Genomic DNA, 43,032 nt, shown 5'->3' with positions numbered 1-43,032 from the left:
ACGTCGTAGTCCGCCTGCCGCTTGTGCCTCCGAAAGTAAACGTGTTCGTTTAGAGCGGCGCATTCAGTTCTCTAAAATCACTACATTCTCATCTTGAGACTGCAAAAAGTTTTCTACATCACTAAGGGGTTAGGACTGAGTATTTCTTGTCTAAACTCGCTTGAGTTCCTAACCCTGATTTCATCAGAAATACAGCCGATTTCCTAACTCAAATTTCGCCTCAAATAAGGTGTACTCATCTGTACTCAAAGCGGACAGATTTGAGTTAAAAATATTAGTTTCTGTATCTGCTGTTACGCTTTGGTATTCTATTCTGATGAATTTGAAAAAGCAAGTCATCGATCGCACTATCAATATTAAAACATCCTTAAACTGATCACAAAATCCAAAAAAGTGATAGTTTAGATACAGAATTGAATTTTGGAATTCTCTGGGGTAGCTCCACTACAAGTTACTCCAGTTTTTAGCCTTACTTGAGTGCAAGTTTGTGATCCAAAAAACAATCGTAAATATTGCCTGAAACTCTTGCTATGTAAGGAGTGAGGTAGAGTACAGAAAACCCTAAACCCTCGCCCCTTTAATACTCGAACCCATCCTTAAAAATACTCAAACCTCACCCCCAAAAAGAATTTTTTCTTCCCTACAAATCAGGGTTTGAGGTGTTGAGTACAAATCCAATTAGTTCAATAAATCCTATCAGCACTCAGCCAAACTGCCGATTAAAACCTGGCTGATATAACTTGCACAACACCAATCACTGACCGCTTCTACCGAGAACCCAGTTATCTATCCGTTCTTAGATCAGAAGCGCAAGTGTGTGGAGCGAAGTGATAACACCATGTCCCCGTCCAATTGTTGAAGTCGCTTCCATCAGAATCGCTCTTTTTTCCCTCATATAGATAGGGCTGATTACTTGTTCATCAAGTTGAGCGATCGATTTGGAAGCGACATTCATTCTTTGACGATTCGTTCCACAGGTGGCGATGTCCACTGATCTATTCCGAAATTCAATGACACCACCACCCTCGGCATTGCTTACAACCCCCGTTACTGATTTAACGATCAACAAGTCCACCGATCCGAACAATCCTCAGCCGAACAAGTCCTCTGATAGTTGTGGTTGCAGTACTAATACGAAAGCAACACCAACAATCGACGATCGCATGAGAGAACGCATCGAGAAGCATCCTTGTTATAGCGAAGAAGCTCATCATCACTATGCTCGAATGCACGTTGCTGTAGCGCCCGCTTGTAACATTCAATGTAACTATTGCAATCGTAAGTATGATTGTGCGAATGAAAGCCGACCGGGTGTGGTTAGCGAATTGCTGACTCCAGAAGAAGCGGCTCACAAAGTGCTAGTGATCGCAGGTAAGATTCCTCAGATGACGGTTTTAGGAATTGCTGGTCCTGGTGATCCATTAGCGAATCCAGAAAAGACCTTCCGCACCTTTGAATTGATTGCGGATAAAGCACCGGATATCAAACTGTGCTTGTCTACTAACGGATTGATGCTGCCAGATTATGTCGATCGTATTAAAGCTCTAAATGTTGATCACGTCACAATTACAATCAACATGGTTGATCCTGAAATCGGCACTCAAATCTATCCTTGGGTTCACTATCGCCGTAGACGGTATAAAGGTTTAGAAGCGGCTCGAATCTTACACGAGCGTCAGATGGAAGGCTTGCAAGCACTTCGAGAAGCTGACATCCTTTGTAAAGTGAACTCGGTAATGATTCCGGGCATCAACGATAAACATTTAGTCGAAGTAGACAAAGTAATTCGGCAACATGGTGCATTCTTGCACAACATCATGCCGCTAATCTCTGCTCCAGAACATGGAACGCACTTTGGTTTAACAGGTCAACGCGGACCCAATCCCAAGGAGCTTAAAGAACTGCAAGATGAATGTGCAGACAGCAACATGAAAATGATGCGTCACTGTCGGCAATGTCGAGCAGATGCAGTTGGATTACTCGGTGAAGATCGATCGCAGGAATTCACCAAAGATAAGTTCATGGAAATGGACTCCGAGTATGATTTAGAAACTCGGAAAGAAGTTCACGAAGGAATTGCACACTTCAAAGAAGAGATCAAGCTTGCGAAAGCGAAAGTGAAACCGAGTGAGCGAGTGAAGAACAGTCCAAAGATCTTGGTTGCAGTCGCCACAAAAGGAGGCGGCATTGTAAATCAGCACTTTGGTCATGCAAAAGAGTTTCAAATCTTTGAGGTAGATGCGAACGAAGCGAAGTTCGTAGGACACCGCAAGATTGATCAATACTGCCAAGGTGGATACGGTGAAGAAGCAACGCTCGATCATGTGATTCAAGCAATTTCTGATTGTAAAGCGGTGTTGGCTTCTAAGATTGGCGGCTGTCCACAAGAGGAGTTGAAAAAAGCTGGGTTACAAGTAGTAGAAGCTTATGACGTGATTGAAAAAGTCGCACGAGAGTTCTACGACGAATTTATGACAGTACAGGTTGATTAGTTCCGAGAAAGCGGCTGGCGAATGGAATTCGCGCCTATACAAACGAAGTCCGCCGACGCGGACTGATAGAAATCAACTTTCCGCCAGTGTGCGGAGGCACGCTTTGTTTGTATAGCCCCGAATTCATTCGGAGGGCGTTCGGGCAAGAAGCCAATTCATTTAGGGAGTCAAGCCATGAGTTACACGATCACCAGTCAATGTATCGAATGCGATCGCTGTTTGTCTGTTTGTCCCACAAATGCAATTCAACATCATTGGATCGATCCAACTCGTTGTAACAATTGCGCTGATTCTTACTCTGTTGCCCAATGTGCTGCTGCCTGTCCAACAAACTATGGATGCGTTCCTGGTACAACTGCTGCTGTTTCTGTTCCCTCTGATGAGTACTGGAACCGCTGGTTTACCACCTATCAACGCTTAATTTTTAAGCTAAATGATCAAACTTCACCTTATTGGCACGATTGGTTTGATCTCTATTCTGAAAGACTATCCACTTTGCTCTCTCAAAATTCGGGGACTCGCAATGCAAACCTGCATTTATCTAGATAACAATGCAACCACTCAAGTTGATCCGCAAGTGGTTGAGGCAATGCTACCTTACCTAACGCAGTACTACGGCAACCCCTCATCAATGCACCGATTTGGGGGACAAGTCGGAAAAGCAATCAAAACGGCTCGATCGCAAGTTGCTGCACTGTTCAACTCAGAAGAATCTGAAGTCGTTTTTAATAGCTGCGGAACTGAAGGAAATAACACTGCAATCCGCGCTGCTCTTGCCGCTCAACCTGATCGCCGTCATATTATTACGACTCAAGTTGAACATCCAGCCGTTCTAAATGTCTACAAGCAACTTGAGAAACAAGGCTACAAAGTTACTTATCTTTCTGTGAGCCGTAAAGGTCAAGTCGATTTGATGGAGCTAGAAGCTTCGATGACAGGGGATACAGCTTTAGTTTCGATGATGTATGCGAACAATGAAACAGGCGTAATTTTCCCGGTTGAACAAGTCGGAGCGATCGCGAAAGAATATGGTGCAACGATGCACGTCGATGCAGTGCAAGTCGCTGGAAAAATTCCGCTCAATATGCAAACTAGCACGATCGATCTACTAACCATTTCCGGTCATAAGCTTCATGCTCCCAAAGGCATTGGTGCATTGTATATTCGTAGAGGTTTCCGGTTCCGTCCTTTCCTACTCGGTGGACATCAAGAACGCGGTCGCAGAGCAGGAACAGAGAACGTCCCTGGACTCATTGCACTTGGTAAAGCGGCAGAACTTGCACTAGAGCATTTACCGGATGTGAAACAGGAGAAAAAATTGCGCGATCGCTTAGAGAAAACATTGCTCAAAACGATTCCAGAAACCGAGGTCAATGGTGGCGGCACAGAACGCTTACCCAACACAACAAACATCGGTTTCAAATACATCGAAGGTGAAGCCATTCTACTCTCTTTGGATCAATACGGAATCTGTGCCTCGTCTGGTTCTGCTTGTACGTCTGGATCGCTCGAACCGTCCCACGTTCTCAGAGCAATGGGCTTACCTTACACGATTCTGCATGGTTCGATTCGCTTTAGTCTTTCTCGCTTTAACACTGAAGCAGAAGTCGATCGCGTTCTTGAACTGATGCCGGGAGTTGTCGATCGCTTACGTGCCCTGTCTCCCTTCAACAGCGACGAAGCTGAATGGCTCCAAGGTCGAGAAGTTGCTGCAATCAATTAACCCTTTCACTTGAGATAAAGCCATGTGGGACTACACTGAAAAAGTACTAGATCTGTTTTACAATCCACAGAACCAAGGCGCGATCGAAGATTTGAACGAAAATGGAATTGCGATCGTGTTTGGTGAAGTTGGAAGTATTGCCTGCGGCGATGCACTGAGATTGCATCTAAAGATTGAAGTCGAAAGTGATAAGATTCTCGATTCGCGGTTTCAAACTTTTGGATGTACGAGTGCGATCGCGTCTTCCTCCGCACTGACTGAGATGGTCAAAGGACTCACATTAGACGAAGCTTTGAATGTTACCAACAAAGAAATTGCTGAGTTCTTAGGTGGACTTCCTGAAGCAAAAATGCACTGTTCTGTTATGGGACAAGAAGCATTAGAAGCTGCAATCTATAAGTATCGTGGCATCGAAATCGAAGAACACGAAGACGATGAAGGAGCATTAATTTGTAGTTGCTTTGGCATTAGTGAACCAAAAATCCGCCGCGTGGTGATTGAAAACGGACTAACCACAGTTGAGCAGGTTACAAGCTATGTCAAAGCAGGCGGCGGGTGTGGTTCCTGTCTTGCAGACATCGAAGATACGATCGCAGCGATCATCGATGAGAAAGAAACCACAGCCGCCAGAATTGCCGCAGAAATCGCGATCGCACAAGAGAAATCGCTTCCCTTAACGAACATTCAAAAGATTACTCGCATTCAGCAAGTTCTCGAAGAAGTTCGTCCGATGCTCTTAGCCGATGGCGGTGATGTTGAACTTTACGATGTCGAAGGTGACATTGTGAAAGTTATTCTCAAAGGCGCGTGCGGTTCTTGTGCAAGCAGTACCGAAACCTTAAAAGGCGCGATCGAATCCCGGATCAAAACCCAAGTTCTTTCCAGCTTAGTTGTTGAAGCTGTTTAACTTATGAACCAAGCCTTTCAGTGCTATCCCGTCGAGCGATCGCCCCCTCACTTGCATTGCTCGACCGAATGAAAACCATTGTTTGACTAACTATCAGGAGATTATCATGGCTGACAGAATGAGACAGATCGCTTTCTATGGCAAAGGTGGTATTGGTAAATCGACCACTTCCCAGAATACGATCGCAGGTTTAGCAGAACTCGGCGAACGCATCATGATCGTAGGATGCGACCCGAAAGCAGATTCCACTCGCTTGATGTTACACAGTAAAGCTCAAACCACGATTTTGCACTTAGCAGCAGAACGCGGCGCAGTCGAAGATCTCGAACTCGAAGAAGTGCTGTTGAATGGTTACAAAGATGTGAAATGCGTCGAGTCAGGCGGTCCTGAACCCGGTGTAGGCTGTGCAGGACGAGGCATCATCACAGCAATCAACTTCTTAGAAGAAAATGGTGCTTACGAAGACCTCGATTTCGTTTCCTACGACGTATTGGGCGACGTTGTTTGCGGTGGATTTGCAATGCCAATTCGCGAAGGAAAAGCACAAGAAATCTATATTGTGACTTCCGGTGAAATGATGGCAATGTACGCTGCCAACAACATTGCACGAGGCATTCTCAAGTATGCTCACTCTGGTGGTGTGCGTTTGGGTGGCTTGATTTGTAACAGTAGAAAGGTCGATCGAGAAATCGAACTGATCGAAACTCTGGCGCAACGGTTGAACACTCAAATGATTCACTTCGTCCCGCGTGACAACGTGGTGCAACACGCTGAACTGCGCCGGATGACTGTGATTGAGTATGCGCCAAATTGCAACCAAGCAAATGAGTACCGCGCACTTGCTAAGAAGATCCAAGAAAACGAAAATCTGACCATTCCAACTCCAATTACAATGGACGAACTGGAAGAACTGCTGGTCGAATTCGGCATCTTAGGCGATGACAAAGAATTCGAGCACTTGGTTGGTAAAACAGCAGAAGAAGTTGCTGCTGTTTAATTCCCAGTTATTCAATCCTTCTCACTCATCGGATAGGGAACAGATCACAGTCTCCCTTCCCTATCCTTCCCTCCGATCCTCCACAACACCGAGAGGCAATCATGACACCTCCAGAATCCGCTACTCTTGAAACAAACACAGCGCCCGAAATCGACAAAAAAGCGCTAATCGAAGAAACTCTAGAAGCCTATCCTGAGAAAGCTCAGAAAAAACGTGCAAAACACTTAAACGTTTACGAAGAAGGCAAAGCAGACTGCGGCGTAAAATCAAATGTCAAATCTGTTCCAGGCTCAATGACAACTCGCGGATGTGCCTATGCAGGCTCAAAAGGAGTAGTTTGGGGACCTATCAAAGACATGATTCACATCAGTCACGGTCCCGTTGGTTGCGGTTACTACTCCTGGTCTGGTCGTCGAAACTACTACATTGGTACAACCGGAATCGATACCTTCGGTACAATGCAATTTACCTCTGATTTCCAAGAGCGTGACATTGTATTTGGCGGTGACAAGAAGTTAGCTAAGCTAATCACTGAACTCGATGAACTATTCCCACTCAATCGGGGTGTTTCGATTCAATCTGAATGTCCGATCGGACTAATCGGAGATGACATCGAAGCCGTTGCCAAAAAGTCTGCCAAGGAAATCGGTAAAACCGTTGTTCCTGTTCGTTGTGAAGGCTTCCGAGGCGTTTCACAATCACTAGGACACCACATCGCGAATGATGCGATTCGGGACTGGGTTTTCCCACAGTTCGACAAAGACAAAAAAGAGGGCAATGTTCCCGATGGTACAGAATATGATGTCGCAATCATCGGAGACTACAACATTGGTGGAGATGCTTGGTCAAGCCGAATTCTACTCGAAGAAATTGGCTTACGAGTGGTAGCACAATGGTCAGGAGATGGCACACTCAATGAGATGAAACTCACTCCAGGCGTGAAGCTGAACTTAGTTCACTGTTATCGATCGATGAACTACATCAGCCGCCACATGGAAGAAACCTACGGTATTCCGTGGCTTGAGTACAATTTCTTCGGTCCGACTCAGATTGCAAAATCCCTGCGTGAAATTGCTTCCAAGTTTGATGAAACGATTCAGCAAAAAGCCGAAGAAACGATCGCGAAATACGAAGCTCAAACCCAAGCAGTAATCGATAAGTTCCGTCCTCGCTTAGAAGGTAAAACGGTTGCTCTGATGGTCGGTGGTCTACGTCCTCGTCACGTTGTTCCAGCCTTCTATGACTTAGGCATGAAGCTGATCGGAACAGGCTATGAATTCGGTCACAACGACGACTACAAGCGCACAACGCACTATGTCGAAAATGGAACACTCATCTATGATGATGTCTCTGCTTATGAATTCGAGAAGTTCGTCAAAGAACTCAATCCGGATCTGATTGCATCGGGCATTAAAGAGAAGTATGTGTTCCAGAAAATGGCGCTTCCGTTCCGTCAGATGCACTCTTGGGATTATTCGGGACCGTATCACGGTTATGACGGCTTCGCAATCTTTGCGAGAGATATGGATCTCGCTTTGAACAGTCCGACTTGGAGTCTGATTGGTGCGCCTTGGAAGAAAGACAAGGCTTAGATGGATGGCTCCATGATTGCCTTCCGAATAGAATTCGGGGCTACACAAACAAAGTCCACCTACGCGGACTCACTCAAAAAATGGCTGTTAGTGTGCAGCGGCACACTTCGTTTGTATAGCCGCGAATTCTATTCGCCACGGCACATCACACGACATCATACAACGCAACATACATCGTCACGTCACACAGAAAATCTACTCTCTCATCTCCACACAACTCAATTCGCCTCTCTGGAGAACAGCAATGGCACAACATAACATCGATAAAATCAAAGACCACGCCGAACTCTTCCACCAAGATGAATACCAAGAACTCTTCGCCGCTAAAAAAGAGTTTGAAGGTGGACATGATCCCGAAGAAGTCACTCGCGTTGCCGAATGGACAAAAACTTGGGAATATCGCGAAAAGAACTTCGCCCGTCAAGCTCTAACCGTTAACCCTGCAAAAGCTTGCCAACCTTTAGGAGCAATTCTCGCTGCTGTTGGTTTTGAAAATACGCTCCCCTTTGTTCACGGCTCTCAAGGTTGCGTCGCCTATTTTCGATCGCACTTTACCCGCCACTTCAAAGAACCCTTCTCGGCAGTCTCCTCCTCGATGACAGAAGATGCTGCGGTCTTTGGTGGACTCAATAACCTGATCGATGGTCTAGCCAACTCCTACAGCCTCTACAATCCCAAGATGATCGCAGTCTGCACGACTTGTATGGCAGAAGTCATCGGGGATGACTTACAAGGCTTTATCGGCAACGCCAAAGAAGCAGGTGCAATTCCCAAAGAGTTTCCAGTTCCCTTTGCTCACACGCCTAGCTTTGTCGGCTCTCACATCTTGGGCTATGACAACATGATGAAGGGCATTCTTTCCAACCTCACCGCAGGTAAGAAAGCTGAAACCAAGAATGGCAAAATTAACTTCATTCCTGGATTTGAAACCTACATTGGCAACTTACGTGAAGTAAAACGGCTTGCTTCCACAATGGGAGTTGATTTCACATTGTTAGGCGACAACTCTGATTACTTAGATTCTCCGAACGATGGTGAATATCGGATGTATCAGGGTGGAACAACCTTGGAAGAAGGCGCAGATTCGATCAATGCAGAAGCTACGATCGCATTTCAAGCTTACGCGAGTGCGAAAACTCGTGAGTACATCGAGAAAGAATGGAAACAACCGACTTCCGTTTCCCGTCCAGTGGGCATTCGTGGTACGGACGAATTCTTGATGAAGCTCTCTGAACTTACAGGACAACCGATTCCGAAAGAGCTTGAAGATGAACGGGGTCGCGCTGTTGATGCCCTGACTGATTCACAAGCTTGGTTACACGGCAAGAAAGTTGCCCTCTACGGTGATCCAGATTTGGTCTTTGGCTTAGTGCAATTCTTGTTAGAAATCGGTGCTGAACCGACTCACATTGTTGTGACCAATAGCAATGACGTGTTTGAAAAAGAATTGCAAGCAGTTCTAGATGCAACACCCTTTGGCAACTCAGCAAAAATCTGGGGTGGTAAAGACCTGTGGCATCTACGATCGCTGCTCTTCACCGAACCCGTTGACCTCTTGATTGGTAACTCTTACGGCAAATATCTCTGGCGTGATACTAAGACCCCATTGGTTCGGATTGGTTATCCAATCTTCGATCGCCATCACTTGCACCGCTACGAAACCTATGGTTACAAAGGTGCGATCAACCTCTTGAACTGGATCGTGAATACGCTGCTGGATGAACTCGATCGCAATACGATCGTCCCAGCGAAGACTGATATCTCGTATGACTTGATCCGTTAAAGCCGATCTCAGGGGGTGGGGTTGTCTGCTCACCCCCTTTTCTGTGGAGCATGATCATGATTCAAATTAATGACACGACTTTAAGAGACGGAGAGCAAGCAGCGGGCGTTGCCTTTACCATTGACGAAAAGATTGCGATCGCTAAATTTCTCGATGATATTGGAGTCCAAGAACTTGAGATCGGCATTCCTGCAATGGGAAAACCCGAAACCGAAGCTATCAGAGCGATTACCCAACTCGGACTCAATGCAAAACTACTCGGTTGGAATCGTGCTGTCGTCTCTGATATTGCTGCCTCGATCGCTTGTGGACTAAAACGAGTTCATATCTCGGTTCCGGTTTCAGAAATCCAAATCGCCGCAAAGTTCCAAGGACAATGGCGATCGATGTTAGAACGCCTAAGAGATACAATTTGCTTTGCAGTGGATCAAGGATTGTATGTTTCTGTTGGTGGTGAAGATTCTTCTAGAGCCGATGAAACCTTTTTACTTGATGTTGCTTTGTATGCTCAAGAATGGGGCGCTTCTCGATTTCGATTCTGTGATACCGTTGGCATTCTCGATCCATTCAGTACCTTTAACAAAGTTAAATCTCTAGTGGAGCATCTGAAAATAGCGATCGAGATGCACACCCACAATGATCTAGGACTTGCAACTGCAAACGCTCTTGCAGGGATTCAAGCAGGTGCAACTTCAGTTAATACAACCGTAAATGGTTTAGGAGAAAGAGCCGGAAACGCTGCCCTCGAAGAAGTCGTAATGAGTCTCAAGCAAATTCATCACCAGAATACAGGGATTGATACCTCACAGCTACTCTCACTCTCTCGTGTCGTCTCTAAAGCATCAAATAGCACTGTTCCACCTTGGAAAGCGATCGTCGGTTCTAATGCGTTTGCTCACGAAGCTGGCATTCACGGTGATGGCGTTCTCAAAAATCCTCGTACCTATGAACCGTTTGCGCCTGAAGAAGTCGGCTGGCAACGTCGATTAGTCGCTGGCAAACATTCAGGCAAGCATCTCGTTTCCAATCTACTTGCACAACATGGAATCATGCTCGATTTAGCAGAAACACAATCGATCGTGAATTCCGTTCGAGATTTATCGATGCAGTTAAAGCGAAGTTTGACCACAGAAGAACTGTTGAATTTAGTTGATCAATAGGAGTGAACTATGCGACCCGATGAAGTTGAAATCGATGATGATCCCATCTATGACATTGGGCACAAAGTCCGGGTGCGTCGTCTGATTCGCAATGATGGTACATTTCCTGGACAGGATATCGGTGTGACCTTAGCGAAAAAAGGCGAAACAGGGTACGTCGTTAGTATTGGAACCTTTCTACAGACCTACTACATTTATGCTGTTCATTTTATGCAGTCTGGTTATGTCATTGGTTGCCGCAGTAAAGAACTAGAATCCGCAGAGGAAACAGTATGAAAATCATGTTACGCAAAAACTCGATCGGGCATTTAGTCGTTTATGTGCCGAAGAAAGACTTAGAAGAAGAAGTAATCAACGAAGCGGATACAACAGAAGGGAAGGTTTATACCCTTGCAAATGGTTGGGAATTGGCACTGCCTCTGATGGAAGAACCGATGCGATTACCTCAAACTGTGGAAGCTCGACGGATTGCATGATTCCAAATTGAGTTGGTATAACTCGGATCTTGCATCAGTCTCAATAAGCCAGTGTTTAAGGCTGTCGTTCATTGCATTCATCCGCCCCGGATTGAAATCGGGGCTAACAGAACAAAGTCCACTAAAGAGGACTGAGAGACTCTTTCAGCTTCTTCAGTCCGTTTCAACGGACTTCGCACCGTTAGCCCCGAATTCATTCCGGGGCGAGATAGCGCAGAGAACGAAACGCCTAAAACACGCCTTATTGAGACTGGTGCAAGATTTAAGATAACGCTCTCATTTCAAACACTCCATTGCAAACACTCCTATGTCTGAAAAACCTCAAACCTCCCAATTCTGCCTAAAAGGACAATTCCTCGCCTTCGTCGTCGATGAAGGCAAAATCAAACACCTCAGAATGTCGATCGCTGAAGAAGAAATCCAAATCAAACTCTCGAAAACACTCCGGACTGCTTTATCTAGCTCACTCCTGCGTCCGCTCGATACCATTCAAGTCATTGGCAAACACAAGATTAGTTCCAAAACAGGCACAATCAAACTAACAGCCCAACAAATCTTCCGAACAGATTGCACCAAAGTGGAAGCTAAACCCAACAAAGCATCCTTCAAAATCCTTGTCTGCCAAAACTCGAAATGTCAGCGCAAAGGCGGACACAAGCATCATCACGCTCTAGAAACAACATTGCGCGATCGAGAACTTCACACCATCACTAAAATCGAATCCTCAAGCTGTTTAGGCAAATGCTCAATGGCTCCAAATCTCATGTTAATGCCTGGGAAAAAACGACTCAGCGGTATGGAACCCGACGCGATCGCAACTCTGATTCAGTCCTTAGCTTCAAAGTCCTAACACCTTTTTCAATAAAGCTTGATCCTGAGATTTGATCTGAAATCGACCGTTTTCAATATCCCGAATCCAGCTTTGACTCTTACCCGTTTGTTCTGCTAATTGTCGCTGGCTCAATCCCATTTGTTTTCGAGCCGCAATAATCGACTCACTCGACAGCAGCGATGGTGAAGTTCGACTTTTAGAGCGAGATTGTTTGTTTGTCGATCGCTTTTTCTTCTTTTGCAAGCCCAAGGATAGTTCCCAATCCGCAGGCAGCGCAAACGACAGAATCCGAGCATTCAGTAATAAATTCCACTTCCCACGCGGTGCAGCATCAGTCAATCGCGAATTCCCGCTACCATCATTCATCCAAAATTCCAAAGCTTCCTCAGCATCATCTGGTAGATCTGCCAGCTTTGACCACAATGGACGAATCTCAGGCGGATAAGTCACCGGATCAAACTCTGGCTTCAATCCATAGTTATCCAACACTGATAAATCATTTTCAAACGCTCGAACAATCCGCTTCCGTTCTTCGCGTTGAGCACTCGCAATCATCACTTTTTCTTCACCATAAGCGACTCGCATCAGAGTAGGCACTGTCACCCGTTGCTCTTTCCCAATTCGCGCCTTAAACAACAACCACAACAGCATTCGTGCGGCTCCTTCATGCTGCTGCCAAATGCTCATAATCGAAGACATCAAAGACTTCGGCAGATTGCCATACTGATAAAACGCGGATTGTTCCTTACACTCCTGTTTATTCAGAAAATACTTCGCCCATTCTCCTGCTTTTATCCTGAAGGTCAACCCCACTAGATGCTTACACTTCAACTCATCTTCCTGGAAATGATGTTGCACTTCTTGGAGATGCCAGAGGCGACTGTCAGAAAGAGAAAATGCTGGAATTCTGCCTTGCTTTGGAAAGTCGATCGAAGTCATTAACCAACAAGGCGTTTCTGCTAAATCTTTGATCAAATTCAACTTTACAGGCTTGCTCAGATCCTTGCGTTTATCTAATCCAAGATAGGCTTCGATCTGATGATCACCAATGATAAATTCTTCTTCCCAAGGCTTTTCTAGTGTTGTTGCATAAGCCGCAAACAACAGATGTAAACAAGCGGCTCGAATATCCATTTCTGCGACGATTTCTCGTGCATCTTGCTTGCTTGCGATCGTTGAACTATCAACATCGAGACTATCTGCTAGTTTCAAAGAGATCGAGCCTTGACCATGCTGAATCGATCGCTGGTACACCAAAGTTTCATCTTGCACTTTCCAAGGTAGTGCTTTGCGTTGAGCTAGGAGATTGCAGGCTTCCCAAAGCACGATCGCTGAAGCAAATGGACTATTTTTTCCATTGGTAAATAGCTCAGGACTGGTAATCGGACGAGTTTCGACAATTCTCGATCGACCTTTTAGCGCTTGATAGGGAAGTAGAAGATTCTGATCACAGGCTGACACACACTGAGGCTCGTCAAACAATCCTTCGCAGTTATTACACAACACAGGATTAATCCAAACATCGCCCGTGTCTTCAACTCGAATTGCTCCGGTTGGACATTGAGGACGGCACACATCACAACCCATACAATCGCTAGAAATTTGATATGCCATAGTGTTCTGCTGATGGGGCGACACAGTTAAAAAATACTTGAGAAGCTAAAACTGGCTCGAAAAGAAAAAGCATCTAAACAAGTCTAGGAGTATGTTCTGTTCTAAAAGAGTAAACCGCTTTGTTCTGTTCAGTTTGAGCAATTCAACAGTTTTTTAATATTCAGTAATCTTTGTTCATCATGAACACCCAGAGTTTGCAGAAAGATAGCAATTCTTACAATTTAGAAAAACGATAGATTAGGGTCAGTAGTTAATCATCTTAATAGATATGATTAAGCATTCAAACTGTTAGATTGAATTGAATTTTCAAAATTGTGTTTGCTGCAAACAAACGACTAAATTTCATTTGTAATTATAGATACTAATTCTCTTATGACCCCCGCTATGTCGAGTCTTGGTAAGGCGATGTAGAAGGAGTTTCTGATAGATTTTAAGATCTTCTTAACTTGAATTTCTGCTGAATACGCTTAGAATCAGTGCTGTAATTCTTACTGGCTACGGCGCGTTCCAAGACTAGCGAATTGTTCGTTTTTAGCTTCAAGTTCTTGTTTTCTACTTTTGCAACGTTGCTGTTTCCAAAGTTGTTTTCAGCAAATTATGAAACAAATTCCTACTTCATTGCTGACCCTTCTTGCAGGCATTGGAATCACTTTGATCAGTCTGTGGGTTAGCCAGAATCATCACCTCTTACCTGTGCAAGCTTCAGAGCAAGCGCCTTGGGTGGATGATTTCTTCAGTCTCATGGTTGGGATTGGAACAGCATTGTTTATTGTTGTACAAGGGGCGATTCTCTATTTCACGATTCGATATCGCAAACGGGACGGAGATGAAACCGATGGCGTTCCGATCGAAGGAAACTTCGCCCTCGAAATCCTCTGGACAGCGATTCCGAGTGTGATTGTGATTGGTTTAGGAATCTACAGTGTCGATGTCTATGAGCAAATGGGCGGAATTGCTTCTGGTTCTGCAATGGCACATGTTCACTCTGCTCAAACTCATGCTCAACATCCAATGAATGCAGCGATCGCGGCTCCACTGTTAGCAGATGCCACGACTGAAATCAGTGAAGCACCCAAGACGAGCATTCCAACTTATGGTTTGACGACTGTGGATAGTAATGCTCTTATTGTGAATGTGACTGCCATGCAATACGCTTGGTTGTTTGACTATCCACTGCAAGAGATTCTGCCGGGTGAGTTGCATGTTCCACTAGGGCAAAAAGTACTGCTCAATCTGAAAGCTCAAGATGTGATTCATTCATTTTGGGTTCCACAGTTCCGCATCAAACAGGATGTCATCCCTGGTGAGCAAACCCAACTACAATTCGTTGCAACCAAACTGGGTGAGTATCCGATCGTCTGTACAGAACTCTGCGGAGCTTACCACGGTGGAATGCGATCGAACATCATTGTCCACACTCCCGAAGACTTCGAGAAATGGGTGCAAGAAACTAAAGTGGCTCAAGTCGCAGAATCGCAGAATACCATTGCTCGATCGGATGCAGATTTTCTTGCTCCTTACACCAAAGACCTCGGCATTACCGCAGACACCTTAGCGCAATTGCACTCGTAGAACTATGACTCAAACTCAAGACCCGAATCTGGTCATTTCCTCAGAGACATCGCCATCGGTTCATCCTGCTTGGAAATGGTACGATTACTTTACTTTCAACACTGATCATAAAGTGATTGGAATTCAGTATCTCGTCACTGCGTTTATCTTCTACCTGGTTGGTGGATTCATGGCGGTGATTGTTCGGACAGAACTTGCAACACCTGATCCAGATTTAGTCGATAGCAGCGTCTACAATGCGTTTATGACGAATCATGGAACAATCATGATCTTCTTGTGGATTGTTCCAGCCGCGATCGGAGGTTTTGGAAACTTCCTCGTCCCGCTGATGGTCGGTGCGAGAGATATGGCATTTCCGAAGTTAAATGCAGTTGCATTTTGGCTCAATCCTCCCGCTGGATTACTTCTAGTTGTTAGCTTCCTATTCGGTGGCGCACAAGCGGGATGGACTTCTTACCCGCCGCTCTCGATTATTACGGCTCCGATCGCTCAATCAATTTGGATTGCCGCGATCGCACTTGTCGGAACTTCTTCAGTGTTAGGCTCACTGAACTTTGTTATTACAATCTGGAAAATGAAAGTTCCTAGCATGAAGTGGACACAGGTTCCATTGTTCTGCTGGGCAATCATGGCAACTTCGATCTTGGCGCTACTCTCGACTCCTGTTTTAACGATCGGTTTAGTTTTACTCTTGTTTGATATCAACTTTGGAACTTCCTTCTACAAGCCCGATGCGGGTGGAAACGTCGTTTTATATCAGCATTTGTTCTGGTTCTACTCTCACCCAGCGGTTTACCTAATGATCTTGCCGATCTTTGGAATTATGTCTGAGGTGATTCCGGTTCATGCTCGCAAACCGATTTTTGGCTATAAAGCGATCGCATATTCCAGTGTTGCTATTTGCTTAGTTGGATTGTTCGTTTGGGTGCATCACATGTTCACCAGCGGCACTCCGGGCTGGATGAGAATGTTCTTTACGATTTCGACTTTGATTGTTGCAGTTCCGACTGGAGTAAAAATCTTTGGTTGGGTAGCAACGCTCTGGGGTGGAAAGATTCGATATACGAGTGCAATGCTATTCGCGATCGGGCTACTCTCGATGTTCGTGATGGGTGGTTTAGGTGGAGTCACACTCGGAACGGCTCCGTTTGATTTGCATGTTCACGATACTTACTATGTGGTCGGTCACTTCCACTATGTACTGTTTGGTGGATCAGTGTTTGGTATCTATTCGGGTATCTATCATTGGTTCCCGAAAATGACAGGTCGAATGCTCGATGAACGGTTAGGACGCATTCACTTTGCACTAACATTCATCGGCACTCATCTTACTTTCTTACCGATGCACTATTTGGGATTACAAGGAATGCCGCGCCGGGTTGCAATGTATGATCCGCAGTTTACTTCAGTGAATCAGCTTTGTACGATCGGTGCTTATGTTTTGGCAATTTCAGTGATTCCTTTCTACTTCAATGTGATTCGGAGTTGGAGCCGAGGTGAGAAAGCAGGAGACAATCCTTGGAATGCTTTGACTTTAGAATGGACAACCAGTTCTCCTCCAATGATTGAGAATTGGGAAGTCTTGCCTGTGGTCACACATGGTCCTTATGACTATGGCATGACTGAACCGGAACCTACGATCGATCCTGCTCCTGCACAGTAAAGGTCTTGCTTGTGAAGACTTTGCGCTTCGTTGTTATCTCGCCCGGAGCTAAACCTCCAGGCTAATCGAAGGAAGCCCACTGAACTGGGCTAAAACCTGTTCTGAGCCTGCTTTAGCAGGGTTGCCGCCATTAGCCCGGAGGTTCAGCTCCGGGTGGACTATGCACTGACGAAAAGATCTGTCGATCGAGACAACCCACATCCACGATCGCAGCAAATCTTTCAAATATCTAACTTTTCTAACCACCATGACCCAAGTTACTCTCGACTCTTCCAACACCGCACACGACCACGCCGCAGAGCATCCCGACCTCCGAACACTCGGCTTACTCACCTTCCTAATTTCTGAATCTTTAATGTTCGGTGCATTGTTCGCGACCTATCTATTCCTCAGAGGTATCACTCCACAGTTTCCGCCAGAAGGAACCGAAGTTGAACTACTTCTACCCAGCATCAACACAATCATTCTGGTTTCTAGTAGCTTTGTGATTCATAAAGGCGATGTTGCTATCAAACAAAATGACGTGAAAGGAATGCGGCTCTGGTATGGAATTACCGCATTGATGGGCGCAATTTTCTTAGCAGGTCAAGTCTATGAATATGCAACTTTAGGCTATGGACTCACGACCAATACTTTTGCAAATTGCTTTTACATGATGACCGGATTTCATGGCTTGCACGTTTTCATTGGGTTGCTCATGATCTTGGGAGTCCTTTGGCGATCGCGTCGTCCAAACCATTATTCTGCGACGAAACACACGGGCATTGAAATGGCAGAAATTTACTGGCACTTCGTAGATATTATCTGGATCATTCTATTCGCCTTGCTGTACATTCTCACTCAGTTCTAACCATGACTGCGACCACTCTTTCTTGGTACGATGTCCCGTCCGAAATCAAAGACTTACTCCATTCTGCTGCTGCTACTTGGGAAGATACTGAGCTATCAGAACAATACATCTTAGAAGCTTTGTCCAAAGCCGAGACGAATTTCGATGTGTTGATTGCCGCATATCGGTACTTCTTCTACAAAAACAAGCCCGAAATGGCGCTTCAGATAGCTCAGAAAGTTGTCGATCGCATTCGCATTCTCGAACAGTTCCCCGAATCTTGGCAGGAGTTGAAACCGATATTGCTCGATCGACGAGATGATCCAAATATTCGGCTGTATCTCAATGCGTATGGTGCATCTGGTCTGGTTTTAGCCAAACTGGGAGAACTTGAAAAAGCGAAAGAAATTACTGCCCGCATCAAAGAAATCGATGGCAAAGAATTCGGGGGAGCAGCAGTCGTCTTCGATGTGTTAACTCAGCCATTAGAAGATGAATAACTATGAAAACTCTAGATTGGATAGTAACCGATGATGGACAATGCCAAACTCGCCCCTCCGCGCGAGAATGGGATTTGGTTGCTGAACATTATTATCTGCATCAATTTTTGACTGAGGTGATCGAACTACTCGCACAAGTGAAACACGAAGCAGACGAATGGGATTATCTCCCTCAACTGCGGCGCTTAGTACGAAAACTAATTGTTAATTCTTACTATGTTCGTACTCAGTTTCTCGAACCTTGTCCGAAAACAGGAAGTTCAGTGCTAACGTTATACGACGAAATTGGTTATCCTTTGACTGTTCAGAATGTGACCTTTGCTCCGGGCATTGTTTCACCGATTCATAATCATGGAACGTGGGGCATTACTGCGGTTCTGAAAGGGCGCGAGAAGCATACATTTTGGCGACGCACTTTTGATGATCCCAACTTTCCGAACAAAATTGAACCGATTGGTCGAAAGATTGTTGCTCCGGGTGAAGTTGTCAGCTTTGCGCCAAATGCAATTCACTGTGTAGAAGCGATCGACAATGAGCCAACCGTTACGTTTCAAATTTACGGGGACACACAACCGCGATCGCGTTTCTTTTTCGAGCGCGATACGCACACTGCTAAACCTTTCTAATCCTGCATCATGAGAAACAACTTAGGCGATGTTTTTTTGGTAGGTTTGATTACGCTGATCATGCTCACGCCTGCATTATTCACCTTTGCTATTGTTTGGTACTACCATTTGCAGTACGTTCAGCAATCTCTCCCACATCTTTCTGTCACACCAATTTTGCACAGTCTCATGCTGATTGCAATGAGCTTCTTTTTCCTATTCCCGGTTTGGACAGCGTATCAAAGCTATCAATCCGCACAGTTGAAACAAAAAGTCGCTCGATTAGAACGTCTCTGGCAACAAAGTATTTAGGAGGGTGTTTGAAAAACAATCGTTCATCGCATTCACCCACCCGGAAATGAATCTCCGGGCTGATCGGGGGAAGCCCACTAAACTGGGCTAAGAACTCCGTATTACTTTCTCAGCCCGCTTCAGCGGGGTTTCCTCCATTAGCCCGGAGATTCATTTCCGGGCGGACTGGCAACGCAGCAAAGCCGCTTTTTATCCTTCTCAAACATCCTCTAAGGAGTCTCACATGGAAGCTGTAACCGAATCTCGAAAAAATCAATACATCGACTTGATCCAGCAATTGCTTGCCTGTCCAAATGGGCAAGAACCTGAAATTTTAGATGCTCAACCGGATCTAATTGATGCTGGCTTTGTGCAAACTTTAGTGCAAGTCGCAACAATGATGACTCACGAGAACAATCCAGACGGGGCAAAGTTTTTGATTCACGTCGCTCGCGAACTTGCAAAACAACTTGGACTTTATCCTCAAACTTCTAATGATCAATAACTTAGAACTCACATCAAATGAAGCAGGAGAACTTGCAACTGCATTTCTCACCGAAGATTTGTCGATCGCGCCCGTCGATCAAGAATGGTTCACGGTTCTCTCTTCAAAACCAATGGGTGAAAGCTGGTACGTGGTTGAAATTGGCATCGAAGGACTACCAGATAAATGGGTTGTTCAAGTCTACGACACTCGTGAGTGTGATCCGAGCTATACGTTCGTTTCACCTGTGAGCGCTGAAGATGATCATACCGACTTAGCAGAGCTACCCGATGAAATTGCAACAGTTTTGATCACCGAGCGGGATGCCAGAGTCGCATAACACGATCGCGGCAAACAATGTCACCATAAAAACAGTGGTGAATCAGTGCGCTCATGGAATCAGAGATTAAGCAAAAAGCGATCGAGCTTGGTTTTCATAAAGTCGGAATTGCTTCGGTCGCTGATCCGGCTCAAATTTCTGCGATCGAAGCTTTGCAAAAATGGCTCGATCGAGGTTTTCAGGCGGATATGGCATGGATGAACAATCCCAAGCGCCAAGATATTCGCGAACTGGTTCCTGAAGCAAAATCGATCATTTGTGTCGCGCTGAACTATTACACACCGCAACAGCGACCCGAAGGAGAAGAATACGCGAAAATCTCCCGCTATGGTTGGGGACGAGATTACCACCGAATTTTACATAAGAAACTAAAAGCGTTTACCGCTTGGTTAGAACGCGATCGAATTCAAGCTCGATACTTTGCAGATACGGCTCCCGTCCAAGATAAGTTCTGGGCACAGCAAGCAGGATTGGGCTGGATTGCAAAAAATGGCAATGTGATTACACGCGACTATGGTTCTTGGGTGTTCCTCGGTGGCATTGTTACTAATTTGGAACTTGCGATCGACAAACCGCACACGCAACATTGTGGAACTTGTACCCGCTGCATTGATGCTTGTCCCACGAATGCAATCACAGAACCGTTTGTGATTGATGCAAATCGTTGTATTGCTTATCATACGATCGAGAATCGCTCAGAAACTTTACCCGATATCAATCTCAAAGGTTGGGTTGCTGGCTGTGATATCTGTCAGGATGTTTGCCCTTGGAATCAGCGATTTGCTCAAGCAACCGATGTCGAAGATTTTCAGCCGCGATCGTGGAACATTGCCCCGACCTTAGAAGAACTTGCTGAGATTTCCGAAGAAGAATACGATCGACGATTTACCGGATCTGCCTTGCGACGGATCAAAATCCACATGTTGAAACGAAACGCAAAGGCAAACATCGACTACGCTAAAGAATAATGCTCGATGATCCGAACAATGCTGCAAATTTCTAAAGCGATCGCAATTCCCGAATCTGAGATTGAACTCAGCGCAGTACGTTCACAAGGCGCAGGCGGACAAAACGTGAACAAAGTCGCAACCGCGATACATTTGCGCTTCGATATTGCCGCCTCTTCATTGCCCGATCGCATCAAAGAGCGATTGTTAAATTTGAATGACAATCGAATTACCAAAGATGGGATTCTCATCATCAAAGCACAGTCGCAACGCACCCAAGAACAGAATCGTGAAGAAGCGCTGAAGCGATTGAAAGAACTAATTCAAAGTGCGATGATTGTTCCCAAGAAACGTAAGGCTACGATTCCAACTCGCGGTTCTCAACAAAAACGATTAGATAGCAAAACCAAGCGAGGACAGACGAAAGCGCTCCGAGGGAAAGTAACCGAGTAACTATCATTTCTTGTGACTGTGCTATGACCCGAACGATTACGCATCTACCTTCTGAGCCTAACTTACAGAACCACGACGTTTTCATCTCATACTCTCGAAGAGATCAAGCCTTTGTTCGGAACTTGGATGCTGAATTTAGAAAGCTGAATCGATCGCCTTGGGTCGATTGGGATAGCATTCGCAAGGGAGAAGAATGGTGGGCAGCGATTCAACACGGCATCGAAGGAGCAAACACCTTTGTGTTTGTGATTAGTCCAGATTCGATCAACTCTCTAGTCTGCCAAGATGAAATTAACTATGCGGCATTGAACAATAAGCGATTTTTACCGATCGTGCATCGAGAAGGCTTTGATCCCGGCAGAGTGCATCCTGAAATTTCGAGCCACAACTGGTTGTTTTTTCGCGAAACAGACGACTTCCAAAGCTCATTTCAGGAACTCTTAAAAGCGATCGACACAGATTTAGAATACGTCCGAATGCACACCCGATTGTTAGTTCGAGCAATCGAATGGCAAGAAAAATTCAAAGATTCGAGCTATCTCCTGCGGGGAAGTGATCTTGAAGCAGCAGAACAATGGGTAATTAATTCAAAAAAGCCACCTGCAACCCATTTGCAAGTTCAATACATTCGATCAAGTCGAGACGCAGAAACGGCTCGAAGAAGTGCAATTTCGCGATCGCGTAGAAATGTCGTTGCGTTCACTATTTTTGCTAATTTGCTTGTATCGAGCTTGGCAGGAATTTGGTTTTACAAAGTCAGAATCAATGAAGCCACCGATCGGATTCGAGAAGATCTGGTGAGTGCGTTACGGATTGGAATAATTGGAACAAATGGCGATCGATTTCCAGAAGTAGCCGCTATCCGTGTTGCTCAAGGTGAGAATCCAAAGAACAATCCACTCTATCAAGAACAACAACAGTGGCTTCTCAATGTGAATACGGTTTTTCCAAATGCTTTTCCACGCACTTTCATTGCCGGAAAACCGGGTGAAATTCTCTGGGTTGGGGATGTTACACGCGAAGTGCGGAAGACTCGCAAAGAGACAAGATTTCTAGACTCATACTCAGCAGAACATAAAGAACTTGATGTGTTCAAAAATCAAGAAACGGTCGTAATGAATCCGTATCAAGATGAGTTAGGACAATGGATTTCGGCTTCTGCTCCGATCAAAAATTCGCGTGGCGACATTGTTGGCGGAATGCGAGTTGATTTTACTCAGACTTACTTAGAATCCGTCCAGAAAAGCGTCCAACGCGATTTAATGATTGCTTACATCGTTGTTTTAGCGTGGTTACTTACGTTGAGTTGGATCATTCTCCGATCGATGCGTTCAATCCGCGATCGCTAAATCACATGATAGTAAGACAGTACTTGAAATAACAATGCAGCAACGATCGGAATGACGATCGGGATCACGACCACAAAGCCCCATTTATCAAAGCGAATCGGTTGATCTTTCGGTTTGAGAATGTATGCACCTGCAAGTATTCCAGCGATCGTCAAAATAATGCCGAACACCAAAAAGAGTACAAATCCTGATTCTGGAACACCCATAATTTTCTAGAGAACTACCTTGAGATCCTAGATTGATCGCGTCTCCGAATTGCTCTAACCCGTGATAGGTTTTTCATCGAATCGCACAGGCAATTTAACCGTAAAAATCGTCCAACCACTTGCGCTCATCACGTCGATCGAGCCTTGCAAGGATTCCGCCAATTTCTGCACTAACGCAAGTCCCAATCCTGAGCCACCCTGCTTCCAAGGATCTGCATTTGGAATTCGGTAAAAGCGCTCAAAAATTCTCGATCGAGCTTCTTCTGCAATTTCAACGCCAGAATTTTTCACGCTAATTTCAACATTTGGCGCAACCCAATCTGCCGATACAACAATCTGTTCATTCGGTGGTGTGTACTTGCAAGCATTATTCAAAAGTTCAACTAAAATTCGCTCTAAGGCATCTCGATCGCTGTACAACGTTGGCAACGCTGGATCAAGCACGATCGAGAACGCTTGTTGTCGCGATTCAGTTCGTCGATCGAACGGCTCTAATAGTTCAGGCAGCCAATTATGAAGGGCAATTGGGTTCATCTCAAACGATTGCCGCCCAGATTCTAATCGCTGAAGATCAAGCAAAGTATTGACTAAATCTGCTTCACGATTGCATTCATTATCGAGAATTCTTAAATAATGTTCTTTCTGTATATCAGTCTTTGCAATCTTGAGAAGTTGAATTGCCATTTTCATATTCGTTAATGGTGTTCTCAACTCATGCGAAACTGTGCTTAAAAATTCATCTTTTAATTCGCTTAAGTGATGTAATTCGCTGATTTGATCATCTAAATCGAGTTCGATCGCTTTACGAAGCGTGATATCTTCTAATACGATCAGAACTCCATCTTCAGACCTTTCTAACGGTTCAATGTGAAAATTAAACCATTGTTCCTGACGATGTTTCTCGATCGAGATGGTATGCGGATCTCTCAACATTTGCTGCCAGTCGTTCATCCCAATCCACCCAGGAACCAGAATTGGCTCTAGCGAACTTCCCACCCGAATATTAAACACCGCAGCCGCGATCGGGTTACAAAACCAAACTCGTCCCGCTAAATCACACGCCATCAGCCCGATCGGTAAATTTCTTGCGATCGCAGCTTGGGTTGCTTGCGATTGTCCTAGTTGATCCGCCAGCGTGGTTAATTGTGTGACTCGCTGCATTGAAATATCAGACGAAGCCAGTTCAGAAGGATCAAGCGGTCGTGTAATTAAATCAGCTTCGTAGCGTTCCTGTAGCTGATCGATTTGCTGTTGCAGAGTGCGATTAATTCTCGATCGCTCAAGCAATATTGTCACGATCGTATTGCTCACGACCAACCCAATCGGTAACATCATCGGTGGAAGATAGTTCGCTTTAAGTAGAACGACACTAATTCCAATCCAACTCAAAATACTAATGACCGCGATCGCAATCTGAATTTCTGTGCGCCAAAAACTGAGAATTAGACCGAATCCAAGTCCGCCGATCGCAAAAATCACAAACAATTTCGCACCCGCGATCGGTGTAAGTGCACTTCGCTGCAACACGTTATCGATCAACGTTGCCTGAATATGAACTCCGCTGGCTAGAGCCGCACGATCGAAGGGAGTCGAAGCCGCATCGATCGAGGATGCAGTCACGCCCACAAGCACAATTTTGTTTTCAAATACAGAATCCGGTACTTCTCCCCGAATCACCGAAGCAAACGAATAGTTCGGAATACGATCGCTGCGTCCTGCCCAATTCAGCCAAATCGGTTGACTCAAATCCGGAGATGCGATCGCTTCTCGCAACAAAGAGTACGTCATCGCAGTTGCAATTCCGAACGCTAAAGTACCGCCAGACTGCGGCTCGATTGATCGAACAATCCCATCCTCATCCGGTCGAATCTGAATATGACCACTCCCGACCGCAACCGTTTTCAATCGAGGAACCGGAAGCAGAAGATTCCCCGGTTCGACCTCTCCCTGCGCCAAAACGACTCGATTCGATCGTCCGATCGCTTTCGCAAGCAGTTCATCTTCAGGACTCGGTTCTGAGAACAATAAATCGAACGCGATCACACTAGAATTTGCACGAGTTAATCGATCGATTAATTCCACATACCTCGATCGCTTCCAGGGAAATCGCCCCAGTTCTTTGAGACTATCATCATCAATCGCAACCAGGACTAAACGATTATCCCATTGCCGCTCTCCCCGGAGCCGAAACAGCGCAGAATACGAAACTTGCTCCAGCGGTTTAAGCACACCAATTTGCAGCAATCCCGCCATTAAAACAGTTGCGATCGCACCGGGAAGTAACCGCCACCCGACTCTACCGAAACGCGAGTTCATAAGATTGAGATTTTCCCAATGGAGTTGTGACCACGACATTAACCCTCAGAAACGATGGAACTAAAAACGGTGCACTGCGAAATTCACCATTAGCATCGACTGTTTGCTGCACCCCATTGACCGTCACTGCATTCACCGGATCAACCCGCCCCACAAGCTGAACGCTCCGAACGCCTCGATCGAGCACTCTAACAAAATCCGCTGCTAATGAGGGATCATCTCGTAATGGTACAGCAGGGGATGGAGGCTGTCCGGGAATCGTAAAGTTCTGAAATCCCCCTGGAACTTCAACTTGAACTCCTTGAGCTTCGGTCACGACTGATCCCTCTAAAGTCCCGATCGAGGTTTTCCCATCCGGCTGCACGACGACACCAAACTCTGTTCCTCGGACTCCACTTAAGCCCGCAGGGGTACGGATTTTCAGTTCAGAATTTGGGCTGGTAAACCGTCGCAGCTTCAATCGAACTTGTCCCCGCGTCACATCAATGTGTGTGATCCTGCCGCTATCAGAGGTGGTATCTAATCGTTGAACTCTTAAATTGGTATATTCCAGAACATTGATAGTTCCGACCCCGGTATCCAAAAGCAAATTTGCTCCAGATTGAGTTCCGGTTGTGATTCCATCTCCGATCGCTTGTAATCGATCGCCAACACGAGCCGCCCTCGACCCAGACGGTCGATCGTAGCTAACAGTTCCCGACATTTGTTGAATTGCCAGCCATCGATCGACTCTCACTGAGACATCGTTGGATTGTGCCAACACTGGAACTGGAATGCAGAACGCAAAAAAAAGGTAAGGTATTGCTGTGAATTTCATGAGCAAGATTCTTGCATATTTCCGAATAAACGTATATTTTATGCTGTTTGAATAATATCTAAAATTGCAACATTTAAGTAGCTTCCTTCTTCTAGATAAACCACTGAATCGCTCTTAAGATTCTTACGATTTGCCTAATCAAGTGCAAACGTACTTCATACAATTAAGTGATGTGAGATGATCTCAATGACGAAATTTTTCTTTCATTTTGCTGTTGGATTGAGCCTGATTTCTCTACTATCAATTCAACAAGTTCAAGCCCAAACTCCACGATCGATTGATCAACAAGTCAATTGCGAAATTATGATTGTCGGGGCGGGAACGTCCGGAGTCGCGGCTGCCTACGAATCTCTTAAAGCAGGTCGTACCGTGTGTATGACCGAAATTACCGATTGGATTGGGGGACAAGTTTCATCTCAAGGAACTTCCGCTCTTGATGAAAAACCGACGCAGCGATCTCGCTTATTTTTTCCACGCGGCTACACTGATTTTCGCCAACGAATTTTAGCCCAAAACGAAGGTAAAAATCCGGGTGCTTGTTGGGTGAGCTTAGTTTGTTTCATGCCAGAAGAAGGACATGAACTGTTACAAACAATGTTGCAAGAGGCAGAAAGAGAAGGCAAAGGAAAGCTTCATTTTTTCCCGAATACGGTTGCAAAATCCGTAGCAGTTTCAGGCACTCAAATTCAATCCATTCGCGCTATTCAACATCGCCCCGCTCCGAATGCGCCCCCACTCAATACCTATCCACTCTCTCAAACGATTACCGATAGTTACACCGAGCAAGATTCGCCACTATTCCAAAAGAAGATCATTCAATTCGTGCCGCCTGCTTCTGGGAAATGGTACGTAATTGAAGCAACCGAAACTGGAGAATTGGTCGCACTAACCGATATTCCTTATCGCTTGGGGCTGGATGCTCGATCGTATCTCAACCCTTCTTCATCCAGTGAAACCGATTACCCCTATTGTCCCCAAGGCTACACGTACACTTTTGCAATGGAAGCAACGGCGACTCCGCAACCTGCAACGCCACCAGATTTTTACCCGCGTTATGCCCAGTCTTATAGCTTCAATGACAAGCGATACGCAGAAACACCCGAACTGGTCTTCACTTATCGTCGAATTCAAAGTGCAGTTCCAGGTGCAGGAAGTCGATCGGTCAATCCGGGCGATATCTCAATGCAAAACTGGAACTGGGGCAATGATTACGCGCCCGGAACAAGTGCAGATAACTATCTACTCTCGCGGGATCAACTCCGATCGACCGGACAGCTTGATCCGAATGGTTGGCTAGGTGGCTTCCGAGTCAGCGGACTACGAGGCGGCGAGGAGCAAGCATTGGGCTTTTTCTACTGGTTCCATTCCGGAACAACCGATGCGAAACAGCCAGTCAAGAAACCATTCCCAAATTTGCGTTATCTCTCTGGGCTTGATTCTCCAATGGGTACAGTGCATGGATTATCTAAATATCCTTACATGCGCGAATCACGTCGCATTGTTGGACGACCTGCTTATGGCTATCCACAGGGCTTTTTTATGGATGAAGTCACAGCTTCTCGAAAAGACTTTAGTGGAGAGTACTATCAAAATTTAGGAGAGCCAACATTTCGGAACTTAGCCACCTCGATCGCGGGGTTAAGAACGATCGATGTGATTCGCGGACGCATTGATCCGAAAACCGTTAGAACATTAGGTCGATCGCATATCTATCCCGATAGTGTTGGTATTGGACATTACCCGCTCGATTTCCATCCCTGCATGGTCGAATCCCCGCCTGAGAAGCCTGGAAATCAAGAACGCCCAGGAGAGCGACAAGGTGCAGATGAGACCTATCCGTTCCAGATTCCGCTCAGAGCCATGATCCCGCAGAAGATCGATAACATGATTGTGACTGGGAAAAGTCTGGCAATGAGTCACATTACGGCATCGGCTTATCGGGTTCATTCGATCGAGTGGTCAGCAGGTGCAGCAGCAGGAACAACCGCAGCATTCTCTCTCGAAACTGGAATTGCTCCCTTCCAACTGATCGAAAATCTTCCCTATCCCAGTCCAAATCTAGAGAAACTGCAACAGCGACTCAACGCCAACAACAATCCGACTGCATTTCCAGGGACTTCGATCTTGAACACCAATTGGCAAAACTGGAAATAAAGAAAAAGTGAACTACCTACACCAACCGCTACGCAGTATGGTGTAGGTAGTTCACTCTTCAGTTTGCTCGGTTGAATCTGGACGAAGGGATTCGCGATACTCTCGCCCCAACCGCATTGCCTCTTCATAAGCAGGGCTATCAGCAAACGTTCCTGCAATCCTTTCCCACCAAGGTTTAGAAGATGGCTCTACTTTCTCTTTGAGACGAGCCACTTCAGCCTCTAGAAGCGTGACCCGGTCTTCAAGTTGTTCTGGCATTTGTCGTCGCCTCCTTAAATCTTGAATTTCATACTTAAATCTAACCAGGTAGATCGAGTAATTGGTGCGCTACTCGAAATAAAATCGACTCCCGTTTCTGCGATCGCTCTCAACGTCGTCAAAGTCACATTCCCCGAAGCCTCGATTTTAATTCGATTGTTTGTCGATCGAATCATCTCTACTGCCTGACTCATCATTTCTAGCGGCATATTGTCGAGCATGATAATATCGACTCCGTGATCGATCGCTTCCTGCACCATTTCTAAATTCTCGGTTTCCACTTCGACCGTCAATGGATACGGAATCTGGGCGCGAACTTGTGCGATCGCATTCGCAATTCCCCCCGCTGCCACGATGTGATTATCTTTTAACATCACCGCATCATCTAATCCCATACGATGATTCATTGCCCCGCCAACCTGTGTCGCATACTTCTCAAGCGATCGCAATCCTGGTGTTGTCTTGCGCGTATCCACTAACTGAGCAGGCAAATCCTCAATCTTTTCCACATACTGCCGCGTCATCGTCGCAATCCCACTCAGACGCATGGCTAAATTCAGCGCAACTCTTTCGCCAGTCAGTAACGCATCGTAAGCGCCTTCAATTCGTGCGATCGTTTGTCCTTTCCCCACTGCTTCCCCTTCTTCAACCAACGGTGTAAACTCCGTAGACTGATTGAGTAAGTAAAACACTCTAGCCGCGATCGGTAATCCTGCAATTACTCCTGCTTCTTTCGCAATCCAAACCGCTTGACGAGTTCCAGGAGAGATCAAAGCTTGTGTGGTGCGATCGCCGCGTCCAATATCTTCGAGCAGCCAATCTTGAAGAATGCGATCGAGAATTAAAAACGGTGGGAGTACAGCAACTTTATTCACAACGTTCTAGCCTCATCACTTTCATTCACGTATTTCTTGGATCATAGAGCGTCTTTGGAGCTTCGTGCGCCAAATCGAAATAGGTGAGCGACAAGACTGAGAAGTTGACAATCCGAAATGCTGCCTTGTCCTAAAATGCGAAACTTAGACTTGCATCTAGAAACGCCCTGATCGCAACACCACAAGCCACTAGCTGAATCAGATCAAACCAGCATAGTTCTGAACTCTTCCAGAACAGTAAAGGCATCCTGAGAAAAAATTGAGCGATCGCCAAAGTGAGAACTAAGATTCCGGCTTTGTTGAACCTTAACGCAGCATTAAGGTCAAAGTGGTACAACGAAACAATGCTTCTGGTTAATCCACAGCTTGAACAGGGTCGATCCGGATAGTTTGTAGCAACAAAACTTGGAATCGTAGGCAATTCAAACGGGAGATAAGACTCTACCTCACCTGGAATAGAAACTCCAAGCGGGTAGAGCAAAAAGACTACAGACAGTGCGAGTAAAGCATAGTTGACATATCGATACTCTCTGTAGATGTTCGGCAAACGCTTCAGAAGATTCACAATTACTGCGATCGACATTATCTAATTTGTTGCTGTTGCGGTTGAACATTTTGATTGATGGAGCCAGCAGTACCTAATGCAACAATCTGAGTACCCGATATCACTAGACCAATCATGCTAATCGTCAATGCAACCAAGGGGAATGCTTTAGCCTCCTTTTTGGCGTATGCCAGACAAGTAGCAACTCCAGCCAAGAGAGAAGATGGCAGTGCAATCCAGATTGCAAACACACCAAGGCAGGGGATGAAAGATGCCACCATGCCGATTAGTCCAAACACAAGCGCAATAACGGACAGTACTGTGGTTGGCGCTGAGGCTTCCTTTGCCATGTTTCTTACTCCGTAAGTAGGTGGATTGAAAATTGAACGAGATTTCAGTTCGTAGACTTGATGCTTTAATCGAAACTTGCTGGTAGCGACTGTTAAAAAATCAAGATTTGCGCGATCGCAGTCGGGCTGACTGCTCTGACCAACCAATATGTGAGTCAAAAACACCGCAGCCCTAATCAGATAACGAAGCCTCAGTGAAAAATATTCCAATCATCGACAAAAATAATCCACTGTTTTCATAACTGTTGGACTAATTCAACTATTGTTGACTGTGTTTTTCGGTTCATCATCGATCGCATTCTCATTTAGAACAAGATAAATAGAGTTGTTCTCCACCCGTCATAAGCTTCGAGCATCGACAAGCATTTCGTCGAAGGCTTCTGTCCATTGCTTGGCAATTGCTGGCATGACAGTTTGAGCAGTTCAGCAAGCCACCTTATCTTGCTCTAGTTGGTTTTGTCTGTGGAGGACAGACGCAGTTCGAGTTCGACGGATTAGAAGCTTGAGCACCACCAATATCGACGTTGCGGAACTGGAATCTATCACTTTGATCCATAAAGCGGAAACGAGAAGCAATTTCAACAACTGCTAACTTAGTCACCTGCTGAGGCAATCTAAAGCTCACACTTCCCTTTGTTGGAATTCCTGTAACAAGCTGTGTATACGCAATACCGTCCCCGGTACTCTTACCGATCGACATCGTTCGAGCGATGTACTCATTTCCAGAAGTATCAAACGTTCGAGAATTACGGTTTATGTTGAAAGTAACATCTTCATCTGCAATGTTTGTCACCAATAGATTGCAAGTCACCTCCATTGGCTTTACTCTTCGACAACCTTGAAGTTCAATCCTTACTCCCTTTACTTCTACTACGCTGGAAGTTGGCTCTCGTGTTGATCGCTGCGCCACCAAAGAACTCGCATTCACAGAATTCAAATTTGAAAGGGTTACTGCTGATGCGATCGCACCTGCACCAAATCCCACACTCAATAACGCCACGCTTTTGATTGATTTCAGTCTTGGATACATATCACTTTTCTCCTCACCTCACATAAGTTGAATCTGCGATCGAGGTTCAGCAATTCAACCTCAACAGAAACAACGAAGGCGAAATCAAAAATATTCCAAGGTTTGTGTAATTTCTCAAAAACCTTTTCGCTTGATCGTGTTAAAAACCCTTCGCGTGCTATGTTTATTCGCGATCGATTGCCCGAAAAATAGCTGCGTCATCTACCCCATTTCTGTTATTCGCTGACCTTAAAGCACACTCGTATTTCGTGAGATTACGCAAGTCTCATTCGTGCCATTCCTTCACCTATTTCCTGACTATGATAGACACCAAAAGCTTTGAGCATCTTCTAGCAGATAATCGGCATCTTCAACGGATTGAAGCGATCGCTAAAAAAAGAACTCAAGGCACATCAGTATCTTGGGAAGATGCGGCTCAGATCGCAAATATGAAGCTATTGCAAGCGGTGAGAGCAGGGAAATTTCGCGATGGGGATTGGGTGAAGTTTTTCCGATGGGCGACGAGCGTAGCGAAAAATGAAATCATTGACCTTGTTCGCAAAGAAAAACGCTACTGTCCGATCAGTTTAGATCAATCGATGTTTGGCACAGAATTAACAATTTTAGAGAATCTTCCGGGTGACTCTAATCCGCTCGACTCGCTTGAAATTGCAGATCTGACCCTCAGCGCGATCGATGCTTTAAATGCGATCGATCAAAAATATCCTCATAAACACTATCGTCATCTCTGTATCGGTCAAGCAAATGGACAAACCCAAGCACAACTCGCAGCAGAATTGGGAATTACTCAAAGCGCAGTCTCGAAACGAATCAAAGAATTAGCGTTGCTGATGGATGAAGCACTTGAACTTGGACTATTTTCAGCCAAAGCGGTTAAACAACGGCACTCTTCCTCCAAGCGAACATCCGCCCGAAAACGATCAAATTCGCAGTGGTAAGGAAATGCACAACACTGACGATTTTTTCAACAAAATTTTCTTTGTTTGTCATAAGTTAGAACTGAACTTCGTTATCAGTAACAGATGGCTTTGAGTCTTTCTATTGCTTAACAACCTAAAAATATGTGTGCAGATACCAGAGAACTACCTATTTTGCAGTCCCGCATTCCCCAACCTGGAGAGATCTGGCAACTGACCCGATCGCTCGATTGTCCAATCGAGTTTCCAGAGGCACGATCGCTTTATTCCGAAGTTGCTCTGGAATTTCTCAGCAATCCGCGATCGCGCTATGTGATGATCGTTCGAGAACCTGAGTTAGAGCAAGTCACAGTGATGATTCTTTCAGATGAAACTCAGTATCTTAGCGATGTTGATGTGTTGATTCCAAAGCAACTTTCTAAAATCGATCAAGATTTACTCGCGGAAACGTGGAATGTTCTGCCGATGTTAACGAATCATCTCGATCGTCCTGTTGGCGATCGCTTATCTAGACAGATATATGATTTGTTGCTGGATGTGGGCGATCAATATCTCACAGAACAGCGATCAGAGATTCAAAGTTTTACACGTTCCGCACAAGATCCAGAGATTCAGCAATTTCATCAGCGTGAACAAGCGTGGAGCGATGTTCTCAGCATTCCGCTGTCTGCTTATCAGACTTATCTTAATTCACTGAGATACTACAATACACTGATGACCGAGGCAATGCAGCTTGAACAAATCAAGGTAGATTCAATTCCACCCATTCAGTTAAGACAGTGGCTTCAGAATATCTTTGAATTCCATTGGCAAGAGGTTTCGGCGTTCTGTCAAACTGCGCCGCCAGTAGTGGCAGTTAGAACGAAAACAACTGGCTCTAATGAAATTCCAGCTTTGATCGAGCAGCTTGAAACGACATCCAACGAACATCAGCAGCATCGCATTCTTAGACGGCTTGGAGAAGTCGCGATCGGGAACAAAGCCGCAATTCAAGCCATTGTTCGTTTATTGCGAAACACAACCGATGATGAAACGCTGTGGGCAACGGTTGAAAGCTTGCGATCGATTGATCCAGATAATCCGGAGATCGGGGTTCGACGAATGCGGCAGATCGATTGGGGGGTTCAGATGGCTAGACAAGCGATCGCGTTTGTCGTTTCTCTGGTTCCAAGAGCCGATCAGCGAATTAGCATTTTGCTGCAAGCGTATCCGATGGATCAAACCTGCTATCTCCCTTTGGATCTCAAGCTAGTTTTACTGAATGAACAGGGCAACCCGTTACACGAAGTAAAATCGCGATCGACGGATGTTTGCATTCAGCTTAAACTGAGCGGTGCGATCGGTGAATCGTTTAGTGTTTGTCTCCAGCTTGGATCAGCCACCATTGTTGAGGATTTTGTGCTTTAGTGAGGAGTGTTCTAGAAAAGTGTGTCCTGCTGATGCGTGAATCCTCGCTGAAACGCTACTGCGATCGCTCCCTCAAGCGACAAAATTTGGCTGGAGAGAGCTTTCGGAATGCAGACATTCGCAGTGCTAATTTCTCCGATGCCGTCCTGAGCAATGCTGATTTTACTCAAGCGAGAGCAGGACTTTCTCGACGCTGGATCGTGATTCACAGCTTAGTTTCGCTGGTTACTTCAATATTAAGCGGCGGTATCATTGGATACTACGGCAACTGGTGTGCGCTGTACTTCAATCCGAACTATCTCCAGGAATTTTCGCTCCTGCCTGGAATGGGAATTTTGGCGCTCACATCCATGTCGATCGCGATTACAACTCGACGCGGCAGCACGATCGCAACCGTGGGAATCGTTGCTGTAATCAGCATGATTGCAGGCATACTAACAATTTTGCTGTCCACACTGATTGTAGGTGCAAGCTTCTCCCGAACAATTGCGATCGCGGTTGCAGTGGCGGTTTCTGGAGCCAGCACTGCATCAAATGCTTGTTTACTGAGTCTCTGTCTTGCCGTAGCCGCAGCAGTTTCTCCGATCCTAGAAGGAATTGCGATCGCGCTTTCGGTGGTGACAGGAATGACAGTTGCAGTAAATGGAACGGGAGCATTAACCAGAGCCGCGATTCATCCGTTAGCAATTGGAGTCACCGTTGGCGTGATTGCATTCGCTTGCTATCTCAGACGCAAAGCAATGAGCGAACATCCTGCGTTTACAAATCTGCGGCAGGCAGCAATTATTCTAAGTGCGATCGGCGGAACGAGCTTTCGAGGAGCAGATTTGAGTGAAGCAAATTTCACCGAGGCAGAACTCAATGGGAGTGATTTTAGAACTGCGATCGTTAAACGAACTCAGTGGCGAAATGCCAAGTTACGGACGGCTCGATTGGGAGATACCATTCTCAGAGATGCCGAAGTAAGACAGTTACTTGTCACTGGGCAAGGAAGCGATCGACACTACATTGGATGCAATCTCGAAGGTGCAAATCTCGAAGGAGCAGATTTGAGGAATGTAGACTTCACAGCGTCTCAACTCAACGAAGCGACATTTGAAGCTGCGAATTTAGAGAACGCCAATCTGAGTCAAATCCAAGCATTGAACACCAATTTCCAATTCGCATCATTCACAGGTGCTTGTCTAGAAGCTTGGAATATTAACAATCAAACTCAGTTAGAGGGCATTGATTGTCGCTATGTTTACTTACTCAATCCGCAACAAGCACGATGCCCCCGATCGGGTGAATTTGCACCGAATGACTTTACTCAACTATTTCAGATTGTTGCAAATACGATCGAGCTAATTTTCCACGACGACTTAGACTTTCAACAACTCGAAGCTACATTAAAGACGGTTCAGGCAAAATACCCAGATCAATCTCTCACCGTTAAGAGCATTGATAAAAAAGCAGAGAACTTAATAGTTGTTGAAGTAAAAGTGTCTCAGGGAGCAGACAAAGATGCGATTTATGCAGATTTAACTCAAACCTACGATCGCGCTCTTCAGAAGATCGAAGAATGCTACCAAGCAGAGCTAACTGCAAAAGAAAATCTCTTAGCTGCATATCGCCAGTTTCCACTGATTACTTTGGGTCGAAGTCGCGGAAAATTCGTTGTTCTCAAACTAGCAGACGGCACAATTAGCACAGGCTTTTCGGTGATCTTGCAAATCGGAGCCGAGAATATGCCTCCGTTTGCAGAACTTCGGGGAAAGCTACCTCCTGCTCCCGAACTGCTCAAGGCTTACCAGCGCTGGAAAATAAGCTATCAAAAAAGCTTAGGAACTGTGACTCGTTTAGAGATTCCAGAAGCTCAAGTTACAAACATTAATGGACAAGCATTTCATCAAGACTGTTGTGAAGCGGCAAACAGCCTCCAACGTCACATTAACGCTTGGCTAAATCATCCCACCTTTCAATCGATTCGAGAACCATTGTTTCAGCATCTCGATCGCACTGAGCCGATTCGATTGATTCTGCAAACAGACGATCGCGATCTTCAACGATTGCCGCTCCAAGTTTGGGATTTCTTTGATTGTTATCCTCACGCTGAACTTGCCCTGAGTGCTTCTGTCTATCAACAAGTTTCAGGCATTTCATCAGCAATTTCGACCCTAAAAATCTTAGCAATCTTAGGCGATCGTACCGGAATCAATCTTCAAACCGATCAACAACTCTTACAGCAACTCCTTCCAACAGCAACCATCCGGTTTCTTGATGCTCCAACCCGTCAAGAACTCAGCGATCAGCTTTGGTCGGAACAATGGAACGTTTTGTATTTTGCTGGACATAGTTCTACAGCCGATGCGATCGATGGCAAGATTCAGATCAATCCAGATGAGGAATTAACGATCGCGGAATTACGTCACGCGCTTAGAAACGCGATCGCTCAGGGCTTAAAACTCGCAATCTTCAACTCGTGTGATGGTTTAGGACTAGCTGCCTCGCTTGCAGAACTCAATCTTCCGCAAATCATTGTCATGCGAGAACCTGTTCCCGATCCAGTCGCTCAAGCATTCCTCAGAAATTTTCTGCTTGCGTTTTCCCGTGGAACGACGCTTTACTTATCAGTTCGAGAAGCGCGGGAAAAACTTCAGGGTTTAGAAGACCGTTTTCCAAGTGCAGCTTGGTTGCCTGTAATCTATCAAAACCCAGCAGAAATGCCCCTGAGCTATCACAGCAATCCAGTTCACTATTGAAAATAAAAATTTATTACTCAAGTTTCATTCGGTGATTTATTGTGCCTCCGACCTGTTTGCGATCGCCGCGTCCAATATCTTCAAGTAGCCCATCTTGAAGAATGCGATCGAGAATTAAAAACGACGGAAATACAGAAGCCTTATTCACAAGTTCTAGCCGAATTTGTCTATTGTAATTGTGCGATCGTGACCAACCCACCTACAACTGCATCGACTTGCAATCGATACCCACGCAGCATTCTCATTCCAAGTAGCGGCTCCGTGTTTGCTGAATTAATTTCGATTTCTCGGAACTGCCCATCCCAAATTACACTCGCCTCGTAGATATCAAACAAAGTTTCGCTTCCATCTCCTAATGTGGCACGATCGCGATAACTCCAAGCTAATTCAAGTTCAGCAATCATCGCGGCTGGAAGACTCAAAAACCCTGTGAACCCAGTGTCAATCACAGCGTTAACAGATTTAAGCTTATTCCCGCTCTTGACGACGACACAAATGATTGCTTCATCACTTTCGTTCACATATCCCTGCATCATAGAGCGTCTTTCAAGCTCCGTGCCCCGAATCGATGAACGGCACGATAACCAATCCGAACCACCCAGGGTTGGGCATCCGGCAATCGCTCATAAAGTCGTCGCGTGGCTGTCATCGTGTCGTCTGCAAGCTCAAACGTTCCGGTTTCGATGTCGATCGCGACAATTTTGCCATGATTACCCTCCTCGACTTGAGGACGCACCTGAGATTCATAAATCTCATCGCCACGTTGAGCAAATTCCTCTTTGCTGTAGCGGGGTTGTCGAACTGTCATTCACTTGACCTCGTATCTACGATTTCTTTCCTATTCTACCTCCAGCAATTTTCGAGGAGCTTTTCTTGAAGAAAGCGAGCGAGAATTAAAAATGATGGAAGTACAGAAGCCTTATTCACAAGTTTTAGCCGAAATTGTGCGATCATAGCTAACCCACTTGCTACTGGAATCTCTAGCCCTGCATGATTGCGGCAGCTCCAAGATAATTCAAGTATGAGAAGATCATTTCACCTACTCTAAAGCAACCCGCGTTTTCTGAGCTTTGCTAAAGCATCATCAGCAGCACTTTTCTCCGCATCTTTTTTGCTGCGTCCTTTACCTTCACCATGAAGCTTGTCACCCACATACACTTTAGAAAGGAACTCTGGTGCATGATCAGTTCCGCCAATCTTCTCTGTTAGGTACTTTGGAGGAGTTGTTGCACCGTTAGCCTGAGCAAATTCTTGAAACCGATTCTTCGAGTCCACTCCTGAACGACTGACAACAACGCCTTGAGGCACAGAATCAAATAATTCTTCGATCAAAGGGCGAAGTGCCTCAATGTCTCGGTTATGGTCTAAATAATACGCCCCTACGATCGCTTCAAAAGTACTGCTCAGAAGATTCGGATTTTGATAGCCGCCGTCCCGAATTGCGCCTTGCCCTAAGCGAATTCTAAAATCCAGCCCAACCTCAGTCGCAAATCGAGCAAGCTGCTTCTCATCGACCAATGCCGCCCGCCGTCGTGTCATTTCGTCTTCTCCCATTTCAGGATGACGCTGATAGAGATATTCTCCACTGATGAAATTGAGAATTGCATCCCCAAGAAATTCCAATCGCTCGTTATGTCCCGCTTCCCCCGGATTTTCGTTGATATACGATCGATGAGTTAGCGCCCGACGAAGCAGCTTTTCGTCATTGAAAATTAAAAATTTGTGCATTTTTTCCTCTTTTTAGGTGGATAAAGGCTGTTTCCACGATCGTGATTGCAAGGGAAACAAGCAAGCCGTAGGTTTTCCAAAGAATTAGAACCACCCTGACTTTTAGGTATTAGATGGTCGAGCGTTAACTGTTCTGAGGAAAAAGAGCATTGACACCACCAACAGAGCGAACCAAACCTACGAAGTAGCTGACTCTTCTTACTGTGTTTTTGCTTAGAATTCATTGTTGATTTCCTTTGCCATGATTTGAGCAGCATCGGAATATCAGAGATATGAAGAAATCCGCTCACACGAGCAAGAATTCTCTTAATTGCCTAACGTAAACGTCTCAAGCGCACTACCTTTAAGCCTCAAACCAGTGCATATCTAATATGCTGGACTAGCAGTTACTTGAAAGTTTCACTTCACAATCAGACAAATGCTAGACCAGGAAACTGGATATGCACTGACCTGAGACATGAAGGTAGTACCCATGAGACGAACACCTAAGCTTTTGATATTCGTCTACATAGCTTAATCGAATCACAGAGAATTTTATTCGTCAACACTAAAGTTTTGATTCTTTAACGATTCTGATCGCACTTCATCCCCCGACAACTTTTTGCCCATCTCGCAAGAATTGTGAAATAATAGATCTTCGTGTCTTTACGTTATTGGCAACAAAACTATGGCAAAGAATAAAGGCGTAAGGCTAATCATTACGCTGGAATGTACCGAATGCCGCACCAACCCGGCAAAGCGCTCCAACGGAGTCTCTCGATACACCACCTCGAAAAACCGTCGGAATACCACTGCACGACTAGAACTGAGCAAGTTCTGTACGCACTGCAACAAACACACGACCCACAAAGAAATCAAATAATCTTTGTCAGCAAAAGCTGGTAAGTTTTTGCCCGTAGTTTCTGAAAACTACCGCCCATTGACCCTTTACCAAATAGACCTCCATGACTTACTTCCGCCGCCGAGTATCGCCGATCAAACCTGGAGATCCGATCGATTACAAAGATGTCGATCTGCTCCGCAAATTCATCACCGAGCGTGGAAAAATCCTGCCTCGTCGAATCACCGGACTCACCGCAAAACAGCAGCGGGATTTGACCGTCGCGATCAAACGCGCCCGCGTGATTGCCTTGTTGCCGTTCGTGAACCAAGAAGGCTAAACCCCTTCAAACCCTCTGCGGGGGTGCTAGTGTAGGGTGTGAGCAATCCCGGTCGCAAAAACCCCCGTTTTGCTCTGTTTATTCATCACCCATCGCACCCCGCAGATTCAATGGAGAAGGGAACCCTAGTCGAATTTCGCGTCAACGGAGAACGCCGTCTCGCTGTAGCCGATCGTCCAGAAGGCAAAAAGCACTGGATTGCGATCGACGATCGTTCTCAAAATCACACCCTTCATCCGCGCCAAATTACTTACGAAGTCACAAATCAGACGTTCAAACCGTCCGACATTCCAAACTTTCTCAAAGAAGTCAAACCTTTTCTCGATCCGTCCAGCCTCGAAGTCGCTTGGGAAATCCTGATCGAAGGCGGAGACAGCACCGATCCAAAAGAGTTAGCGATGCTGCTGTTCTCAGAGACGAGTCCAGCGATGTGTTATGCCGCTTACTATTTATTGTCGGAAGATAAGCTTTACTTTAAGCAGAAAGGCGATCGCTATGAGCCAAGATCCGCGACGCAAGTGGCAGATCTCAAACATCAAATCGAGATGGAGGCTCAACGTCAGCGCGACTGGCAGAGCTTCTTAGATCGAATCGAACTCGCATTGCAGGGAAATTCAGTGGAATGGCAAGCGATCGACCGACCAAGACTTGATGCACTGGAGCGATTTGCTACTGTTGAAGAAGCACCGAACCGATCCAGCGCGATCGAAATCCTCGCTGCTCTAAAACGCCCTGAAACATCCCAAGCCGCCTTCCAGCTTCTCGTTGATCTCGGAATCTGGAGTCCACACGAGAATATGTTCCTGCGGCGTGCCCAAATTCCGATTCAATTCTCTAACAAGGTTCTGGAAGTGACGCACCACCGTTTGGAATTCCCACCCGCTGATCTCGATGTCAATCGCCTCGATTTGACGCATCTGAAGGTTTATACGATCGACGATGAAAGCACCCGCGAAATCGATGACGGTCTAAGCGTCGAATTTCTCCCCGACGGACGCGAGAAACTCTGGATTCATATCGCCGATCCAACTCGCTGGATGGAACCTGGTGACGAACTCGACCTCGATGCTCGTAAACGCATCACCACGATCTATCTACCAACCGGAATGATTCCGATGTTCCCTTCCGAGTTAGCAACGGGTCCGATGAGCCTGAATCCAGGAAAAACCTGTTGTGCCTTGAGCTTTGCCGTAATCCTTACGCCAGAAGGAGCCGTAGAAGAGTACAGCATTCATGCAAGTTCGATTCGATCGACGTATCGCCTCACTTACGAGGATGTCGATGAAATGCTGCAATTGGGCGTTCAAGGCGAATCCGAAATCGAAGCGTTATCGAAATGGGCAAAACGACGCACCGCATGGCGACAGTCTCAAGGTGCGGTCAGCATTCATATGCCGGAATCTTCGATCAAAGTGAAAAGCGATGGAGAAGTCACGATCGAAGTTCTCGATGATTCGATCTCGCGCCAGTTGGTTGCCGAAATGATGATTTTAGCGGGAGAAGTGGCTGCCCGTTACGCGCAAACGCACAATTTACCGTTACCGTTCCGGGGTCAGCCTCAGCCGGAATTACCTTCTGATGAGGAACTCTTGCAACTTCCGGCGGGACCTGTTCGATCGTGTGCGATTCGTCGCTGTATGCCTCGAAGCGAACTGACAATCACGCCTGCTCGTCACGCCAGTTTAGGACTTGATACTTACACTCAAGTGACTTCGCCAATTCGCCGTTACAGCGATCTCGTCGCTCACTTCCAAATCAAGGCACACCTACGCGGCGATGTTCTACCTTTCTCAGTCGAGGAAGTCAAAGAACTGATGATCAATATTGGTCTAGCTGTTCAAGAAGCCGTATTCGTCGAGCGTCAAACGAATCGATACTGGAGCCTAGAATATCTGAGACGGCACTCTAATGAAATTTGGGATGCTCTGATGCTGCGCTGGTTGCGAGAGCATGAAGGATTAGGCTTAGTGCTGTTAGAAGATTTGGGCTTAGAATTGCCGATGGTATTTCAGCCATCAGCACGTCCCGGCGATCAATTACGCCTCAAGGTGAGCCTAGTCGATCCACGTCGCGATGAAATCCGCTTCCAGGAAGTCACTCAACAAGAAGCCCAGCAAGCCGTCGGATAATCAAACTAGCTTGATTCGTGATTCACGAGAATTCTAGAAAAATCAAGGCGTTGTAAGTCCTCTCGATGGATCAGAACTTGTAAATAGCCTGCGTCTCCAATACACAAATTCACTGCTGTACTAGAGTCTACCTGTAGTAAGTTCACCCAGTCTTGGGGCTGCGCCTTACTCTCACGCGGATCGTACCCAATACCCGCAACATAACCGAGCAATCGACCGATCGCATGATTCGACAGTTTTCTTGCCAACTCGTCGATCGATAAATCATCACTCAATCCAGCGGCAGTCAGTTTTTCGCACAGTGCATCATATTCCTGGCTCCACCACCGTGGAATATCTGGCGAAAGCTGAAACGTAAGACGATGCGGCACTAAGTCCACACACCAATCATTACAAAATTCTCGATCGCTCGGTAAAGGTGTCGGCTGTAATGGCTCAGTTCCGGTATAAACCACCAGTTGATCTGCTCCATCGTCGTAATCATCGACAAACAGATAAATCATTCCTTGTCGTGGAAACGGATTCTCTGGAAAGTCGGGCAACTCCGCTAAATTAATTTGCATCAAGAAGCGAAAATACATCTCTAAGCTGTCTTCTTTGAGCCAAGGAATCGAGGCAGGCAAATCTGGCTCCCCCCCAATGCGGCTTTGTCCAACTTTTCCAGGTTCCGCTTCCTCAAGTCGCATAAAAATTGCAGGACGCGCACTTGCTAAAATCTCATCTTGATGTTCAGATAAACCGTGTTCGTGAATCAGCGTGATTAGTCGATCGCAATTCATTTGTTTGACCTAACTCTGCGATCGATTTCTTCAATTGTTCTGAACTCAATTACTGAAGAATCAGGTTTAGATTATCGATCGGAGTTCATCGGGTGTAGCAATTGTTAACGTTTCGCTTCTCGGCTACTTAACCACCGCTGAAGTGATTTCTGGCTTTCTCCCGATCGTTGTCCAAGAATCAGATTTTTGATACTAATATCTTCATCGAGTTGATTCCAGTGGATTCCAACTCCGCCAGCAATAAAGCGCCAGTCATTCCGTTCTTCAACTGAAGCACTAAGTAATCGGGGATACCATGCTAGGGGTACAGATATCGTGCGTCCATCCGACAAATCAGCAGACAACGTATCATCTGTAACAATCACGTTCTGAATGTTCGGAACTTCAAGCAGTTCAATCGTTAAAGAAGTCATTCCAACCTGCTAGCAATTGCTCTTGGTGTTCTTCAACCAGTTTCAGATAAATCATGATTCTTTATCCAGAAAATGATTAATTCGCTCTTGTGTTGCAAAAGTAGCTTTTCTAACCTCTTCATTGTCTGATTGCCCTAATGTCTTTAAAGCATCAGCAATTTCTTGATCACCGGGATAAATCACGTAAGCAAGGTTTTTGACCGCGAGAATCTGATACTTAGGATCATTAAATTCATGCAATACAAAGCCGCGATATGCACTCAAGTAATAATTACTGAATTCAAGCGCATCCTGGCACATTGATCGTAACTTCTGCCGCTCCGTTTCTCCCTCTGGGATGAGATAGTTCCAGCGATTTCGGCACTGTTCGTATACCTGCTCAACTAGATTTGTCCATTGATCATTAATGCGTGTTTTGTATAACTGAACAATCTCTCGCTTAATACCAACATATTGCCCTGTTTGTTGACCCACTAGTGCAGATCGGCGAAAATAAAGCAGCAGCTTATTGGAGCTTCGGCTCAAAGCCCTGAAACTTCCAGTTGAACGGCTTTGCCATCGTGCAATTGAAGTACTGAATGAAGGCTTGAATCTGCTGC

At 45.7% G+C, this 43,032-nt stretch carries 47 protein-coding genes; 29 read left to right on the top strand and 18 right to left on the bottom strand.

Translation table 11 applies throughout. From position 1 onward, the window contains the following. Nucleotides 1-796: 796 nt before the first annotated feature. Nucleotides 797-991, bottom strand: coding sequence for a hypothetical protein (locus ACQ4M5_RS36745; RefSeq protein ID WP_430680747.1), 195 nt, complete (start codon nucleotides 989-991; stop codon nucleotides 797-799). On the opposite strand from ACQ4M5_RS36745, the gene nifB reads away from it, so the two are divergent. From nifB to ACQ4M5_RS36690, 11 genes are all read left to right on the top strand, one after another. Beyond that, nucleotides 984-2,492, top strand: a complete 1,509-nt coding sequence (gene nifB, locus ACQ4M5_RS36740) for a nitrogenase cofactor biosynthesis protein NifB (protein ID WP_430680746.1) — start codon at nucleotides 984-986, stop codon at nucleotides 2,490-2,492. The genes ACQ4M5_RS36745 and nifB overlap by 8 nt on opposite strands. A gap of 174 nt (nucleotides 2,493-2,666) precedes the next feature. Further along, complete coding sequence (locus ACQ4M5_RS36735; RefSeq protein WP_430680745.1) at nucleotides 2,667-3,041, top strand: 4Fe-4S dicluster domain-containing protein; 375 nt, start codon at nucleotides 2,667-2,669, stop codon at nucleotides 3,039-3,041. Further along, the gene (gene nifS, locus ACQ4M5_RS36730; RefSeq protein WP_430680744.1) at nucleotides 3,016-4,215 is read left to right on the top strand and encodes a cysteine desulfurase NifS; all 1,200 of its coding nucleotides are present in this window, start codon (nucleotides 3,016-3,018) and stop codon (nucleotides 4,213-4,215) included. Before ACQ4M5_RS36735 ends, nifS begins: the two co-directional genes overlap by 26 nt. Nucleotides 4,216-4,237: 22 nt before the next feature. Next, nucleotides 4,238-5,122, top strand: coding sequence for a Fe-S cluster assembly protein NifU (gene nifU, locus ACQ4M5_RS36725; RefSeq protein ID WP_430680743.1), 885 nt, complete (start codon nucleotides 4,238-4,240; stop codon nucleotides 5,120-5,122). 106 nt (nucleotides 5,123-5,228) lie between these two features. Next, nucleotides 5,229-6,119, top strand: a complete 891-nt coding sequence (gene nifH, locus ACQ4M5_RS36720; RefSeq protein WP_430680742.1) for a nitrogenase iron protein — start codon at nucleotides 5,229-5,231, stop codon at nucleotides 6,117-6,119. A gap of 101 nt (nucleotides 6,120-6,220) precedes the next feature. Further along, nucleotides 6,221-7,711 carry a nitrogenase molybdenum-iron protein alpha chain gene (gene nifD, locus ACQ4M5_RS36715; protein WP_430680741.1) on the top strand — a complete coding sequence of 497 codons (1,491 nt, stop codon included), beginning with the start codon at nucleotides 6,221-6,223 and terminating at the stop codon, nucleotides 7,709-7,711. 244 nt (nucleotides 7,712-7,955) lie between these two features. Beyond that, entirely contained in the window at nucleotides 7,956-9,494 is a 1,539-nt protein-coding gene (gene nifK / locus ACQ4M5_RS36710; protein WP_430680740.1) for a nitrogenase molybdenum-iron protein subunit beta, read from the top strand. 56 nt (nucleotides 9,495-9,550) lie between these two features. After that, complete coding sequence (gene nifV, locus ACQ4M5_RS36705; protein WP_430680739.1) at nucleotides 9,551-10,654, top strand: homocitrate synthase; 1,104 nt, start codon at nucleotides 9,551-9,553, stop codon at nucleotides 10,652-10,654. Between the two features lie 9 nt (nucleotides 10,655-10,663). Next, the gene (locus ACQ4M5_RS36700; RefSeq protein ID WP_430680738.1) at nucleotides 10,664-10,930 is read left to right on the top strand and encodes a nitrogen fixation protein NifZ; all 267 of its coding nucleotides are present in this window, start codon (nucleotides 10,664-10,666) and stop codon (nucleotides 10,928-10,930) included. Further along, on the top strand, nucleotides 10,927-11,130 hold the full coding sequence (nifT, locus tag ACQ4M5_RS36695) for a putative nitrogen fixation protein NifT (RefSeq protein ID WP_430680737.1): 204 nt from the start codon (nucleotides 10,927-10,929) through the stop codon (nucleotides 11,128-11,130). The genes ACQ4M5_RS36700 and nifT overlap by 4 nt, the downstream gene beginning before the upstream one ends. Nucleotides 11,131-11,437: 307 nt before the next feature. Further along, nucleotides 11,438-11,980, top strand: coding sequence for a (2Fe-2S) ferredoxin domain-containing protein (locus ACQ4M5_RS36690; RefSeq protein ID WP_430680736.1), 543 nt, complete (start codon nucleotides 11,438-11,440; stop codon nucleotides 11,978-11,980). Here the strand turns inward: ACQ4M5_RS36690 and ACQ4M5_RS36685 are convergent. After that, nucleotides 11,969-13,576, bottom strand: coding sequence for a helix-turn-helix domain-containing protein (locus ACQ4M5_RS36685; protein ID WP_430680735.1), 1,608 nt, complete (start codon nucleotides 13,574-13,576; stop codon nucleotides 11,969-11,971). The two genes, ACQ4M5_RS36690 and ACQ4M5_RS36685, sit on opposite strands and share 12 nt — an antisense overlap. Nucleotides 13,577-14,173: 597 nt before the next feature. Between ACQ4M5_RS36685 and ACQ4M5_RS36680 the strand changes: the two genes are divergently transcribed. The 11 genes from ACQ4M5_RS36680 (at nucleotide 14,174) to ACQ4M5_RS36630 (ending at nucleotide 22,609) form a co-directional block, all read left to right on the top strand. After that, complete coding sequence (locus ACQ4M5_RS36680; RefSeq protein WP_430680734.1) at nucleotides 14,174-15,148, top strand: cytochrome c oxidase subunit II; 975 nt, start codon at nucleotides 14,174-14,176, stop codon at nucleotides 15,146-15,148. A 4-nt stretch (nucleotides 15,149-15,152) separates the two neighbouring features. Continuing rightward, nucleotides 15,153-16,811: a cytochrome c oxidase subunit I gene (gene ctaD / locus ACQ4M5_RS36675; protein WP_430680733.1), complete on the top strand. Its 1,659-nt coding sequence runs from the start codon at nucleotides 15,153-15,155 to the stop codon at nucleotides 16,809-16,811. 178 nt (nucleotides 16,812-16,989) lie between these two features. After that, nucleotides 16,990-17,661 (top strand): cytochrome c oxidase subunit 3, encoded by a 672-nt coding sequence (locus ACQ4M5_RS36670; protein ID WP_430680748.1) that lies wholly within the window; start codon nucleotides 16,990-16,992, stop codon nucleotides 17,659-17,661. A 2-nt stretch (nucleotides 17,662-17,663) separates the two neighbouring features. Next, nucleotides 17,664-18,140, top strand: coding sequence for a hypothetical protein (locus ACQ4M5_RS36665; RefSeq protein WP_430680732.1), 477 nt, complete (start codon nucleotides 17,664-17,666; stop codon nucleotides 18,138-18,140). Nucleotides 18,141-18,142: 2 nt separating this feature from the next. Continuing rightward, nucleotides 18,143-18,766, top strand: coding sequence for a cupin (locus ACQ4M5_RS36660; RefSeq protein ID WP_430680731.1), 624 nt, complete (start codon nucleotides 18,143-18,145; stop codon nucleotides 18,764-18,766). 9 nt (nucleotides 18,767-18,775) lie between these two features. Continuing rightward, a complete protein-coding gene (locus tag ACQ4M5_RS36655) occupies nucleotides 18,776-19,057 on the top strand; it encodes a hypothetical protein (protein ID WP_430680730.1) in 282 nt (93 codons plus the stop codon). A gap of 223 nt (nucleotides 19,058-19,280) precedes the next feature. Further along, entirely contained in the window at nucleotides 19,281-19,541 is a 261-nt protein-coding gene (locus ACQ4M5_RS36650; protein WP_430680729.1) for a hypothetical protein, read from the top strand. Beyond that, entirely contained in the window at nucleotides 19,531-19,860 is a 330-nt protein-coding gene (locus tag ACQ4M5_RS36645) for a hypothetical protein (protein WP_430680728.1), read from the top strand. Before ACQ4M5_RS36650 ends, ACQ4M5_RS36645 begins: the two co-directional genes overlap by 11 nt. A 53-nt stretch (nucleotides 19,861-19,913) precedes the next feature. After that, a complete protein-coding gene (queG, locus tag ACQ4M5_RS36640; protein ID WP_430680727.1) occupies nucleotides 19,914-20,828 on the top strand; it encodes a tRNA epoxyqueuosine(34) reductase QueG in 915 nt (304 codons plus the stop codon). Nucleotides 20,829-20,846: 18 nt separating this feature from the next. Continuing rightward, complete coding sequence (gene arfB, locus ACQ4M5_RS36635; RefSeq protein WP_430680726.1) at nucleotides 20,847-21,260, top strand: alternative ribosome rescue aminoacyl-tRNA hydrolase ArfB; 414 nt, start codon at nucleotides 20,847-20,849, stop codon at nucleotides 21,258-21,260. A 23-nt stretch (nucleotides 21,261-21,283) separates the two neighbouring features. Further along, on the top strand, nucleotides 21,284-22,609 hold the full coding sequence (locus ACQ4M5_RS36630) for a toll/interleukin-1 receptor domain-containing protein (RefSeq protein WP_430680725.1): 1,326 nt from the start codon (nucleotides 21,284-21,286) through the stop codon (nucleotides 22,607-22,609). Here ACQ4M5_RS36630 and ACQ4M5_RS36625 read toward each other — a convergent pair. From ACQ4M5_RS36625 to ACQ4M5_RS36615, 3 genes are read right to left on the bottom strand one after another with little or no spacing between them, the layout of a single operon-like run. Continuing rightward, a complete protein-coding gene (locus ACQ4M5_RS36625) occupies nucleotides 22,606-22,815 on the bottom strand; it encodes a hypothetical protein (RefSeq protein WP_430680724.1) in 210 nt (69 codons plus the stop codon). The two genes, ACQ4M5_RS36630 and ACQ4M5_RS36625, sit on opposite strands and share 4 nt — an antisense overlap. 54 nt (nucleotides 22,816-22,869) lie before the next feature. Then, entirely contained in the window at nucleotides 22,870-25,131 is a 2,262-nt protein-coding gene (locus ACQ4M5_RS36620; protein ID WP_430680723.1) for a CHASE2 domain-containing protein, read from the bottom strand. Beyond that, nucleotides 25,112-25,948, bottom strand: coding sequence for a FecR family protein (locus tag ACQ4M5_RS36615; RefSeq protein WP_430680722.1), 837 nt, complete (start codon nucleotides 25,946-25,948; stop codon nucleotides 25,112-25,114). The genes ACQ4M5_RS36620 and ACQ4M5_RS36615 overlap by 20 nt, the downstream gene beginning before the upstream one ends. Before the next feature lie 186 nt (nucleotides 25,949-26,134). On the opposite strand from ACQ4M5_RS36615, the gene ACQ4M5_RS36610 reads away from it, so the two are divergent. Then, on the top strand, nucleotides 26,135-28,102 hold the full coding sequence (locus ACQ4M5_RS36610) for an FAD-dependent oxidoreductase (RefSeq protein ID WP_430680721.1): 1,968 nt from the start codon (nucleotides 26,135-26,137) through the stop codon (nucleotides 28,100-28,102). Nucleotides 28,103-28,153: 51 nt separating this feature from the next. Here ACQ4M5_RS36610 and ACQ4M5_RS36605 read toward each other — a convergent pair whose 3' ends face one another. The 5 genes from ACQ4M5_RS36605 to ACQ4M5_RS36585 all read right to left on the bottom strand — a co-directional run bounded on the left by ACQ4M5_RS36605 (nucleotide 28,154) and on the right by ACQ4M5_RS36585 (nucleotide 31,159). Further along, a complete protein-coding gene (locus ACQ4M5_RS36605; protein ID WP_430680720.1) occupies nucleotides 28,154-28,360 on the bottom strand; it encodes a hypothetical protein in 207 nt (68 codons plus the stop codon). 14 nt (nucleotides 28,361-28,374) lie between these two features. After that, on the bottom strand, nucleotides 28,375-29,235 hold the full coding sequence (gene nadC / locus ACQ4M5_RS36600; RefSeq protein ID WP_430680719.1) for a carboxylating nicotinate-nucleotide diphosphorylase: 861 nt from the start codon (nucleotides 29,233-29,235) through the stop codon (nucleotides 28,375-28,377). A gap of 130 nt (nucleotides 29,236-29,365) precedes the next feature. Further along, nucleotides 29,366-29,818 carry a DUF2752 domain-containing protein gene (locus ACQ4M5_RS36595; RefSeq protein ID WP_430680718.1) on the bottom strand — a complete coding sequence of 151 codons (453 nt, stop codon included), beginning with the start codon at nucleotides 29,816-29,818 and terminating at the stop codon, nucleotides 29,366-29,368. Beyond that, nucleotides 29,818-30,129 carry a hypothetical protein gene (locus ACQ4M5_RS36590; RefSeq protein WP_430680717.1) on the bottom strand — a complete coding sequence of 104 codons (312 nt, stop codon included), beginning with the start codon at nucleotides 30,127-30,129 and terminating at the stop codon, nucleotides 29,818-29,820. The genes ACQ4M5_RS36595 and ACQ4M5_RS36590 overlap by 1 nt, the downstream gene beginning before the upstream one ends. Before the next feature lie 436 nt (nucleotides 30,130-30,565). After that, nucleotides 30,566-31,159 (bottom strand): hypothetical protein, encoded by a 594-nt coding sequence (locus tag ACQ4M5_RS36585; protein ID WP_430680716.1) that lies wholly within the window; start codon nucleotides 31,157-31,159, stop codon nucleotides 30,566-30,568. A gap of 299 nt (nucleotides 31,160-31,458) precedes the next feature. Here ACQ4M5_RS36585 and ACQ4M5_RS36580 point away from each other — a divergent pair, with 299 nt between their 5' ends. The 3 genes from ACQ4M5_RS36580 to ACQ4M5_RS36570 all read left to right on the top strand — a co-directional run bounded on the left by ACQ4M5_RS36580 (nucleotide 31,459) and on the right by ACQ4M5_RS36570 (nucleotide 36,224). Continuing rightward, nucleotides 31,459-32,097, top strand: a complete 639-nt coding sequence (locus ACQ4M5_RS36580) for a sigma-70 family RNA polymerase sigma factor (RefSeq protein ID WP_430680715.1) — start codon at nucleotides 31,459-31,461, stop codon at nucleotides 32,095-32,097. 123 nt (nucleotides 32,098-32,220) lie between these two features. Then, a complete protein-coding gene (locus ACQ4M5_RS36575) occupies nucleotides 32,221-33,483 on the top strand; it encodes a DUF1822 family protein (RefSeq protein ID WP_430680714.1) in 1,263 nt (420 codons plus the stop codon). Nucleotides 33,484-33,515: 32 nt separating this feature from the next. Next, nucleotides 33,516-36,224 carry a pentapeptide repeat-containing protein gene (locus tag ACQ4M5_RS36570; protein WP_430680713.1) on the top strand — a complete coding sequence of 903 codons (2,709 nt, stop codon included), beginning with the start codon at nucleotides 33,516-33,518 and terminating at the stop codon, nucleotides 36,222-36,224. A gap of 13 nt (nucleotides 36,225-36,237) precedes the next feature. Here the strand turns inward: ACQ4M5_RS36570 and ACQ4M5_RS36565 are convergent, their stop codons facing one another. The 5 genes from ACQ4M5_RS36565 to ACQ4M5_RS36545 form a co-directional block, all read right to left on the bottom strand. Next, entirely contained in the window at nucleotides 36,238-36,372 is a 135-nt protein-coding gene (locus ACQ4M5_RS36565) for a hypothetical protein (protein WP_430680712.1), read from the bottom strand. 19 nt (nucleotides 36,373-36,391) lie between these two features. After that, nucleotides 36,392-36,760 carry a clan AA aspartic protease gene (locus tag ACQ4M5_RS36560; protein ID WP_430680711.1) on the bottom strand — a complete coding sequence of 123 codons (369 nt, stop codon included), beginning with the start codon at nucleotides 36,758-36,760 and terminating at the stop codon, nucleotides 36,392-36,394. Continuing rightward, nucleotides 36,757-37,032: a hypothetical protein gene (locus ACQ4M5_RS36555; RefSeq protein ID WP_430680710.1), complete on the bottom strand. Its 276-nt coding sequence runs from the start codon at nucleotides 37,030-37,032 to the stop codon at nucleotides 36,757-36,759. Before ACQ4M5_RS36555 ends, ACQ4M5_RS36560 begins: the two co-directional genes overlap by 4 nt. Before the next feature lie 236 nt (nucleotides 37,033-37,268). Then, the gene (gene rnc, locus ACQ4M5_RS36550) at nucleotides 37,269-37,952 is read right to left on the bottom strand and encodes a ribonuclease III (RefSeq protein WP_430680709.1); all 684 of its coding nucleotides are present in this window, start codon (nucleotides 37,950-37,952) and stop codon (nucleotides 37,269-37,271) included. After that, nucleotides 37,937-38,176 carry an HNH endonuclease gene (locus ACQ4M5_RS36545; protein ID WP_430680708.1) on the bottom strand — a complete coding sequence of 80 codons (240 nt, stop codon included), beginning with the start codon at nucleotides 38,174-38,176 and terminating at the stop codon, nucleotides 37,937-37,939. The genes rnc and ACQ4M5_RS36545 overlap by 16 nt, the downstream gene beginning before the upstream one ends. A 443-nt stretch (nucleotides 38,177-38,619) precedes the next feature. Here ACQ4M5_RS36545 and rpmG point away from each other — a divergent pair, with 443 nt between their 5' ends. The 3 genes from rpmG (at nucleotide 38,620) to ACQ4M5_RS36530 (ending at nucleotide 41,241) form a co-directional block, all read left to right on the top strand. Further along, nucleotides 38,620-38,814, top strand: coding sequence for a 50S ribosomal protein L33 (gene rpmG, locus ACQ4M5_RS36540; RefSeq protein WP_071837119.1), 195 nt, complete (start codon nucleotides 38,620-38,622; stop codon nucleotides 38,812-38,814). 82 nt (nucleotides 38,815-38,896) lie between these two features. Beyond that, complete coding sequence (gene rpsR, locus ACQ4M5_RS36535) at nucleotides 38,897-39,112, top strand: 30S ribosomal protein S18 (protein WP_059000004.1); 216 nt, start codon at nucleotides 38,897-38,899, stop codon at nucleotides 39,110-39,112. Nucleotides 39,113-39,222: 110 nt separating this feature from the next. Further along, nucleotides 39,223-41,241, top strand: coding sequence for a ribonuclease catalytic domain-containing protein (locus ACQ4M5_RS36530; protein ID WP_430680707.1), 2,019 nt, complete (start codon nucleotides 39,223-39,225; stop codon nucleotides 41,239-41,241). A 5-nt stretch (nucleotides 41,242-41,246) separates the two neighbouring features. Here the strand turns inward: ACQ4M5_RS36530 and ACQ4M5_RS36525 are convergent, their stop codons facing one another. The 3 genes from ACQ4M5_RS36525 to ACQ4M5_RS36515 all read right to left on the bottom strand — a co-directional run bounded on the left by ACQ4M5_RS36525 (nucleotide 41,247) and on the right by ACQ4M5_RS36515 (nucleotide 42,907). Further along, nucleotides 41,247-42,020, bottom strand: a complete 774-nt coding sequence (locus ACQ4M5_RS36525) for a YwqG family protein (RefSeq protein WP_430680706.1) — start codon at nucleotides 42,018-42,020, stop codon at nucleotides 41,247-41,249. Nucleotides 42,021-42,124: 104 nt separating this feature from the next. Next, nucleotides 42,125-42,433 carry a DUF2442 domain-containing protein gene (locus ACQ4M5_RS36520; RefSeq protein WP_430680705.1) on the bottom strand — a complete coding sequence of 103 codons (309 nt, stop codon included), beginning with the start codon at nucleotides 42,431-42,433 and terminating at the stop codon, nucleotides 42,125-42,127. A gap of 51 nt (nucleotides 42,434-42,484) precedes the next feature. Beyond that, on the bottom strand, nucleotides 42,485-42,907 hold the full coding sequence (locus ACQ4M5_RS36515) for a hypothetical protein (protein ID WP_430680704.1): 423 nt from the start codon (nucleotides 42,905-42,907) through the stop codon (nucleotides 42,485-42,487). Between the last annotated feature and the right edge of the window lie 125 nt (nucleotides 42,908-43,032).

This window comes from Leptolyngbya sp. AN10 (assembly GCF_050565645.1).
Lineage (GTDB): Bacteria > Cyanobacteriota > Cyanobacteriia > Leptolyngbyales > Leptolyngbyaceae > Leptolyngbya.
Note: the sequence above shows the minus strand (reverse complement) of the source record. Positions and strands in the feature narration are given on the sequence as shown.

Excerpts from the sequence above, each read along its gene's own strand:
- nifB (WP_430680746.1), top strand. The coding sequence starts at position 984 with ATGTCCACTGATCTATTCCGAAATTCAATGACACCACCACCCTCGGCA.
- ACQ4M5_RS36735 (WP_430680745.1), top strand. The coding sequence starts at position 2,667 with ATGAGTTACACGATCACCAGTCAATGTATCGAATGCGATCGCTGTTTG.
- nifS (WP_430680744.1), top strand. The coding sequence starts at position 3,016 with ATGCAAACCTGCATTTATCTAGATAACAATGCAACCACTCAAGTTGAT.
- nifU (WP_430680743.1), top strand. The coding sequence starts at position 4,238 with ATGTGGGACTACACTGAAAAAGTACTAGATCTGTTTTACAATCCACAG.
- nifH (WP_430680742.1), top strand. The coding sequence starts at position 5,229 with ATGGCTGACAGAATGAGACAGATCGCTTTCTATGGCAAAGGTGGTATT.
- nifD (WP_430680741.1), top strand. The coding sequence starts at position 6,221 with ATGACACCTCCAGAATCCGCTACTCTTGAAACAAACACAGCGCCCGAA.
- nifK (WP_430680740.1), top strand. The coding sequence starts at position 7,956 with ATGGCACAACATAACATCGATAAAATCAAAGACCACGCCGAACTCTTC.
- nifV (WP_430680739.1), top strand. The coding sequence starts at position 9,551 with ATGATTCAAATTAATGACACGACTTTAAGAGACGGAGAGCAAGCAGCG.
- ACQ4M5_RS36700 (WP_430680738.1), top strand. The coding sequence starts at position 10,664 with ATGCGACCCGATGAAGTTGAAATCGATGATGATCCCATCTATGACATT.
- nifT (WP_430680737.1), top strand. The coding sequence starts at position 10,927 with ATGAAAATCATGTTACGCAAAAACTCGATCGGGCATTTAGTCGTTTAT.
- ACQ4M5_RS36690 (WP_430680736.1), top strand. The coding sequence starts at position 11,438 with ATGTCTGAAAAACCTCAAACCTCCCAATTCTGCCTAAAAGGACAATTC.
- ACQ4M5_RS36685 (WP_430680735.1), bottom strand. The coding sequence starts at position 13,576 with ATGGCATATCAAATTTCTAGCGATTGTATGGGTTGTGATGTGTGCCGT.
- ACQ4M5_RS36680 (WP_430680734.1), top strand. The coding sequence starts at position 14,174 with ATGAAACAAATTCCTACTTCATTGCTGACCCTTCTTGCAGGCATTGGA.
- ctaD (WP_430680733.1), top strand. The coding sequence starts at position 15,153 with ATGACTCAAACTCAAGACCCGAATCTGGTCATTTCCTCAGAGACATCG.
- ACQ4M5_RS36665 (WP_430680732.1), top strand. The coding sequence starts at position 17,664 with ATGACTGCGACCACTCTTTCTTGGTACGATGTCCCGTCCGAAATCAAA.
- ACQ4M5_RS36660 (WP_430680731.1), top strand. The coding sequence starts at position 18,143 with ATGAAAACTCTAGATTGGATAGTAACCGATGATGGACAATGCCAAACT.
- ACQ4M5_RS36655 (WP_430680730.1), top strand. The coding sequence starts at position 18,776 with ATGAGAAACAACTTAGGCGATGTTTTTTTGGTAGGTTTGATTACGCTG.
- ACQ4M5_RS36650 (WP_430680729.1), top strand. The coding sequence starts at position 19,281 with ATGGAAGCTGTAACCGAATCTCGAAAAAATCAATACATCGACTTGATC.
- ACQ4M5_RS36645 (WP_430680728.1), top strand. The coding sequence starts at position 19,531 with ATGATCAATAACTTAGAACTCACATCAAATGAAGCAGGAGAACTTGCA.
- queG (WP_430680727.1), top strand. The coding sequence starts at position 19,914 with ATGGAATCAGAGATTAAGCAAAAAGCGATCGAGCTTGGTTTTCATAAA.
- arfB (WP_430680726.1), top strand. The coding sequence starts at position 20,847 with ATGCTGCAAATTTCTAAAGCGATCGCAATTCCCGAATCTGAGATTGAA.
- ACQ4M5_RS36630 (WP_430680725.1), top strand. The coding sequence starts at position 21,284 with ATGACCCGAACGATTACGCATCTACCTTCTGAGCCTAACTTACAGAAC.
- ACQ4M5_RS36625 (WP_430680724.1), bottom strand. The coding sequence starts at position 22,815 with ATGGGTGTTCCAGAATCAGGATTTGTACTCTTTTTGGTGTTCGGCATT.
- ACQ4M5_RS36620 (WP_430680723.1), bottom strand. The coding sequence starts at position 25,131 with ATGAACTCGCGTTTCGGTAGAGTCGGGTGGCGGTTACTTCCCGGTGCG.
- ACQ4M5_RS36615 (WP_430680722.1), bottom strand. The coding sequence starts at position 25,948 with ATGAAATTCACAGCAATACCTTACCTTTTTTTTGCGTTCTGCATTCCA.
- ACQ4M5_RS36610 (WP_430680721.1), top strand. The coding sequence starts at position 26,135 with ATGACGAAATTTTTCTTTCATTTTGCTGTTGGATTGAGCCTGATTTCT.
- ACQ4M5_RS36605 (WP_430680720.1), bottom strand. The coding sequence starts at position 28,360 with ATGCCAGAACAACTTGAAGACCGGGTCACGCTTCTAGAGGCTGAAGTG.
- ACQ4M5_RS36595 (WP_430680718.1), bottom strand. The coding sequence starts at position 29,818 with ATGTCGATCGCAGTAATTGTGAATCTTCTGAAGCGTTTGCCGAACATC.
- ACQ4M5_RS36590 (WP_430680717.1), bottom strand. The coding sequence starts at position 30,129 with ATGGCAAAGGAAGCCTCAGCGCCAACCACAGTACTGTCCGTTATTGCG.
- ACQ4M5_RS36585 (WP_430680716.1), bottom strand. The coding sequence starts at position 31,159 with ATGTATCCAAGACTGAAATCAATCAAAAGCGTGGCGTTATTGAGTGTG.
- ACQ4M5_RS36580 (WP_430680715.1), top strand. The coding sequence starts at position 31,459 with ATGATAGACACCAAAAGCTTTGAGCATCTTCTAGCAGATAATCGGCAT.
- ACQ4M5_RS36575 (WP_430680714.1), top strand. The coding sequence starts at position 32,221 with ATGTGTGCAGATACCAGAGAACTACCTATTTTGCAGTCCCGCATTCCC.
- ACQ4M5_RS36570 (WP_430680713.1), top strand. The coding sequence starts at position 33,516 with ATGCGTGAATCCTCGCTGAAACGCTACTGCGATCGCTCCCTCAAGCGA.
- ACQ4M5_RS36560 (WP_430680711.1), bottom strand. The coding sequence starts at position 36,760 with ATGATGCAGGGATATGTGAACGAAAGTGATGAAGCAATCATTTGTGTC.
- ACQ4M5_RS36555 (WP_430680710.1), bottom strand. The coding sequence starts at position 37,032 with ATGACAGTTCGACAACCCCGCTACAGCAAAGAGGAATTTGCTCAACGT.
- rnc (WP_430680709.1), bottom strand. The coding sequence starts at position 37,952 with ATGCACAAATTTTTAATTTTCAATGACGAAAAGCTGCTTCGTCGGGCG.
- ACQ4M5_RS36545 (WP_430680708.1), bottom strand. The coding sequence starts at position 38,176 with ATGAATTCTAAGCAAAAACACAGTAAGAAGAGTCAGCTACTTCGTAGG.
- rpmG (WP_071837119.1), top strand. The coding sequence starts at position 38,620 with ATGGCAAAGAATAAAGGCGTAAGGCTAATCATTACGCTGGAATGTACC.
- rpsR (WP_059000004.1), top strand. The coding sequence starts at position 38,897 with ATGACTTACTTCCGCCGCCGAGTATCGCCGATCAAACCTGGAGATCCG.
- ACQ4M5_RS36530 (WP_430680707.1), top strand. The coding sequence starts at position 39,223 with ATGGAGAAGGGAACCCTAGTCGAATTTCGCGTCAACGGAGAACGCCGT.
- ACQ4M5_RS36525 (WP_430680706.1), bottom strand. The coding sequence starts at position 42,020 with ATGAATTGCGATCGACTAATCACGCTGATTCACGAACACGGTTTATCT.
- ACQ4M5_RS36520 (WP_430680705.1), bottom strand. The coding sequence starts at position 42,433 with ATGACTTCTTTAACGATTGAACTGCTTGAAGTTCCGAACATTCAGAAC.